Below are 56,276 nucleotides of genomic sequence, written 5' to 3'. Positions count from 1 at the left end.
CGGCCAGATCGGCGGCCCGGCTCTGATGACTCCACGGCTCCGCGACTCCGGACGCCTGAACTGCGGCGATGACATCCGGGGATGTCCATTCGGGCCATTTCGTGATCTGTGCGGCGCGGGGCGGTAGCTCGGTGACGTGGGTGAGGCGGGGGTCGCCGGACACCGGTCCATTTAGGACACGATTCAGCAACGATCTCCCGTAGCTGATGTCGCTGTTGTCTCCAGCGCATCGCAACTGATCTTCATCATTCATCGAGTCGTCACCGCGACACGCCCAACGGGTGCGAAAGGTGTGTGCGCCCGCTGGTCTACCTGCCATTTCACTACAGAGTAGCGGCCTGCCTCACACCCGGTTTGCCGGATGCTCGCTCTGTTATCCGGAAGCAAACCAACTTCAAGTTCGGATTTGGGCATTATGCCCCTCACCTGCGCATTCGCAAGATCAACTTTTTTGCAAATTGTGGGTAACTCGGCTGTTGAATTCCCCAAAGACATGGTTCACTGGTTCCTGGTCGCAAGCTTCTGTGTTCGAGGGAACGGATCGAAAGTCCAAACCATCAGCAGGATCGATGTTGCGAACGGTGTACTAGGTGCTTTCCTGCAGGGGGAACAGAGTACAACGGTCGGAACGGACCCGGTGGACGAACCTCGTTGTCCGCCGTTCCGGTATGGAAAGAGAAGGAACAGAATGGCACAGGGAACTGTGAAGTGGTTCAACGCGGAGAAGGGGTTCGGCTTCATCGCGCCCGAGGACGGCTCCGCGGACGTCTTCGTCCACTACTCCGAGATCCAGGGATCGGGCTTCCGTACCCTCGAGGAGAACCAGAAGGTCGAGTTCGAGGTTGGCCAGGGCACCAAGGGCCCGCAGGCCACCGGTGTTCGCGCGCTCTAAGAGCGAGCCAACCCACAGGTTCCGTCCCCCATCGCCTCCGGGCGGTGGGGGACGACCCATATCTGGACCCATTACACTCGATCACGATCAGGGGCTACATCGTCGCCGCGCACCAGCCGCGGCCTTTGAACACGGTATAAACGTTGCTGGCAGCGATATCGGACATCGCAGCCGCTTTGCCCCAGCCGCGTAGGGTGCGTACACCAGAGCCGACGCGGATCGAGACGAAAGGTGTGTTCGCCGGTGGCAACACGAGACCGCGGTGCAGCGCCGAACCCTGAGGCAGCGCCCGACCAGGGCCGTTCCCTGCGTCGTCTCGTGATTGTGGAGTCGCCGACGAAGGCCAAGAAGATCGCTCCCTACCTCGGCCGCGGCTACGTGGTGGAGGCTTCGGTCGGTCATATTCGGGACCTGCCGCGTGGCGCCGCGGATGTGCCCGCCAAATACAAAGGACAGCAGTGGGCTCGGCTCGGCGTGGACGTCGATCACGATTTCGAGGCCATCTATGTGGTCAGCCCCGATAAGAAGGGGAAGGTCAGTGAGCTGAAGAGCCTGCTGGCCGACGCCGACGAGCTCTACCTCGCCACCGACCCCGACCGCGAGGGCGAGGCGATCGCCTGGCATCTGCTCGAGACGCTCAAGCCCAAGGTGCCGGTGCGGCGCATGGTGTTCCACGAGATCACCGAGTCGGCCATTCAGGCCGCCGCCCGCGACACCCGTGAGCTGGACAAGGACCTGGTCGACGCGCAGGAGACGCGACGCATCCTGGACCGGCTCTACGGCTACGAAGTGTCGCCGGTGCTGTGGAAGAAGGTCATGCCGCGCTTGTCGGCGGGCCGGGTGCAGTCGGTGGCGACCCGAGTCATCGTGCAGCGCGAGCGGGAGCGCATGGCGTTCCGGTCCGCGGAGTACTGGGATATCGCGGCCAAGCTGGATGCGGGCGGGGATGAGAGCGGCGGGAACCCGCGGGTCTTCGGTGCGCGGCTGGTCACCGTTCAGGGCTCGCGCGTGGCGACCGGTCGTGATTTCGGATCCGACGGGCAGCTGAAGTCGCAGGGCGTCGTCGTGCTCGATGCCGGATACGCGCAGCGGCTGGCCGAAGGGCTGCACGGGGCCGAGTTCACCGTCAGCTCGGTGGAATCCAAGCCGTACACGCGAAAGCCGTACGCGCCGTTCATGACTTCGACGCTGCAGCAGGAGGCCGCGCGCAAGTTGCGTTTCACCGCTGAGCGCACCATGCGGGTGGCACAGCGGTTGTACGAAAACGGCTACATCACTTATATGCGTACCGACTCGACGACCCTGTCGGAGTCGGCGATTCAGGCCGCGCGTTCGCAGGCCACGCAGTTGTACGGCGCGGAGTATGTGAGTCCCACACCGCGGCAGTACACCCGCAAGGTCAAGAATGCGCAGGAGGCACACGAGGCGATTCGTCCCGCGGGTGACACCTTCGCCACGCCGGGACAGCTGCACAACAAGGTCGACACCGACGAATTCCGTTTGTACGAGCTGATCTGGCAGCGCACGGTGGCCTCGCAGATGCAGGACGCGCGCGGCACCACGATGACCGTTCGTATTACCGGTAACGCGAATTCCGGTGAGGAGTGCGTGTTTTCGGCTTCGGGCCGGACGATCACGTTCGCGGGCTTCCTCAAGGCGTATGTGGAGAGTGTCGACGAGGAGGCGGGCGGGCAGTCCGACGACGCCGAATCGCGGTTGCCGGCGCTGACCGAGGGCCAGGGCGTGACCGCCATCGAGCTCGCGCCCGACGGGCACACCACCAATCCGCCCGCACGTTTCACCGAAGCCTCACTGATCAAGGCGCTGGAAGATCTCGGCATCGGCCGTCCTTCCACCTACTCCTCGATCATCAAGACGATTCTCGACCGCGGGTATGTGTACAAGCGCGGCAGCGCGCTGGTGCCGTCGTGGGTGGCATTCGCCGTGATCGGGCTGCTGGAGGTGCACTTCGGGCGGCTGGTGGACTTCGACTTCACCGCGGCCATGGAAGATGACCTCGACGCCATTGCCGGTGGACGCGAGCAGCGTGGAAACTGGTTGTCCTCCTTCTATTTCGGTGGCGATCACGGTGCCGAGGGTTCGGTGGCGCGGTCCGGCGGCCTGAAAAAGATGGTGGGCGAACGGCTCGACGGCATCGACGCGCGAGAAGTCAACTCCATCAAGCTTTTCGCCGATGAAGAGGGCCGCGATGTCGTGGTCCGGGTCGGCAAGTTCGGGCCGTACCTCGAGCGCATCATCGTGAATCCCGATGACCCGGACGGGGATCCGGTCTCGCAGCGGGCCAATCTGCCCGATGATCTGCCGCCGGACGAACTGACGCCCGAGGTTGCGGAGAAGCTGTTCGCGACGCCTCAAGAGGGGCGCTCGCTGGGCGTCGATCCGGTGTCCGGGCACGAAATCGTCGCCAAGGAAGGGCGTTTCGGGCCGTACGTCACCGAGGTGCTGCCGGAACCGGCCGAGGATATCGATACCGGCGCGAAGAAGCCCGCGAAGAAGGCGGCCGACAAGCCGAAGCCGCGCACTGGGTCGCTGTTCAAGTCCATGAGCGTGGAGACGGTGACGCTGGAGGAAGCGCTGCAGCTGCTCTCGCTGCCGCGCGTGGTGGGTGCCGACCCGACCTCCGGGGACGAGATCACCGCGCAGAACGGGCGCTACGGGCCGTACCTCAAGAAGGGCACCGACTCGCGGTCGCTCACCGGTGAGGACCAGATCTTCTCGGTCACGCTGGAGGAGGCGCTCAAGATCTACGCCGAGCCCAAGCGGCGCGGCGGCCAGTCGGCGAGCGCGCCGCCGTTGCGCGAACTGGGTGTTGACCCGGTGTCGGAGAAGCCGATGGTGATCAAGGACGGGCGGTTCGGCCCGTATGTCACCGACGGCGAGACCAACGCCAGCCTGCGCAAGGGTGACGAGGTCGAATCGATCACCGACGCCCGGGCTTCGGAACTGCTGGCGGATCGACGCGCGCGCGGGCCGGTGAAGAAGGCTGCGAAGAAGACGGCCAAGAAGGCTCCCGCGAAGAAGACCGCTGCCAAGAAGACCGCGGTGGCCAAGACTGTCGTCAAGAAGGCGGCCGCGAAGAAGGCGGCGGCCAAGACGGCCGACGGGGTGACCACCAAGAAGGCCGCGGCGGCCAAGAAGGCTCCGGCGAAGAAGACCGCCGCCGCGCAGTCCTGATCGGACACGCGCGGTCCTGATCGGATATCAGTGCGAACGCTCCCGCTCCGGCGGGAGCGTTTTCGCTTTTCATCGGCTTTTCTGTCGGTGCCCTGCCGTAGCGTGTCATTCGTAACACGCACCAGCGGAAGGACATTCGATGACCGTCGACCATGAGCGTGAAGAACTGATCAAGATCCTCGACAGCCAGCGGGAGCTGTTCCGGATCACCGTCCGCAACATCGACGACGGGCAGGCGCGCGAGCGCACCACGGTCAGTGAACTCACCCTCGGCGGTCTGCTCAGCCACGTGGTGAATGTCGAGAAGCATTGGGCCTCGATCCTTGTCGAACGTGATCCGAACGCCGAATTCGATGTTTCCCGAATGGATTCCGAGTATCGGCTCGATCCGGAGCAGACCGTGGCCGGGCTGCTGGCCGAGTGGGACGTGGTCGCCGAGCAGACGGCGAAGCTGATCCGGGAGCTACCCAATCTCGAGGACTCGGTGCCGACGCCGACCGCGCCCTGGGCACCCGAGCGCATCCATCTGAGCGTGCGCTACATCCTGCTGCACATCCTGCGGGAGATCGCGCACCATTCCGGGCACGCCGACATCATTCGGGAAGCCTTGGACGGGGCCAACTCCACCTATCAGCGGGCCAACTGAGACCAGCGCGGCAACTGACCGTCGGCCGAGGCTGTCGGGGGTGGCGGCTAAGGTGGTCGACGTGGCGGGTGTCTTCGATCGACTGGTCGGCCAGGATGCGGTCGAGTCCGCGTTGACGGCTGCGGCGGTGGCGGCGCGGGATGGGGCCGGATCGTCGTCGGCCATGACGCATTCATGGTTGTTCACCGGGCCGCCCGGATCGGGCCGGTCGGTGGCGGCGCTGTGTTTCGCGGCCGCGTTGCAGTGCACGGACCCGGGTACGCCCGGCTGTGGGCGGTGCCATGCGTGCACGACCACCATGGCCGGGACGCACGGCGACGTGCGCCGGGTGGTGCCGGAAGGATTGAGCATCGGCACCAAGGAGATGCGCGAGATCGTGCAGGTGGCGTCGCGTCGTCCGAGCACCGGGCGCTGGCAGGTAGTCGTCGTCGAGGATGCCGACCGGTTGACCGAGGCCGCCGGAAACGTACTGCTCAAGGTGGTGGAGGAGCCGCCGGCACGGACCGTCTTCCTGCTCTGTGCGCCTTCGGTGGATCCGGAGGATATTTCGGTGACGCTGCGATCCCGTTGTCGCCACGTGCATTTGGCGTCGCCGTCGGTGGCCTCGATCGCGCGGGTACTGCGCGAGCGGGACGGCCTCGACGAACGGACGGCCGGGTGGGCGGCGTCGGTGAGCGGCGGGCATGTGGGCCGGGCGCGGCGACTGGCCACCGATGAGCAGGCCCGGTCCCGGCGCAAACGAGCGCTACAGCTGGTCGTGGCCACCTCGCGACCCGCCGCGGCGTACCAGGCCGCCGATGAACTCGTGAAGTCCGCCGATGACGAGGCCAAGCAGGTCAGTGCCGAGCGGGACGAGAAGGAACGCGACGAACTGGCCACCGCGCTGGGCGCGGGCGGCACCGGCAAGGGTGCGGCCTCGGCCACCCGCGGTTCCGCCGGTGTGCTGAAAGACCTGGAGAAACGCCAGAAGTCGCGAGCCACCCGGACCGGGCGCGATGCCCTGGACCGGGCCCTGATCGATGTCGCCGGCATGTACCGGGACGCGCTCGCGGTCCGCTTCGGCGCCGCGGCCGCGGATTCCTCCTCCGGGGTGGTGCTCACCCATCCCGATATGGCCGAGCAGATCCGCGAACTGGCCACCGACGTCCGCCCCGAGGGCCTGCTGCTCTCGATCCAAGCCGTCCTCGACTGCCGCGACGCCCTGGAAACCAACGTCAAGCCCCGCTTCGCCCTCGCCGCCATGGCCGCCGCCCTGATCGCGGCGCGTTCCGCCTGACCCCGGCGTGTCGCACATCACCCCCGGCACCCGTTTTCGCGATTCGGGCACGAGACGATAGACTCGCAGCGCCGGAAGGCACGCCGCCCTAGCTCAGTCGGTAGAGCGCTTCACTCGTAATGAAAAGGTCAGGGGTTCGATTCCCCTGGGCGGCTCGGATGAGAGGCGAGGACCATTGGTCCTCGCCTCTTTTTCGTTGGGGGACTTGTGTTCGTGGTGAGGGGAAATCTGTTCGCGGGTGGGTCGCTTTGCGAATCTGACGTCGAGGCGTTCGGCACCGAATAGACGGTGTGGGGCGCGGTGCGACGATGGAGGGTTGCGACGATGGCGGGCGAGCACGAGCAGGGCGACGCGGGGCGCGAGACGGACGAGTCGGAGGACTTGGGTGCGCCTGCGGAACTGGAGGTTCCGGCGCTGTCGCGGCGAAAGCTGTTCGCGGGGGCGGGGATCGCGGCGGCCGTGGTGGCCGGTGGCGGGGTGGGGGCCTGGCTGACCACGCGGCGGACGCCGGGGGCGGGGCCGGTGAATCGGGCGTTGAAGATCGGGTTCGGGGGCGGGATCTGTGAGGCGCCGCTGTTCGCGGCGCTGCACCAGGGGATTTTCGAGAAGCACGGGCTGCAGGTCGAGGTGGTCAAGACCGGGGCCGATGAGATCAAGGACGCGGTGGGGGCGGGGAAACTGGATGCCGCGCCGGGGATCTTCTTCTCGTGGTTGAAGCCGATCGAGCAGGGGATCGATGCCAAGCTGGCGGCGGGGCTGCACGAAGGGTGCCTGCGCATCATCGTGCCGCCGGACAGTCCGATCACCTCGGTGGCGCAACTGCGGAACAAGACCATCGGGGTGGCGGCGATCGGCGATTCGTCGATGTCGTTCTTCTCGCTGGATCTGCTGGACGCGGGAATCAATCCGAGTCAGGACGTGGAGTGGCGGGTCTTCCCCGGCGATCAGCTGGGCGACGCGTTGGCGCGCGGCGAGATCCAGGCGGTCGCGGGCAGTGACCCGAATGCGTTGCTGCCGCTGTTGAAGGGCAAGGCGCGCGAGCTCACCAACAATCAGCAGGGCGCGAACCGGGAGCTGTTCTGCTGCGCGACCGCCATCAACGGTCGGCTGCTGCGGGAGGATCCGGATACCGCGCGGGCGCTGGTCACGGCCTGGGCGGAGGGCAGCCGCTGGGTGGGGGCGAATCTCGGGCAGACCGCGGCGCTCGAGGTGGACAACAAGTACGTGGCGGCGGATCTCACGGTGGTCGAGTCGACGCTGAAGACCTATGGCTACAACCCGTCAGCGGTGAAGTTCAAGCCGGAGATCACGCCGGGCATCGAGAAGTTCGCCAAGACCGGATATCTGGATCGCAAGACCGACTCGCGGGTGCTGGCCGACAAGGTGTTCGCGGATCTGGGTTTGACGTGGTGACGACCGCTCCGGCGGAAACCGTTGCCGCCGACGCGGAGCGGGAGGCGGCGACTCGACCTGCCGTGGTCCGGTATTCGCCGACGCTCGGGTTCGTGACGGCCTGGTCGCTGTGGGTGCTGACGGCGGCGGTGACGCTGGTCGTCCCCGACCGATTGACCGCGGCCGCGCCGACCGCGGCGGGAATCCTGTTCGCCACCATCGCCTTCGGGCTGACCGCCTGGGCGGCCGTCGCCTATCGCAGTCGCGCGGTGACCGTGCGGCTGCGGCACTGGACCCCGTGGCTCGGGGTGCTGGCGGCGTGGATCCTGGTGTGGGAGTACAGCACCGCCAAGAGCGGCTGGCTGGTGCCGCCGCACTTCGCGTCGCCGCAGCAGATGCTGCTGGTGTTCTGGGAGGACGGCGGGCTGCTGCTGTCGTGCACCTGGCATTCGCTGTTGTTGCTCGCCACCGGGTTCACGCTCGGCGCGGTGGGCGGGCTGCTCACCGGGATCGCCACCGGATGGTCGAAAAGCGTGGCGTACTGGTCGCATCCGATTCTGCTGACGCTCGGGCCGGTGCCGCCCGCGACGATCCTGCCGGTGGTGTTCATCCTGTTTCCCAGCACGTATCTGGGCAGTGTGTTCATGGTGGCGCTGGGGGTGTGGTTCCCGGTGTCGTTCCTGACCCGGGTGGGTGTGTCGGGGGTCGCGCGCGGGTATTTCGATGTGGCGCAGACGCTCGGGGCTTCGAATCGTTTTCTGATCTGGCGGGTGGCGGTGCCGGGTGCGCTGCCGAGCATTTTCACCGGGCTGTTCATGGGACTGTGCGCCTCGTTGACGGCGTTGGCGGTGGCGGAATTGCTCGGGGTGAAGAACGGGCTCGGCTGGTACATCCAGTGGACGAAGGGGTGGGCGGCGTATCCGCGGATGTACGCGGCGATCGTGATCATGATCGCGGTGTGCGCCACCGCGATCGTCGGATTGCTCCGGCTGCGCAATCGCGCGCTGGCCTGGCAGAAGGATCTGGTGCGGTGGTGAGGGACGGGATCGCGATCGATATCGAGGGTGTGTCCCACCAGTTCTCGGTGGATGGGGCGCGCAAGCGCAGCGTGCTGGATCGGGTGTTGGGGCGGCCCGCGCCGGAGCCGACCCGGGCACAGGAATTGGGTCGGCTGCGGGTGCTGACAGATATCTCGCTGCGCATCGAGCCGGGGCAGTTCGTGGCCCTGCTGGGGCCGTCGGGGTGCGGGAAGTCGACGCTGTTGCGGCTGCTGGCCGGGCTCGAGCGGCCGTCGCGGGGGACGTTGCGCGCGGACGGCGAGCTCATTGCCGCGCCGGATCCACACCGCGCGTTGATGTTCCAGGATCCCACCCTGTATCCGTGGCGGACGGTCGAACAGAACGTCGCGCTCGGCCCGCAGGCGCGCGGCACGCTGGGAGCCGAACGGGAACGGGTCACCGAGGCGCTGGAACTCGTCGGCCTGCACGGCTTCCGGGACTCGTATCCGGCGCAGCTGTCCGGTGGGATGGCGCAGCGGGTGGCGCTGGCGCGGGCCCTGGTCAATCGGCCGCGGCTGTTCCTGCTGGACGAACCGCTGGGCAAGCTCGACGCGCTCACCCGCGCCACCCTGCAGGGGGAGATCGCGCGGCTGTGGGAACGGGACCGATTCACCGCGGTGCTGGTCACCCACGATGTGGACGAGGCGCTGCGGCTGGCCGACCGGGTCGTGGTGTTCACGCCCCGGCCGGGAAAAGTGGTGCGGGACTTGGCGATCGAGCTACCGCGCCCGCGTGATCACGACGACCCCGAATATCTTCGACTGCGCCGGGAGCTGTTCACAGCGCTCGGCGAGACAGGCAGGGCAGCCGCATGACCGGTGTTTCCACCCGCGGCACAGGTGTGCTCGACTCCGTCGCCGAGGCCATCGGCCACACGCCGCTGGTGCGGCTCAATCGGGTGATCGACGATATTCGCGCCACCGTGTACGTGAAGCTCGAATACCTCAATCCCGGTGGGAGTGTGAAGGATCGGGCCGCGCTCGGCATGCTGCTCGCCGCCGAGCAGGCCGGGGAGCTGCGGCCGGGCGGGACGGTGGTCGAGGCGAGTTCCGGCAATACCGGGCTCGGGCTGGCGGCGCTGGCGGCGGCACGCGGGTACCGGACCGTGGTTGTGGTGCCGGATCGGGTGAGCGCGGAGAAGAAGGCGCTGCTGCGGGCGCACGGGGCGGAAGTGCACGAGACGCCCGGGCTGCGGCCGGTCGATCATCCCGAGCATCTGCGGTCGGTGGCCTTGCGGCTGACCGCGGAGATTCCGGGGGCCTGGTTCGCGGGACAGTACGACAATCCCGCCAACCCGGCCGCGCACAAGGCCACCACCGGGCCCGAGATCTGGGATCAGACCGGCGGGCGCGTCACGCATTTCGTGGCGGGGGTCGGGACCGGCGGGACCATCACCGGGACCGGCGAGTACCTGAAAGAGGCATCCGACGGTGCCGTCCGGGTGATCGGGGCGGACCCGGTGACCTCCGTGTACGGCGGCGGGGACGGGCGGATCTGGTACGTCGAGGCGGTCGGGCATTTTTTGCATCCGGAGACGGCGGCCGACGAATGGCCCGAGTCGTATCACCCGGAGGTGGTGGACGGGATCGAGCGGATCGCCGACGCCGAAGCCATTCGGGTACTGCATCGGATCGCGCGGGAAGAAGGGCTGCTGCTGGGTGGCTCGTCGGGGACGGCCATCGCGGCGGCACTGCGGACCGCGCGGACGCTGGGGCCCGAGGATGTGGTGGTGGTCGTCGCGCCGGACTCGGGGCGGGCTTATCTGTCGAAGTATTACAACGACGAATGGCTGGGGAGCCTGGGGTTCCCGCTCACCACGAAGGTGAACGGGCCCACGGTGGGCGATGTGGTGGGCGGGCTCGATCGTGATGCGGACCTGGCGGCGGTGCCGTCCGGTGCGACGGTCGCCGAGGCGCGGGTGCTGCTGGGAAGCGGTCCGGCATTGCCGGTCGTACTGCAGCGCACGGCATCCGGGCCGACCGTGGTGGCCGAGATTCTCGGCTCGGTCAGTGCCGAAACCCTCGCCGGCGCACCCGCTGCCGATCCGGTCGGCGCGCATCTGGGAGCGCCGCTGCCGTTCACCGGCACCAGCGAACCGCTGCAGCAGGCGCTCATCCGTCTCGCCGGGCATACCGGACCGGTCGTCATCGCACACGAGGGACGGGCCGTCGCGGTGATCGCGGGGCTCGCCGAATCAACGGAACAGGAAGAAACACAGTGATATTCGCACGTTGGATCGCCGGCACGCTGCTGGTGGCGGGACTCGGGCTCACCGGAGCCGGGACCGCTGCCGCGCATGTCGGGGTCAGCGCACCCGACGCCGAGCCGGGCGGGTTCGCGGTGGTGACGGTGCGGGTGCCGACCGAGTCGGCGACGGCGGGCACGGTGAAGCTGGAAATCACGCTGCCGCAGGATCATCCGCTGGCAGTGGTGCGCAACGAGGCCGTCGCCGGATGGGATGTGACGCAGAAGCGCGCCACCCTGGGGACGCCTGTGGATAACGGGCACGGTGGCAAAGTCACCGACTACGTTTCCAGCGTCACCTTCACCGCGAAGGACGGGGTCTCGATCCGGCCCGGGGAATTCGGAGAGTTCAAACTGCAGGTCGGTCCGCTGCCGCACGTGAGTGAACTGGCGTTCCCGGCCATCCAGACCTACAGCGACGGGTCGGTGGTGTCGTGGATCGAGCAATCCTCCGACGGCACGACACCGGACAAACCCGCACCCGTGTTGAAACTGTCGGGCGGGCACGACGATGCACACGAGCATCCGGCCGCCGCGCCGGATACCCGGGCGGCGCACCGGGATTCGCGGCTGGCGGTGGCGGCGCTGGTGGTCGCGCTCGGTGCGCTCGCCCTGTCTGCCGCGCCGAAGCTCAGGCGTCTCCGCGTCAAACGTTGACGATGCTTCGAGAATCGACGCCGCTGCTATCGCATGGCGTGCGGCGCGCGGTGGTCACCGCGTTGTGCGCGGCCGGATTGGTGCTGGCCACGGTATTTCTCGGTGCCGCAGCGGCTTCCGCGCACGCCGTCCTGGTGAGCAGTGACCCGGGCTACGGTGCGATGGTCGACCACGCGCCCGCGCGGGTATCGATCACCTTCGACGAACCGGTGACGGCCGCACAGAACGCGGTCACCGTCGCCGACCGGGACGGCGCTCGCGCCGATGACGGTTCGCCGGCGACCGCGGATGGTGGCCGGACGGTGGTGGTGCCCTTGCGCCCCGGCCTGTCCGACGGCACCTACCTACTCGGCTGGTCCCTACTGTCGGCCGACGGGCATGTGGTCGCGGGCTCGATTGTCTTCGGCATCGGCGTCCCACCCGACCTGACGGTGACCGCGGCCCCACCCGACCCGCTGATCGCCACACTGGACACGGTGGTGCGCCTGCTCACCGCTCTCGGCTATCTGGGAATCGCACTGGCGGTGGGTATCCCACTGGCGGTCCGGTTGATCTGGACGGAAGCTGCACACTCCCGGGCGATTACCCAACTGACCCGGGTCGGCGCGGCCGCCGTATCCGGCACCGCGCTGGCGGCTTTCGCTCTCATCCCGGGACGGCTCGGTGGCGCGGCAGGCTGGGGCGAGCCACGCACGTGGATACAGTCGGCGATCTCCTTGGCCGGCGCGGTGCTGCTGGCCAAGGCGATGGGGGCGATAGCGCTCGCTTACGCCGCGACCGCGTCGAGCCGGCGTGCTGGATCGATCATGGCGGTGTCGGGAACCGTTGTGGTGCTGGCCCAGGCCGCGTCCGGGCATGCCGCAGCGGGGGAGTATCGCTGGGCGGCAGTGGTTTCGACGGTGCTGCATGTGGTCGCCATGGCCGTGTGGGTTGGCGGGGTCATGGTGGTGGTGCTGGCCTGGCGGACGTCGCGGCGAGTTCGGGTGGTGGCGCGGTTCGGATCCGTGGCAGCCGGGGCGGTAGCGGCGTTGGCGGTCAGCGGCGTGTTTCAGGCCTGGCGGGCGGTGAGTCCGGTTGCAGCGCTGTGGAGTACGTCGTGGGGGCTGCTGCTGATCGCCAAGTTGTCTCTGGTCGCGGTCGCGCTCGGGGTTGCAGTGGCGGTACGGCGATGGGCGGCAGGTAACCGGCGGCGCGAGAGCGTGGGTATGTCCTGGGTGGTGCGCGCGGAGTTGGGTGCGCAGGTTGCCGTGCTGGTCGTGACCGCATTGTTGACCGGGGTTGCGCCTGCTCGGGATACGTATGATCCGGCGGTTGCGTTGGATGTTCCGGTCGGGGCGCTCACTGCCCACGTGAATATTGATGGGGCGCATGCCGGGCCGCAGAAAATCACTGTGCGGCTGAAGGATTCGGCAGGGTTACCGAGGGGAGCCTTGGAGGTGACCGGGCGGCTGGAGCGGGACGGAGGTGGGATCGGGCCGGTGGAGGTGGTGTTTCGGCGGGTGGAACCCGTCGAGATCGGGCCGGATTACTTTGTGTCGCGGCCGGTTCGGGTGCCGGTGGCGGGGGAGTGGCGGTTGCGGTTGACCGTGGTGGCGGATCGGGTGAGTGGATACGCCGCCACGGTGCCGTATCGGGTGTGGTGAGGGTTAGGAGACGAGGCCGCGGCCGGTGGTGAGGGGGAGGTCGGTGGCCGTCAGGAGGCCGGGGCGGGCTGCGATTACGGCGGGGACGGCGCTGACCAGGCGGGCGGCGGTGCCGACGATGCCTGCTTCGGCGTGGTCGCCGTTGCTGTAGAGCTGGAGGTCGAGGAGGTAGTCGGGTTCGCCCTTGACTTCCACTCGGTAACAGCCCTTTCCGGCCGGTTGGGGCCAGTCGGGAGCGAGGTCGGGGTGCAGGCGGGTGGTGTGTTCGAGGGTGAGGATCTCGCGGCCGTCGCGGACTCCGTGCACCTGGAAGTGGAGGGCGGCGGCCGTGCCGGCGGCGATGGTGCGGCCACCGACCTTCAGGTCCTCGGTTGCCGGGAGGCGCTCGAAATGCTGTGTGACGGCGTCCAGTTCGATGTCGAGGGCGGCGGCGAGCTGGCGGATGACGCTGCCCCACGCGAGGGTGAGGATGGTCGGCTGCAGCAGTAGCGGCAGGTCGTCGAGGGCGCTGCCGAAGCCCATGATGTCGAAGAGCACCTTGGGGTTGTCGTAGGTGGAGTAGTCCATCACCTCCGAACAGATGATCTTGTCGATGCGCTCGGAACCACTGGTCAGCAGCAGCGGCAGCCAGTCGTTGGCCCAGCCGGGGTCGATGCCGTTGACCCACAGCGACGCGCCGCCCTCGTCGGCCGCCTCGATGATCGGGGCGATGGCCTCGTCGGGGAGGGTGCCGTAGGGGAACTGCAGGAAGACGGGGCTGCTGGAGACGACATTGATGCCGGCGCGCAGGAAGGTCTTCAGATCCTCCACGGCCTCCATCAGCCGGTCGTCGGCCATCGCGGTGTGGACGATGCAGTCGGGTTTCAAGGCCAGCAGCGCTGCGGCGTCCTGGGTTGCGGTGACACCGATCTCGCGGTCGAGACCGGCCAGTTCACCCGCATCCTTACCGGCCTTGCCGGGGCCGGAGACCCACACGCCGACCAGTTCGAGTTCGGGGCGGGCAATGATGGAACGCAGGGTGCGCCGGCCGACATTGCCGGTGCTCCACTGGACTACGCGATATGTCATGGGAGAACTCCTGGGGCGCAGCGGATCACAGGTCGGGAATGGGGAGGTCCAGGTTGGGCGCGGCGATACCGCCGTCGACCTCGATCACCTTGCCGGTGACGTAGCCGCCCGCACGGGAGCTCAGGTAGACGATGGCGGCGGCGATCTCCCACGGCTCACCGAGACGGTGCAGCGGGGTGGCGTCCTCCATCTGCTTCTTGATCTCCGGCTGCTGCGCAACGACTTCCAGTGCCGAGGTGAGCACCGAGCCGACCGCGATGGCATTGACGCGGATGCGCGGGGACAGGTCGGCGGCGGCCAGCCGGGTCCAGTGTGCGAGCGCGGCCTTGGCGGTGCCGTAGGCCAGGAAGCCGCGGCCCGGAGAGCGGCCCATCATCGAGGAGATATTGACGACCGAGCCGCCGTCGTTCTTCAGCATGTACGGCACCGCCGCCTGGGTGAGGGCGTGTGCGGTGGAGACATTGAACCGGAATGCCTCTTCGAGGAATTCGGGGGTGGTGGTGAGGAAGGTATTGGGCATGGTGCCGCCGACATTGTTGACCACGATGTCGAGGCGGCCGAGTTCGGCGGCGGCGGTCTCGGCCAGTGCGGTGACGGCCGACAGGTCCGACAGGTCGGCGGGAACGGTGACGACCTTGCGGCCCAGGGCGCGGATCTGGTCCGCCACCTCGTCGAGTTGGGAGGCGGTGCGGGCCGAGATGGCCACGTCCGCACCGGCTTCGGCGAGGGCGAGGGCGGTGGCGGCACCGATGCCGCGGCCCGCGCCGGTCACGACGGCAACGCGGCCGTCCAGTCGGAAGGTGTCCAGGATCATCGCGAAATCAGTCCTTCTGCGTGACGACAGTCACAAGCAGCTTTAAGCATTTACTCTTAACCGTCAAGGACAAGTTCTTTATTCGCTGGTGAACGGCTATCGTGCAGGCTGTGGCAAAGGAGTTACCGGTGACCGGGGCGCGCGAGCGCATCATTCTCGCGGCGGAGCAACTGATCGCCGAGCGTGGGCAGGCGGTGCCGCTGCGTGATATCGCGGCGGCCGCGGAACAGCGCAATAATTCGGCGATCCAGTACCACTTCGGATCCCGCGACGGGCTGATTCTGGCCGTGGTCGAATACCGGCTCGCCACCCTGGAGGTGCGGCGGCTGGAACTGCTCGCCGAACAGGCCGGAGCCGGCGCGACCGGGGTGCACGACCTGCTCGAGGCGCTGGTCATTCCCATGCTGGAACTGAGCGATCGGCACGGGATCCACCACTACGCGCGGTTTCTCGAACAGATCCACACCCACCCGGCGGTCACCGATGCCGCCAACCTGGACTCCGCGCGGCGCACCTCGGTGCGGGTGATCATGCGGCAACTGGAAGGCCGGCTCACCGAGCTGCCGAAACCGCTGCGGCTGAGGCGATTACGGGCGCTGCCCACGGTGCTGTTCGCGCTGCTCGCCGATCACGAACGGGCAGTCGAGGCCGGACGGGTGGCGGCGGGGGACGTGGCGTCCTGGGGTGAAATCGTCGACATGCTCGCGGGCGTGCTCACCGCACCGGTCGTCGAACGCGCACCCATTCGCTGACGCCCGGATTTCACCCTTGCAGAGAACGACAGCGGTCCGCGTCGAGACCAACACGACGCGGACCGCGAAAACAATGCAGTCGGAACGACTTACCGCTGCTGCGGTGGGTAGTTCGGCGGCGTCTGCGAGTAACCCGGCTGGTAGCCCTGCTGCTGATATCCGCTCGGCTGCGTCGGATAGCCGTGCGGGCCGGCCTGATTCGGCTGCGGCGCGGGCCCGTTCGCCCGGGTGGGATAACCCTGCGGTGCGGGGGCGTAGCCCTGAGCCGGACCCTGGGGAGCGAACTGTCCGCCCGGTGCGGGATAGCCCGGCTGCGGGGCCGGGTAGCCCGGACCACTCGGAGGCGGCGGATATCCCTGGTTCGGTGCGCCCGCGGGTGGCGGGAGGTACCCGGACGGTGCCGGATAACCCTGGGCGGGAGTGTTCTGGTGGTCGTAGGGGCTCGGGGCCTGGGTATAGGCGGGAGCGAAACTCGACGCGGTGGTCGTGGATTGCCCCCTCTTCTTGAGCGCGAAATAGGCGCCCACGCAGATGAGGATGAAGACCAGCAGGCCGATGATGCCGAAGACACCGTCGATCAGCCGGACCCCGACCCGGATGAGAATAAGAACTGCGACGGCTCCGACCGCGGCCAGAATGCCGCGAATCTTGTTGCCGCCTTGGTTTTGTGGCATGAGTGGAATTCCCCCGACTCGAAAACGATGGCCGGGGCAGCATACCCAAGCGCGCTTGGCCGGGTGGGGTGCGAAGTTCAGTGCGACCTGGCAGGTGGGGGCCGGTGCGGCTACCGTTGGTGGTCGTGGATACCACGGCAGCAGTGACCCAATCGCCCGCGCGTTCGCGGTGGCTCGGCCTCGGGGCGCCGCTGTTGGCGGGCGGGGCGGTGGCCGGCGGGCTGGCGTTGCTGCATTTCCGGGATCCGCACGTGAGTGGGGCGTACGGGTACTGCCCCTTCTATGAGCTCACCGGGTGGTGGTGTCCCGGGTGCGGCGGGCTGCGCGGGCTGCACAATCTCACCGAGGGGCATGTGCTCGATGCCATCCACAGCAATCTGCTGCTGCTGCCGCTGACACTGGGATTCACGGCTTGGTGGGTGACCTGGCTGGTGGCGGGGTGGCGGGGTAAGCCGATGCCGCCGCGGCTACCGCAGGTACTGCCCAAACCGGCATTGTGGGTGGCACTGGCATTTCTGATCGTGTTCACCGTTGTGCGGAACACACCGTGGGGAAGCTGGATCGCACCCGTTTAGTCGGGGCATGCTCTGCGTATGAGCGATTCGCTGCGGGAGCGTGTGCGGGAGAAGCTGGTCCGGCAACTCGCCGAGGACGGGCCGATAGATGCGGATCTGGACGATGCCCGGCAGCTCTCGGTCCGCGAGGACCTCGAACTGCTGGACGCCGTGGCCGATGACGATCCGGTCATCGAAGACCTCGCGGCCCGCTATCTCGTGCCGTAGTTCAGAAGCCGCAGGGGGCCGCGCCGTCGGCCGAGTTGCCGAACGGGCGGGTTTCGGGGACCGGGTTCCAATGTCCTTCGGTGCGGCCGTAATTCCAGGCGGGGCCGTTTTCGACCAGGGTGGAGATGGCGTCGATGAGGCGGTCCACGTCGGCGGCGGTGGTGCCGAGGCCGATGCTGGCGCGCAGGGCCGCGTCCACGCCGAGGCGGGCCAGCAGCGGGTGCGCGCAGAAGCGGCCGTCGCGGACGCCGATGCCGTGCTCGGCCGAGAGGTAGGCGGCCACCTGGCCGGGCTCGAAGCCGTCGACGGTGAAGGCGACGATGCCGACGGCGTCGGTGCTGTCACGCCAGATACGCAGGAAGTTCACGCCCGGAACGGTTTTCAGGCCGTAGCGCAGGCGGTGGGTGAGGTACTGCTCGTGCTCGATGACGGTGGTCTCGTCCAGATCGGCGAGGGCGTCGCAGGCGGCGGCCAGGGCGGCCACGCCCAGCACGTTCGGGGAACCGGCCTCGTGACGCTGCGGGGCCGGGGCCCACTCGACGCCGTCGGTGGTCACCGAGCGCACCGCGCCGCCACCGGCCAGGTACGGCTCGGCCTTGTCGAGCCAGTCGCGGCGGCCGACCAGCACGCCCGCGCCGAACGGTGCGTACGCCTTGTGGCCGGAGAAGGCCAGGTAGTCGATGCCGGCGGTCTGCAGATCGATGCGGCGGTGCGGGGCCAGCTGGGCCGCGTCGACCAGGATGCGGGTGCCGCACTGGTGGGCGATCCAGGCCAGCCGCTCCAGCGGCAGCAGTTCGCCGGTCACATTGGAGGCACCGGTAACCGCCAGCAGCGCAGCGGGTTTCGAGCACAGCTCGGCGACGACGCGCTGAATGGTCTCCTCGATGGTGTCGGCGACGGCCACCACCCGGCGGCCGTGCCGGGTCCAGGGCAGGAAGTTGGCGTGATGCTCGACATCCAGTACCACGGTGTCGCCGGGCACACAGGAGGCCAGCAGGTTCAGCGAGTCGGTGGTGTTGCGGGTGAAGACGACGACCTGGTCGTCGGCCGCGTTCAGGAAGCGGGCGACCGAGCCGCGGGCCGACTCGTAGCAGTCGGTGGAGACCCGGGAGGCGTAGCCCGCGCCCCGGTGCACGCTGGCATAGAACGGCAGTAGCTCGGCGACGCGATCGGTGACCTGCTTCAGCGCGGGAGCGCTGGCGGCGTAGTCGAAGTTGGCGTAGCCGATGGTGCCGCCCTGTACGAGCGGCACCTGGAGATCACAGCCGGACACGGTGGCGAGGGGGGCACAGGTCTGGTCGGCGAATGCGGTCATCACGAAATCCCATCGGATTCATGGACACACGATCGAGCTGTATCCCCTTCAAGAGGGCAAGTGATCGAGAGTCCGCGCTTGCCGCGCCCGGTCGGGCGGCGGCCCGGTCGTCACCTGGAGCACCCCACCGCGGAGGAGGGTTGCCGACCAGCTAGCCAGGGCTTAGTGCTGGTACTCATGACCTGATTGGAGACACTGGCAGATGCCGCGCGGACTTGTCAACCCCTCCCGGTCCGGGCGTCCGCCGTCACGATTTGCGCGCCGATACGCACCGCTCGAGGTCGGGCACTCGGATCTCGCGCCCGATCGGAGTCAGATAGCTCGCGGTGTGCTCCGGTCCGCCCGCCTGCTCGATCTCGTGCCAACCGTAATCCGCCAGTAGTGCCGAGACCTGATCCGGTTGCAGGCCGAAATGCCAGAGCGGCTGTCGCGCAACGAATCTGCGGTAGGTGGGAGCGCAGCCCTGAAGGTTGGTGCCGTCCAGAAAGTCTTGCCGGACATAGCTGAAGATGAGCTCGCTACCGGTCGCTGCCTTGCCGAGAACTGAAAGAGTCGCTCGGACAGCGGGTTCGGTCAGGTATTGCGTAACCCCTTCCCAGAGGAAGAGAGTCCGCGCGTCGAATCGGTATCCGTGCTCGATCAATACGGTGGCGAGATCGTCGGTCTCGAAGTCGATCGGCACCTGGGTCACGCTGTCGGGCAGCGGAATCCGCTTGCGCTTCTGGGCAATATTGATCGGCAGATCCACTTCGAAGGCGGGAATTCCGGCGGGTGCGGCCAAGCGCAGCGCCTTGGTGTCGAGTCCCGCACCGAGCACCACGACCGCCTCGATGCCCTCGGCGATCGCGGCCACGGTCCGGTCGTCGAAATATCGTTTGCGGCAGGCGAGACTCTCCCACGCGCCGACTCCCTCGCGGTTCATGACCGCGCGCAACAGCCGCCGCCCGGCCGGGAGCCGCACCAGCGGCCGCAGGCCCGCGGGCAGCATGCGCATCGCGAGTTCGTCTGTCAGAAAGCGCTTTTCGGCGGGCTCGAGGTCCTCGGCCGCGGCGATGAGAATCGGGATCAGGGATGTGTCAGCGGCGGTATTCGGCATGGTCGCGCTATCCTTTCCTGCACCGGCAAAGTATCTGAGTGGAGGAAGTAGTTGCATGAACGCAGATAAATCTAAGTCCTCCCACCCACAACCGTCAATGGATCGGCTCGAAGGGCCGTACCGCGAATACGTCACTGCGCAGGCCGTCATCGCCCAGGCCGCCGCGTCCGCGCTCGGCTTGGGGGCCACCGACTTCTTCGCGCTGAACCTCATCGCCCTGGCCGGATCGCTGACCGCGGGCGAACTCGCGTCGCGGACCGGACTGTCGACCGGTGCGGTCACCCGGCTCATCGACCGGCTGGAACAGGGCGGATTCGTCCGGCGGGTGCCGGATGCCACGGACCGTCGCAAGGTGCTGGTCGAGTCGATTCCGGATTCGGACGGCCGGATCGAAGCGGTGGTGGCCCCGCCGCGGGACCGGTTGGCGGAGATGTTCGCCGACTACGAGCCCGAGCAGCTCGAGGTGCTCTTCGACTACTTCACGCGGGCCACCATCGCGCTGCGGGAGGCCGCCCACGACATGCTCGACCGGCCCAAAAAGGTGTGATCGACGGCACGACCGTATCGGAAAAATCGTCCGAAAGTTGGAGTGGGTGGGCCGCAAAGTTCGAATCGCGAGATCGTTGCTGAAGCGTATGGTCGAAGGGAAGTTAGGGTAGCCAAAGTGGGGTGCCCCCGGAGTTGATCACGAGGAGCCTCGACCATGTTGGAGACCAGCACCCCGTTCTCGACGCTCATTCGCACCGCGACCGAGCAGCAGCACAACGAGGCGGAACACTCCACGTTCATGAGCGACCTGTTCGCCGGGCGGCTCGGGGTGGAGGCGTTCTACCGGTACACCTCGCAGCTCTGGTTCGTTTACGAAGCCCTCGAAAAGCATTCCGAGGCACTGGCTTCCGATGCCGTCGCGGGTCCGTTCGTCAAGCCCGAACTGGCGCGGCTGGCCTCCATCGAGGCCGATCTGGCCCACCTCGGTGGCGAGAACTGGCGCGATGAGCTGACCCCGCTGCCCTCCACCGCCGCCTACGCCGCCCGCATCGACGAGTGCGCGAGCGAGTGGCCTGCCGGGTACGTCGTGCACCACTACACCCGCTACCTGGGTGATCTCTCCGGTGGCCAGGTCATTCGTGATACCGCCGAGAAGCTGTGGAACCTGCCCAAGAAGGGCGACGGCGTGCGGTTCTACGTGTTCGACGGCATCGGCAATCCGGCCGCGTTCAAGCGTGATTACCGCCAGGCGCTGGATCAGCTGCCCCTCGAGGGCGCCGAGGTCGAGCGCACCCTTGACGAGGCTCGGCTCGCTTTCACCATGAACACCAACCTTTTCAGTGAACTCGGAGCGGAATTCAGCGCGCGGAACTGAGGACTCGCAACGAGCGAGGCCGTTGATCCTGTAATCCAGCAGGGTCGGCGGCCTCGTCTGCGGTCGGCCGCGTTCGTCGGGGGCGAGGTCGGCGGCTCTTGTGCTCGGGCGGGTGGTGAGTTGCCATGGTGGGTATGAGTTTTCCGCTGCTGCTGAGTTTCGTCGGGTTGTGCGTGCTGCTGGCGCTCACGCCGGGGCCGGATACCTTTCTGGTGCTGCGATTTTCGATGGCGGGATCGCGACCGGGGATCGCGGCGGCGGTGGGGTCGGCGTTCGGCGGGATCGTGTGGGCGACCGTCGTGGCCGCGGGGGTGGCGGCGTTGCTGGAGCAGTCCGCGACCGCGTATCGGACGCTGAAGGTGATCGGCGGGATCTACCTGCTGTACTTGGGGATTCGGGCGCTGCTCGCGCATCGGCGTGGGCAGGCGACCGAGGCGGCGGATGAGCCGGTGCCGCAAGGGAAACCGGTGAGCATGCACTCGGCATTCGCTGCGGGATTGCTGTCGTGCATCTTCAATCCGAAGGTGGGGTTGTTCTATCTCGCGGTGCTGCCGCAGTTCCTGACCCACGTGACATTTCTGAACACGCTCACCCTCGGCGCGATCGAATCCAGTGTCGCCGCAATCGAGATGGTGCTGCTGGCGGTGGCGGCCGCGCGGGCGGTGGCGCTGTTGAAGCGGCCGAAGGTCCGGGCCGGGCTGGAGCAGGCCAGTGCGGCGATCCTGGCGGCGCTGGGCCTGGGGACGGCGGCCTCGGCCGCGACCTAGCTCGGAGCCGGCAGCGGGTCAGTCGGCGATCTCGGCGCGGTGGTAGACGCCGTTGTAGTACACCAGCGGGCCGACCGCGGGGGAGTCCTCGGTGTTGTCGTGCACCTGGGTGACCAGGCCGATGACCAGCGTGTGGTCGCCGATGGGGAGCAGTTGATGCACGGTCGCGCGGACCCAGATCGGGGTGCCGTGCAGGACCGGTTCGCCGGTGCCGAGCGTGGCCCATAGCGACCGGTCGGTGAAGCGTTCCTCGGCGGAGCGGCTGAAGCGCTGGGCCAGATGCTTCTGATGCTCGCCCAGGAAGTGCACGACCACGGATTCCGCCCGCAGCATGGCCTCGATGCTCGAGGAGGTCTCGGCGATATTGAACGAGATGAGCGGTGGCTGCGCCGACAGCGAGGCGAACGAGGTGGCGGTGAAACCGACCGGACCGTTCTCGGAGTTCAGGGTGACGATGGTGACGCCCGCCGGATAGTGCCGCATCGCGGCGCGATACTGCTGCGCGGTAATGCCGCTCAGATCGTCGGGCACGTGTAGCTCGGTGCCGGGCGTCTTGGAATCGCTCACGTCACGAAACTACGTGGTCGACCGCCCGGTTATTCCACGCTGTAAGAAATCGCTCACGCTCGGGCTCAATCCACGTCGATGGCCAGCCCCGCGGTGATTCGCACCAGCTCCCCGAAGGTCGTGCGGAACACCGTGTTCGGATGCCCGCCCGCCGCCCACAGCTCCCGATGCGCCGCCAGCGCATTGTCGATGAAGGTGGGCAGATTGGTGGGATGCCCGAGTGGGGCGACCCCGCCGATGGGTTGCCCGGTCACCTCGCGGACCATAGCCGCGGGTGCGCGGCTGAGCGTGCCCTCGAGTCGCTCCCCGGTGCGGTCGAGGTGCACCTGGTGCGAGCCGGAGACCAGCAGCAGGACGGGATCGTCGTCGAGCAGGAAGACCAGCGATTTGGTGATCGCCCCGACGGTCACGCCGAGGGCCTCGGCGGCTTCCTGCGCGGTATGGGTGGGACTGGGCTGAGTGATGATCACCCCGTGATGGCCGCGTGCGATCAAGGTGTCGGAAACCTTCGACGCGACGGGTGGCAGCGACCTGCGCATGGCAACCAGGGTAGAGCGATTGCGGTGGATGTGCCGGGGATCAGTAGTCGGGGTAGCCCTCCTCCGGTCCCAGCAACGCGCGGATGCGCTCGCGGACCACCGGTTTCAGCTCGTCGAGCGTGTGCTCCGAAACCTGCTCGTGCACACAGGAATCGAACACCCGGTCCAGGTCCACCGCGGAGAGCGCGTGCAGTTCCGCCTCGCCGGCGGTCTGCAATGCGGCATGACCCGGGTAGGGGCGGCCGTCGGCGATCTTCTGTGCCCAGGTGACATTGCAGCAGCATTCGTACAGGGCGTGGATGGCGCGGGCGCGCGAGAGGGAATTGAACCGGTCGAGGCCGATTCCGTGATGTATCGACATCATGCCTCACAAACGGGAAGCGCTGATTGTGCGGACTCGATAATCGTGCGTCCGCAAGGGGGCGTAAGGCACTGGGACGCAGCAGATTTAGCACAGGATTTACACCGGCCCGCCGGAGCTCCCGGACCCCCGATACGCTGGACCGATGACCGAATGGAAGGCTTTCGAAGTCGAAAGCAAGGACCACATCGCGCAGGTGACACTCACCGGTCCCGGCAAGGGCAATGCCATGGGCCCCGACTTCTGGCGTGAGCTGCCGATCATCTTCGGCGAACTCGACGCCGACCCGGACGTCCGGGCCATCGTGCTCACCGGCTCCGGCAAGCACTTCTCCTACGGCCTGGACCTGCCGGCCATGAGCCCGCTGTTCGGTCCGCTGCTGGCCGACAAGGCCCTGGCGGCACCGCGCACCGACTTCCTCAAGCACGTGCGCAGCATGCAGGACTCGGTCACCGCGGTCGCCGACTGCGGCAAACCGGTCATCGCCGCCATCTCGGGCTGGTGCATCGGCGGTGGGCTCGACCTGATCGCGGCCGCGGATATCCGTTTGGCCAGTGCTGACGCCAAGTTCAGCCTGCGCGAAGCCAAGGTGGCCATCGTCGCGGATATCGGCTCGCTGCACCGGCTGCCGGGCATCATCGGTGAGGGGCATCTGCGCGAACTCGCCTACACGGGCAAGGACATCGACGCGGCGCGGGCCGAGAAGATCGGTCTGATCAGCGACATCTACGCGGATCAGGAGGCCGTGCTGGACGCCGCGCACGCCCTGGCCCGCGAGATCGCGGTCAACCCGCCGCTGGTCGTACAGGGCATCAAGGATGTGCTCGATCAGCCCAAGCGCGGCAAGGTCGCCGACGGGCTGCGCTACGTCTCGGTGTGGAACTCCGCGTTCCTGCCGTCGGAGGATCTGACCGAGGCCATCCAGGCGGTCTTCGAGAAGCGAGACCCGAACTTCAAGGGCAAGTAGCCCTTCGGGTTCAGGCTGAAAAAGGACGTCACACCTCCGGTTATGCGCCTATCGTTGGGCGGGTACCGGAGGTTTGACCATGGCTACATCCGAGGTGAGCGAGTCGACCGGCGAGGGCGACTTCACCCATCGGCAGATACTGGTGATTCTCAGCGGATTGCTGTTGGGGATACTGCTCGCGGCGCTCGACCAGACCATTGTTTCGACCGCGATCCGCACCATTGCCGATAGCCTCCAAGGGTATTCGCTACAGGCGTGGGCGACCACCGCGTATCTGATCACCGCCACGCTGGCCACGCCGCTCTACGGCAAACTCTCGGATATGTACGGGCGCAAGCCCTTCTATCTGGCGTCCATCACCATCTTCGTGACCGGGTCGCTGCTGTGCACGTTCGCGCAGTCCATGTACGAACTCGCGGCCTTCCGGGCATTGCAGGGTTTGGGCGCGGGCGGGCTGATGTCGCTGGCGCTCACCATCATCGGCGATATCGTGAGCCCGCGCGAAAGATCCCGGTATCAAGGCTATTTCCTGGCCGTGTTCGGCACCTCCAGCGTGATCGGGCCGGTACTGGGCGGGCTGTTCTCCGGGCAGCACAGCATCCTCGGGATCGCGGGGTGGCGGTGGGTGTTCCTGGTGAACGTGCCCATCGGACTGTTCACGCTGGTCGTGGTGACCCGGGTGCTGCAGCTGCCGCCCCGCGAGAAATCCCGTGACCGCGTGGACTATTGGGGTGCGCTGGCGTTGGTCGTCGCTATGAGTCCGCTGCTGGTCGTCGCCCAGCAGGGCCGCGAATGGGGGTGGACCAGCACGAAAGCGCTGCTCTGCTACGGCGTCGGCGTGCTCGGGGTGATCGCATTCGGACTGGTGGAGGCCGCACTGGGCGATGCGGCGCTGGTGCCGCTGCGCATCTTCCGGAGCCGGACCTTCGCGCTCGGCGTGATCATCTCCTTCGTGGTCGGCGCGGGCATGTTCGGCGGAATCCTGCTGCTGCCACAGTATTTGCAGGCCGATCGCGGCGCGACGCCGATGATCGGCGGCCTGCAGATGATTCCCATGGTGCTGGGGATGATGATCGGCTCGATAGTGTCCGGCCAATTGATCTCGCGCACCGGGCATTACCGGATCTATACGCTGCTCGGCTCGGCCATGATCACCATCGGCTTGTATCTGCTGCACTTCTTGAAGGCCGACACCGCCTATTGGATCGTGGCGCTGTTCATGCTGTGCGTGGGATTCGGGCTCGGCAATCTCATGCAGCCGCTCATCGTGGCGCTGCAGAATGCCTTGCCGCCCAAGGATATGGGCGTCTCGACCGCGGCCGCCACCTTCTTCCGGCAGATCGGCGGCACGCTCGGCGCGGCGGTGTTCCTGTCGATTCTGTTCGACCGGCTCGGGCCCAATATTCGCAACCAACTGACGGTGGCCGTGCAGCAGCCCGATTTCCAGGAAGCCGTCCGCAATGGCGCGCACGACGGAAACAAGGCGGATATGGCACTGTCGCAAGGCATCCTGAACCACGACACTTCGGCGGCACAGGGCGTGCTCAGCGACAGCTCGGTGATCCAGAAGCTCAATCCTGTACTCGCGCACCCGTTCAAGGTCGGCTTCGCGGAATCCCTCTCCACGGTCTTCCTGACGACGTCCGCGGTCACGCTGGTGGCTTTCCTGCTGGTGCTGCTGTGGCGAGAGGTTCCATTGCGCACCACGGCGGGGTTGAGCAGCGCCGAATGACGGTCGTTTCGTGTTGTGCCCGTTGCGGATTCAACACCGAGTCCTGACCGTGCCGAGTCTTATTTCCCGAGTTCGCCGGACATAGGATCGATTTCATCGAAGTGACGGGGCGGTGGGGAGAACCGCCCCTGACTGGGGGATGAAATCATGATCAAGCGAATTCTTGCTGCGACCGTACTGACCGGGGGACTTGCGGCCGGTGCGGTCGGAATCGGGGCGGGTACGGCGTCCGCGGACTACTGGGGGTCCTACCCCTCGTACTACTGGTGCTCCTATTGGGGCACAAACCTGAACAAGAACTGGCATACGCATTACTACTACTTCAACTGCACAGAGAATCGCTGGGGAGGCTGGGAACTCAACGCCTACTGATCCTCGAGCACGAATCACCGAGGGGCGGTACGGAATCCGTACCGCCCCTCGGGTGTCGATCGGCTAGTGGCCGCCCTGCTCCTTCAGACGGGCGTACGCCTCGTCGACCAGCTTCTCGGCCTTCGCGCGGTTCTCCCAGCCCTCGACCTTGACCCACTTGCCGGGCTCCAGGTCCTTGTAGCGCTCGAAGAAGTGCGCGATCTCCTTGCGCTGGAACTCCGGGATGTCCTCGACGTCCTGGATGTGATCCCAGCGCTTGTCCTTGTTCGGGACCGCGACGAGCTTCTCGTCGGTGCCGGCCTCGTCGCTCATGATGAGGACGCCGACCGGTCGGGCCTCGACCAGCACGCCCGGGTACACCGGCTCGGGCAGCAGCACCATGCAGTCCAGCGGGTCGCCGTCGCCACCCAGGGTGTTCTCGATGTAGCCGTAGTCGGCCGGGTACATCATCGGGGTGTACAGGTAGCGGTCCAGACGCACACGCCCGGTCTCGTGATCGACCTCGTACTTGTTGCGCTGACCCCGGGGGATCTCGATGGTGACGTCGAACTCCACGTCATCTCCTTCTGTGGGCGGTAGGGCTGCCGACTCGCCAGCTCGTTCGGGGGAACGACTGCGCAACGAGGATAGTGTGGACCGCGAGTGTGTGGGTTCGGAGGGACGTCCCGGGGCCGGCGAGCAGTAGCCATGGCCCCACCACAGGTATCAGGGAGACAGCGGCAGGTGTTTGGTCGGAACAAGCAGAACGTCGGTGGTCTGGAGGCCAAACGGCGGCGCAGAACCTGGATCCTGGTGTCGTTGGTGCTGGTCCTGGTGTTGGTGGCGGCCGGATCGGTGGCCCTGATCCTGAAGCCGTGGACCGAGGAATTCCGGCACGGGGGATTGACGGTCGCAGCCCCGCCCGCACCCGTGAAGCCCATCCCGCAGGTCGCGCCCGCACCGGCGACCGCGCCCGCGGCCACCGCGAACGGGCTGGCGGCCGCGCTCGGGCCGGTGGTCGGCAATCCGGACCTGGGGATCTTCGCGGCCTCGGTATCCGACGGCGACACCGGCAAGGTGCTGTGGACCATGGACCCGGACAAGGGGATGATCCCGTCCTCCACCGCCAAGATCCTCACCACCGCGGCCGGACTGCTGGCCCTGCCCGCCGATCACCGGGTCGTCACCAAGGTGGTCGCCGGCGCGACCCCGGGCCAGATCGTGCTGGTCGGTGGCGGCGATCCGACCATCACCGCGCAGCCGGACGGCAAGGGCTACTACCCGGACGCGCCGAAGCTGCAGGACCTGGTCGCGCAGATCAAGAGCTCCGGGCAGCGGGTCGACTCGATCCTGGTGGACACCTCCGCCTACGTCGGACCGAACTTCGCACCCGGTTGGGAGGCCTCCGATATCGCGGGCGGCTCCATCGCGCCCCTGGATCCGGTGATGATCGACGGTGGTCGACTCGACCCGCTGGTCGAATATTCGCCGCGCACACCGACTCCCGCCTTGGACGCGGGTAAGAAGCTGGCCACCGAACTCGGGATCGACCCGGCGAAGGTGACGATGGGCAACGCCCCGGCCGGTGCCAACCAGATTGCCGCCGTGCAGTCCGCGCCGCTGCGCGAACGCATGCTGCAGGCCATGGTGCACTCCGACAATGTGCTGGCCGAGGCCATCGGCCGGGAGATCGCCGTCGCGGGCGGGCAGGAAGCCTCCTTCACCGGCGCGGACACCGCCATGTCGACCGTGCTGCAGGCCGCGGGCTTCGACCTGACCGGCCTGAAAATGTCGGACAACAGCGGGCTTTCGACCGAGGACCACATTCCGCCGCGCCTGCTCAACCGGGTGCTGACGGTCGCCGCGCTGCCCGACAGCGCCGGTGCGCAAGGCAATTCGACCGCCGACCCGGCCGCCGACAAGCCGAGCGGCTCCCCGTTGGCCCCGCTGCTGGACTATCTGCCGGTCGCGGGCGGAACCGGTTCGCTCGCGAGCCGATATGTGGACCGGGATCGGGACGGGGCGGGTTGGATTCGCGCCAAAACAGGAACTCTGTCCGTATCGAGTGCGTTGGTGGGTTATGTGCTGGACCGCGACGGACGTGTCCTGACGTTCGCCCTGATGTCGAACGATCGGCCGCCCGAGGTGAGCCGACCCGCGCTGGACGCCGTCGCCAACGCACTGCGCAACTGTGGCTGCTCCTGACGGGTGGATGACTATGACCGGACCCGAAATTCCCTCGGCCCCCATCGATTCCGAAGGTCGTGAGCTGACCGCGCGGCGGCACGCACCGCTCAGCGGTGTCGTCGACTGGAATGTGGCCGCCCGCACCGGGGCCGCGCTGGTGCCCGCCGGGCCGCGCACCACCCGGTACTCCGCCGAGCAGGCGGTGGCCGAACTCGCCTCCGCCTCCGTGCGCGCCGAGGGACCGGTGCGCGAGGTCAGCGGGCTGGACGACGGCTCCGTGGTGCCGGAGGCGCTGATCGTGGACCGGCCCGGCTGGATTCGGGCCGCCGCCGACTCCATGGCCCACCTGACCGGCAGCGGCGTCGAACCCGGGTCCGCCAAGTTCGTCGGCAAACCGGCCGGGCTGCAGGCCGGGGCCATGCTGGCGTTCCTGTCCACGGCCATCCTCGGCCAGTACGACCCGTTCACCGGGCCCGACGGCACCCTGCTGCTGGTCGCGCCCAACATCATGGCGGTGGAACGCGCGCTCGGCGTGCAGCCCAGCGACTTCCGGCTCTGGGTGTGCCTGCACGAGGTCACCCACCGGGTCCAATTCTCTTCCGCGCCTTGGATCGCCGACTACATGCGCAGCAATGTCGAGGTGCTCGGCGAGACCGGGGACGAACCACTCGCCGATATGGCGGCCCGGCTGCTGGAGGCCGTGCAGGCGCGGCGCAAGGGCATCGAGGATCCGGCGGGCGGGGTCATCGGCCTGCTGCGCGCCACCCAGGCCGAACCGCAGCGCGACGCCCTCGACCGGCTGATCATGCTCGGCACCCTCCTGGAAGGCCACGCCGATCACGTCATGGACGCCGTCGGCCCGGCCGTGGTGCCCTCGGTCGCCCGCATCCGCGCGGCCTTCGACCAGCGCCGCAAGCGCCCCGCCAACCCCATCCAGCGACTACTGCGCGCCCTGCTCGGCATGGACGCCAAGATCGCCCAGTACGTGCGCGGCAAGGCCTTCGTCGACGAGGTCGTCGACACCGTCGGCATGGAACGTTTCAACACCATCTGGACCAACCCCGAAACCCTGCCCCGCACAGACGAAATCAGCGAACCGCAACGCTGGGTGAGCCGCGTCCTCGGCTGAGCCGGGACCGCGTGCGACGATCGGGGCGTGACTGATCGGCCTCGCCTGCCCGAGACGCGTGCCGCCCTGGAGATGCGGCGTGCCGTGCGGGAATGGCTGGCACGCTACGCACCCGAGGGCGTGGTCGCGGTGGCGTTGTCGGGCGGCGCGGACTCACTGGCGCTGACCGCCGCCGCCTGTGCCGAAGCCGACGTGGTCGACGCCCTGACGGTCGATCACGGACTGCAGTCGGGCTCAGCGGAGGTGGCGGCCGAGGCAGCCGCGGTCGCGTCGCGGTTGGGCTGCCGGTCGGCACGGGTGCTGACGGTGACGGTCGAGCGGTCGGAACCCGGCGGTTTGGAGGCGGCGGCCCGGCGCGCCCGGTACGCGGCGCTGGATGAAGCGCGGCAGCGGCTTCCGGTGCTGCTCGGGCACACGCTCGATGATCAGGCCGAGACCGTGCTGCTCGGCTTGGCTCGCGGGTCGGGGGCGCGGTCGATTCGGGGGATGGCGGAATTCGATGAGCCGTGGGGGCGGCCGCTGCTCGGGGTGCGGCGGGAGGTGACACGGCAGCTGTGCGCGGATCTGGGGATCACGCCCTGGGAGGACCCGCACAACAGTGCGCCGGAGTTCACGCGGGTGCGGCTGCGGGGCGAAGTTCTGCCGCTGTTGGAGGAGGTGCTCGGGGGTGGGGTGGCTGCCGCGCTGGCGCGGACGGCGGCGCAGTTGCGGGAGGACGGGGAGGTCCTGGATGGGCTCGCCAGGGGGTTGCTGGACGACGCGCGGGAGCGCGACGCGCTGTATATCGAGACGCTCGCCACTGTCGCGCCCGCGCTGCGCCGCCGCGTCATTCGCGCATGGCTGCTGGAACGTGGCGCAAAATCATTGACGGACAGCAATTTACGGGCGGTCGAGGCGCTGGTCACACAATGGCGTGGGCAGGGTGGTGTCGCGGTCGGTGGTTCACCCAGCGGGACCAGGTTGGTTGCCGCGCGTGAACATGGCAGGCTCATACTCAGGTCGGAGTGAACCCGCGTGTGGCAGATGCGCAGCCGGTTCGACACATCACTGAAGGGATACCAGCGGACGTGTACGGGGACGACATCGCGTCGGTGCTGATCAGCGAGGAAGAGATCGCCAGCAAGGTCGAGGAACTCGCCGAACTGGTTGCCAAGCGCTATCCCGCGGATGCCCCGGAGGGCGACCTGCTGCTGGTGGGCGTGCTCAAGGGCGCGATCTTCTTCATGACCGATCTGGCCAAGAAGCTCACCGTGCCGACCCAGATGGAGTTCATGGCGGTGTCGTCCTACGGGTCGTCGACGTCCTCCTCGGGCGTCGTGCGCATCATGAAGGACCTGGACAAGGACATCGCGGGCCGCAATGTGCTGATCGTCGAGGACATCATCGACTCCGGTCTGACGCTGTCGTGGCTGCTGCGCAACCTGTCCAGCCGCAACCCGGCCTCGCTGGAGGTCGTCACCCTGCTGCGTAAGCCGGATGCGCTGCGCACCCAGGTGGACGTGATGGCGGTCGGCTTCGACATCCCCAACGAGTTCGTCGTCGGCTACGGCCTGGACTACGCCGAGCGCTACCGGGATCTGCCCTATATCGGCACGCTGGACCCGAAGGTCTACGGCGGATAATTCCAACTTTCGAGATCTTGACACGAAGGCCGTCCCGTGAGTTGGGGCGGCTTTCGGCGTTGATGTGACGAATATCACTGAGCGGGTCGGTTTGGGGTTCCGGCGCGATTCGGGTCTCGTTGCTGGAAGTCCGCGACCGGTCAACGCATGGATTGCCGGTTCGGGTTGCGATTTCCTTAACTGCTGGTCAAGCGTTCGCTTGGGATCGGGGCGGGGATTCGGGCTGATTGGCCAGGAATTCGCGGATCCGGTTAACAGAATGCCTCGCCCGCGCCTTATGCTGTCCGTAACAAACCTGACGGCTGTTTTCTGATCCTGTTGCAAACTTTCGGGTCGGATACGGCTGGAAAATCAAGACCGATTCTGATAGCAAGGGGCTATGGACCCGCATTTGCGCGACCTGCGGTATTTCGTCGCTGTCGCTGAGGAACTGCATTTCACGAACGCCGCCCAGCGGCTCCACATCGCACAGCCCACCCTGTCTCGGCAGATTCGTCAGCTGGAGCGTCAGCTCGACGTCGTGCTGTTCGACCGCAACCAGCGCAGCGTGGCCCTGACCGTCGCCGGCAAGGAATTGCTCGAAGGCGCACGGAAGATCTTGGAGCTGTGGGAGGTCACCAACGTCGCCCTGCAGGAGGCCGGTGAGGTGCTGCGCGTCGGCATCCAGTCCTCCATCGGGCGCGGCCTGATCACCGACCTGGAGAGCGCCAGCGGCCACCGGCTCGCCCTGCACTCCGCGTCCTGGACCGACCCGTCCAGTGGCCTGGCCGGGCGACAGGCGGACCTGGCGCTCATGTGGCTGCCCGTACCCGACACCAGCCGCTACCGGTGGCAGGTGCTGCGCACGGAGCCACGCTGGGTGCTGCTGTCGGAGAACCACGCGCTGGCCGGGCACGAGACGATCGACTTCGCCGATCTGATCGACGAGCCGTTCATCGCGATGCCCGCCGAAGCCGGTGCGGCCCGCGACTTCTGGCTCGGCGCGGACGCCCGCGGCGGCCGGCAGGCCAAGATCGGCGCCGAGGCGGCCACCGCCGAAGAGCGCCTGGAAGCCGTCAGCCTCGGCCTGGGCGTGTGCCTGCTGGCCGAGAACAATGTGCCCATGTATCGCTGGCCCGGCCTGACCGCCCGCCCGCTGACCGGTCTCGCACCGTGTGAGCTCGCGGTCGCGTGGCGTGCCGACGACGACCGGCCGACCATCCTCGAGTTCGCGGCCCGCGTCCTCGAAGGCGGCTTCGCCGACAACAAGGAACCGGTCGCCGCGCAGTAGCGAGACGAAAAATGAACGCCCGCAATGGGTGGCGGCAGAGAGTCGGAGGTTGCCGCCATCCACGCGGGCGTTTTTCGCTGTTACGGGGCGAGGCGCTCCCAGGGGTGCGCGGCCTCGATCTGGGCGGCCAGGCGCAGGATGGTGGATTCACTGCCGGGCGGGCCCGCGATCTGCGCGGCGACCGGCGTGCCGGTGCGCGGATGCAGACCCATCGGAATAGACAGCGCGGGCCAGCCGACCAGATTCCACACCGGCGTGAACGGTGAGAACCGAACGTTCGCAAGGACATTCGCCAGCCACGGCCGCGAATGCCAGCGCCGGGCGCGCGGCGCCGGGGTGGCCAGCGTCGGTGTGATCACCACGTCGTAGCGCTCGAAATAGTCCAGCAGCCGGGCCTCCACCCGGTCCACCTGCGACGGCCGCAGCAGCCCCGACTTCAGGACCGCCTTGCCCAGCGCCACATGGGTGCGGGTGCGGCGCTGCAGCCGATCCGGATGCGGGACCGTGGCGGCCTCGCGCGCGGCATTGCCCAGCCAGCGCAGCATCAACGCGAAAGTCGCGCCCTGATAGGGCAGTTCGGCGACGCCGATGATGTGGCCCGCCTGCGAGGCGGCCGCGGCGGCCTTGTCGGCGGCTGCGGTCCACGCCAGATCGATATGGGTCAGCGGCAGCGGCGCACCCGTCGCCAAGCCGATGCGCAGCGTCGAAGGCGTCTCCAGATCGGCCAGATCGGGGCGGTCGGCGAGCACCGAGAGCATGAGCGCGGTATCCGCGACAGTCGTTGCGAGCACACCGTTCTCGGTCATCCCGCCCCACGAGTCCACGCCCACATCCGTGGGTACCAGGCCCCGGCCGGGCTTGAGGCCCACCACCCCGTTGCAGGCGGCCGGAATGCGGACCGAGCCGAGACCGTCGTTGCCGTGCGCGATGGCGACCATGCCGGAGCCGACAGCCGAGCCGGATCCACCCGACGAACCGCCCGCGGAGTAGCGGGTGTTCCACGGGCTGCGGGTAATGCTGCCGGGACCGTCGGTCGCACCCCAGAGCCCGAACTCGGGGACCGTGGTCAGGCCGACGACGACCGCACCGGCCGCGCGTAGTCGCCGGACGACCTCGTGATCGGCGGTGGCGGGGGTGTCGGAGCCCGACAGCGAGCCACCGCGGGTCACCTCGCCCGCCACGTCGATATTGTTCTTCACCGCGATGGGCACCCCGGCCAGCGGCAGGATGTCGAGATCCTGGCGTTCGGCCACCGCGCGGGCCTCGCTGCGGGCGGCCTCCTCGCGAACCAGGCTGAAGGCGTTCAGTTTTCGATCGCGGGCGCGGATCCGGGCCAGCGCGGCCTCGACGGCTTCCTCGGGGGTGATCGATCCGTGTTGCACGGCCGCGGCGGTGCCGACCGCCGTGGTCAGATCCACGGGGGGACGGGATTCGGATGGAGTGTCGGAATCGGTCGTGGTGCTCGCCACCGCTACCTCCTCGGTGGTGACACCGACGTGATCCGCCGTCAGCGCCGTGCCCTCGTCGTACATGCTCGTGTTCCCCCGTCGCTTCGTGTCGAAATCGGGTGATCCGCTCGTGAGCCGCAAGTTATCATTCCCGCTATTGGTCGGGGATGATGGTGTCGGGTGTGGCGGCTTCTTTGTCTTAATCTGAGAATCCACGACATCCCAGGATCGAGCGTACGGATCTACGACATCCGTGCCGAGCCGGATGGGTGCGGACATGACTTCTGGTTCCGACCATCGTTCCGGGGGTTATGCGGCCGGAACGGAATTCGCTGCGGTCGTCGCGTTCGCGGCGGCCTGGGACTCGGCTGCCGCGCCGCCCCGCATCTCCGATTACCTGCCGGATGCGGCTGCCCTGCGCCGCGGCGCGTTGATCGAGCTCATTCGGGTGGACCTGCGCCACCGTTGGCTGCGGCGGCCGGGCGGGAAGCCGCCGCCGCCCAAGCGCTTGCGCGAATACTGTTCCGAATTCCCTGAACTCGCCATCCGCGATCTGCCCGCCGGGCTGGTCTACGAGGAGTTCGTGATCCGCCGGCACAGCGGCGAGCGCGTGGATCCCCGCGACTGCCTGCGCGAATACCCGCATCAGTCGGATGCGCTGCGGGAACTGCTGAATGCCGACGACGAGGATCAGAGCACCCACCGGGCCATGCTGGACGAGTCGACGCGTGGCGACTTCGGGCTCGACGGGTCCGGCCCGGCCACGGACCAGACCACCATCCTGCCGCCCTTCGGTGAAACCACACGGGTGCCGGAACCGGGTGAGGTGACCCTGTTCGAGGAGCCCTCGCCGTCGATCGCCGCCTCGCTCGAACACGCCCGGGTCACCGACGGCATCAGTGCGCCCGATACCGGCGATCTGCTCGACCACATCGAAATCGGCCAGCGCATCGATGATTTCGATCTGCTGACCAGTCTTGGTTCGGGGGCCTTCGCACGCGTCTTCCTGGCCCGGCAGCGCTCCCTGCAACGCCTGGTGGCGGTGAAGATCTCCGCCGACCACGGCACCGAACCGCAGACGCTGGCCCAGCTCGACCACGACTACATCGTGCGGGTCTTCGATCAGCGGCTGATGGCGGACCTGCGGACCGCGTCCGGGCGGCGGCTGCGGCTGCTGTACATGCAGTTCCTGCCCGGCGGCACCCTGCTGGGCGTGCTGCGCTGGGTGCGGGCCACGCCGCCCGCCGAGCGCAGCGGGCAGTTGCTGCTGGACGCGGTGGACGCGGCCATGGAGGAGAAGGGCGAGATCCGGCCCACCGATTCCAGTGTGCGTGCCGAACTGGCGGGACTGAGCTGGCCGGAAACCGTTGCGTGGCTGGGGCGTCGGCTGGCCGAGGCGCTGGACTACGCGGACGGGCACGGGGTGCTGCACCGGGATGTGAAGCCGGCGAACGTCCTGCTCACCGCCGAGGCCGTACCGAAACTGGCAGATTTCAATATCAGTTTCAGCCGGGATCTGGACAGCAGCAGCCCGGTCTCCTATTTCGGTGGTTCGCTGTCCTACATGTCCCCGGAACAGCTGGAGGCGTGCCACCCGGGCACCACCCGCAGCGCCGCCGATCTCGACACCCGCGCCGACATCTTCTCCCTCGGCGTCGTGCTCTGGGAGCTGCTCACCGGCGCCAAACCCTTCGACGACACCACCGCCGGACCCGGCGACCACGGCGACCGCACCACCCTCGAGGCCATGCTCGATCGCCGTCGCGGCGGGGTGGAGGCGGCCGCGCTCGACCGGGTGCCGGCCGACTGCCCGGCCGCCCTGCGCCGGGTGCTGCTCACCTGCCTGGCACCCGATCGCGACCAACGCTGGAGCGATGGCGCGGTGCTGGCCAAACAACTCGACATGTGCCTGGACGAACGCGGCCGCGACCTGGTCGACCCGCCACCGCACAGCTGGCGGAAGCGGCTGCGACCCTGGCTGATTCCGCTGGTCTCGCTCGCGGTGGCGGTGCCGAACCTGCTGGCGTCGCTCTACAACATCGCGCACAACCGGTCCTTCATCATCAGTCACCTGTCCGGCCCCGCCATGAACACCTTCGTGCTCACCACCGCCACGGTGAACCTGGTGTTCTTCCCGCTCGGCGCGGCCGTCATCGCCTACCTGTGCCGATATGTGATCGTGGTGCCGCGCGGGCTGCGCAAGGGCACCGAATACGACGTGGAGACGTTGCGGCGGGCGCGTGCCGACGTCCTGCTGGCGGGGGAACGCATTTCGTCGGTGGTGTTCTCGCTGTGGGTGATCGCGGGCGTCACCTTCCCGCTCACGCTGCGGCTCACCGCGAGCGATCTGCCGGTGAGCGGCGTCGTGCACTTCCTGGTGTCGCTGGTGGTGTGCGGGGCGATCGCGGTGGCGTACCCGTTCTTCCTGGTCACCTTCTATCTGGTGCGGTGCATCTATCCGATGTTCCTGCGGCACGGGGACATCAGCGCCGAGGACGCGGTCTGGCTGCACCGGCTGGGCCGCCGCTGCACCACGTATCTGGCCGTGGCGGCGTCGATTCCGCTGCTGGCGGTGGCGGGCGTGACGTTCCTGCCACCGGATGACATTCCGCAGGTGATCGTCGCGGTACGGGTGCTCAGCGTGGGCGGCATCGCCGCATTCGTGGCCGTCTACATCATGTTCCGGGCCTTGGAGGCCGACCTGGCGGCCTTGGAGCGAGTGGTGGCGCCGGCACGGCCCTCGACCGGGAACACGGCAGGTTCGCAACCGTGAGCGAACTGCCGGCGCAGGCCCTCGCCCGCTTCGCCACCGACTGGGAATCCACCCTGCGAGGTGAGCGCGGCGAACCACCGCGACTGGCCGGGTATCTGCCCGACGGTGACGCCGTCCGGCTGGCCGTGCTCACCGATCTGGTGCGAGTGGACATGCGGCAGCGCTGGCGTCGCGCCGGGCTGGAGAAGCGGATCACCGAGTACCGCAAGGAATTCCCGGAGGTGCGAGCCAGCCCCGACTACGCGGACCTGGTGTGCGAGGAATACGTGGCGCGCAGCCGCTTCCGGCCGCTGGACGTCGACACCTTCAGTGCCGAATACCCCGAGGCAGCCGGGGAGATCCGGCGGCGCTTCAGCGGCGAGACCCCGTCGCCGCGGCCGTCGGCGCTGCCCGACGGCATCGAAATCGGGCGTCGCCTCGACGATTTCGACCTGCTCACCGACCTCGGCGGCAATGACGGACACCGCATGTTCCTGGCCCGGCAGCGGTCCATGCAGCGACTGGTCGCGGTGCGGGTGGAAGCGGGCGCGGACAGCGATACCGACACCGTCGCCCAGCTCGACCACCAGCACATCGTGCGCGTCTTCGACCAGCGGCTGATCGCCGACGGCAGCACCGGAAAACCCTTGCGGCTGCTGTACATGCAGTACCTGCCCGGCGGCACCGCCGAGGGGGTGCTGGCCAGGTTGCGCATGGAGTCCGCGCGCCCGGCCACCCCCACGGCGGACGCCACCCCCGGACTCGTGCGCGGGCGGACATCCCGGCGCGGGAACGGCGGCCGCCACGTCGCGGTGGCAGGCGGTACCGGCATCGACGGCGGCCTGCTGTTGCGTGCGATCGACGCGGCGATGGAGGCGAAGGGGGAGAGCCGCCCGGCGGGCTCCCGAGTGCGCACCGAGATCGCCGGATTCAGCTGGCCGGAAACCGTTGCGTGGGTGGGACGTCGGCTGGCGGAGGCGCTGGATTACGGGCAGCGGCGCGGGGCGTTGCATCACGACATCCGTCCCGCGAAGGTGCTTTTCACCGCGGAGGGCGTCCCGAAACTCGCGGATTTCGCACTGGGCGCGGCGTATTCGAATCCGGGATTCACGGGTGCGCGCGGCGGTGGCCGGAACGAGGCCGAGGCGTTGCGCTATCGGTCGCCGGAAGCGCTGGCGGCCTTGCTGGATCCGGCTGCGCCGCTGCCGGATACGCGCAGCGATATCTACTCACTGGGCTTGGTGCTGTGGGAAATGCTCACCGGCGCACTGCCGTTCGACGATACCGAGGCCGCCGATGGCGCCGGGGTGGTGCGGCGCCTACTGGCCCGCCGGATCGCCGGCGTGCCGCCCGAGGCGCTCGCGGCGCTGCCCGCCGATACCCCGGCCGCGTTGCGCCGCGTCCTGCTGGAATGTCTACGCCCCGAACCGTCGCGGCGCTGGCAGAGCGGGGGACAGCTGGCCGGGCAACTGGATCTGTGCCTGGATGCGCGGGCGCGGGATCTGGTGGATCCGCCGCGGCACAGCCTGTGGGCGCGGTTGCGAGGCTGGCCGGTGCCGATCGCGGCGCTGTGCGTGGGCCTGCCCAACGCGCTGGCCAGCTGGTACAACGTGCGAATCAACAAGAGCCTCATCGTGGATGAGCTGTCGACGGTGGATCAGCATCGCTTCGAGCAGGTGGCGCTGGTGAACAATGCCATCGCCTTCCCGCTGGCCGCGCTGCTGCTGCTGTGGCTGGCGAGGCGGCCGCTGACCGTTTCCTACCGGCTCGGGCGCGGCCACGACTACACCCCGGCCCAGCTCGCCCGCGCCCGCGCGGACACGCTGTTGATGGGGGAGCGGGCGGTGTGGATTCCGTTCGCGCTGTGGGTGCTCGCCGGGATCGTCTGGCCGTTGGCGCTCGAGGGTGCGGGGGCGAATCTGCCGCACCATGCCTTCTGGCATTTCTTCGCCGCGCAGGTGGTGTGCGCGCTGATCGCGCTGGCCTATCCGTTCTTCCTGATCATGGTGTATTCGGTGCGGTCGCTGTATCCGCAGTTGCTGGCGCGAGGCTCGGTGGGGCCCGCGGATCGGCGGCAGCTCTCGGCGCTGGCGCGGCGCAGCAATGTGTATCTGGCGGCCGCGGCCTCGGTGCCGCTGCTCGGGGTGGCCACCATGACCTTCGTGTCCACCGCGGATCTGTGGCTGGTGATCGTCCCGCTGCGCTGGCTCAGTGTGGGCGGGGTGCTGGCGTTCGTGCTCACCTATCGGCTGTCGCGGTTGCTGGAGGGCGACCTGCGGGCGCTGGTGCGCGCCATTCCCGAAGGCGGGCGCTGAATCCCCGTAGGGTTGGGGGGTGGCGATACGCGGCAGTGTCGAAACCTCCTTGGCGGAGTTGGCGGCTCGCGTCCGCCGCCGCGCGGAGGGGCATCCCGGTCGGTTTCTACTCGGGATCGCGGGCCCGCCCGGTGCGGGCAAATCGACCCTCGCCCGGGGTATTCGCGACGAACTGAATCTGGCCGCGGGCAGCAGTATCGCCGATGTCGCACCGATGGACGGCTTCCACCTCACCAACACTCAGCTGCGCAGCGCCGGAATCCTCGACCGCAAGGGCGAACCCGACACCTTCGACGCGACCGGTTACGTCACCCTGCTGCGCACGGTCCGTGACACCGCGCCCGGCACCCCCGTGCCCTGGCCCACCTACGACCGCGAGATCCACGAACCCGTCCCGGGCGGGGTCATCGTCGACCGCCAGACCATCGTGGTCACCGAGGGCAACTACCTGCTGCTCGACGACCGCGCCCATCCGGACTGGTCGGGCGTGCGGCCCCTGCTGGACGAGACCTGGTATCTGGACGTGCCCCGGCTGATCATCGAACAACGCCTGCTGCGCAGGCATATTCGCGGCGGACGCACCCCGGAGGCGGCGAAAACCAAAGTGGCCCACAGTGACCTGCGCAATGCCGCCTTGGTGGAAACCACCCGCTCCCGGGCCGATCTGGTGCTGCGCAAGGCCGGTCGCGGCTACCGCATCGACTGAAAGTCGCCTACCGCATCGACTGAAAGCCGGCTACCGCATCGACTGAAAGTCGTAGTGCCGCATCCATTCCCGGGTGCCGGGGAAGCGGCAGGACAGGGTGGCCACCTCGGCGGCGTGCTCGAGTGCCAGCGGGAAGTCCTGGCCACGCGCGGAGAAGTAGCAGAAAGCGCCGTGCAGAATGTCGCCCGCACCGAGCGTGTCGACGATGCCGTCGGCGGCCACCTCGATCACGCCCCGGCCTTCGGGTGTCGAATAGCGGATCGGCCCGCCGCCGTTCGTGATCGCGACCAGCCGCGGGCCGGTGGCGTGCAGGAAGTCGATCACCGCGTCGGTATCGCCGTCCAGTTCCGGCGGGGTGAAGGCGTCCGAGCAGATCGCGATATCGATGTCCGGCAGGAGCTTCCGGTGGATTTCTTCCCGCCAGCGGCCACCGTCGAGCACCACCGGTACGTCTCCGGCGGTGTCGGCGGCCTCGAAGGCGAGTCGCGGGTAGTGCGCGTCCACCAGCACGATGTCCGCGTCGTCCAGGTAGTGCGATTCCAGGCTGGGGTACGGGTCCATGCCCGAGCCGTCGGTCGAAACGATGGTGCGGGTGCCGGTTTCGGCCGCCACGACGATCGACGAGACGGGCGGCCGGCCGGTCTCGGCGGCCGCCTCGTCCCAGATCTCGACAGACTGTGCGCGGAGATCGGCGCGGATCGACTGTGCCAGTGCGTGGGTGCCGAGGGCCGTCACCAGCATGGTGTGGCGCGTGGACGCCGAGCGGTGCGCCAGGAACGCGTGCGTGATCGCCGCATTGGCGGCCGGGCCGCCCGCCCCGAGGAACAGCCCGTCCGCGCGAGTCTTGGTGTCCTCGAGCGGATACCGGTCGACGGCATAGGACAGATCGAGTGTCGACAATCCGACGAATACCGCACTCCGGTCACCCATGCCGCCGACCCTACGGTGTTGCCGACGCGAATATCGCTGTGCTAGTCGCGCACCCGGTGCTCGTAGGCCTTGCGAGCGTCGGAGTCCACATCGTCGAGGAACGCGGACTGCGCGCCCAGCGCCCGCCCGATGGCATCGCCCACCGACTGCGGCAGGAACCCCACCACCTGCGAGATGATGCCCGCCACCGCGGTCACCCGGACCTTGGAGCGCGGCGCCACGATCAGCTTGGTGATGGCGTCCGCGATCTCCTCCGGCTCGGCCGGGCGCAACAGCTTGGGGGCCGTGATCCCGGTTCCCAGTTCGGTTTTGGTGAGCGTCGGCAGCACCGAGGAGAACTGCAGCCCGGTGCCCCGGTACTCCTCGCGCAGGGTGTCGGTGAAGCCCAGCACCGCATGCTTGCTGGCGTTGTAGGTAGCGAGGCCCGGAATGTGGGTCTCGCCCGCCAGCGACGCGATATTGATGACCTGCCCGCGCCCACGCGGCAGCATGCGCGCGATGGCCAGCTTGGAACCCAGGATCACGCCGTACACATTGATGTCGAGAATGCGGCGGGTGATCTCGTCCGGCTCGTCCACCACGCGCCCGGTCGGCATGATCCCGGCATTGTTGATCAGCACGTCGATCGGGCCGAGCTGCTTCTCCACCGCGTCGAGGAACTCCTCGAACGACTGGTGGTCGGTGACGTCCAGCTTGCCGTACACGTCGAAACCCCGTGCGGCACCCGACTCTTTCACCGTGGTCTCGTCGATATCGCCGATGGCGATCTTCGCGCCGAGAGCCTGCAGCGCGGTGGCGGTGGCCAGGCCGATACCGCGCGCGCCGCCGGTGATGACGACGACTTTCCCTGCGACGGTTCCGAAGTCGGTCATCACAGCCCCCGAACGGTCTTGATGATGGCGGGCACGTTCACGCGCCGCAGACCGCGGGTGCCCGCGGCCCGCAGGGCAGCCATGGCGAAGGTCAGCTTGGGCGGCGAATACGGGAACCACAGCGGCTCTTTGGTCTGCGTCGGCAGCAGCGGCTTGGTGATGGCCTGCTGACGGCAGTACTTGCGGACACCGTTGGCGCCGCCCCAGCGCGCGCCGGTGCCGGACAGGCCCCAGCCGCCCATGGGCAGCGCGAAGCTGAACATATTGGCGAATACGTCGTTGATGTTCACCGCGCCCGCGTTCAATTGGCGCGCAATGCGTTCGGCGCGATCCTTGTCGCGCGACCATACCGAGGCCGACAGGCCGTAGATCGAATCATTGGCCATGCGAATGGCTTCCGCCTCGTTCGCCACCTTCATGACCGGCAGGGTGGGGCCGAAGGTTTCCTCGGTCATGCAGGTCATGGTGTGGTCGGCGTCGGCGATCACGGTCGGCTCGAAAAGCGTTCCGACACCGGTGCGCTGACCACCGGTCGTGATCCGCGCCCCCGCCTTGACGGCGTCCTCGACATGGTTCTGCACGATCTGGGCCTGGCTCTCGTTGGCCAGCGCGCCCATGTCGTACTGCGGTTTGCGGCCGTCCACGCCCTGACGGATCTCCTTGACCGCGGCGGTCAGCTTGGTGACGAACTCGTCGTACACCGGCGCTTCCACATACACGCGCTCGACCGAGATGCACACCTGTCCCGCATTGAACATGCCGCCGTAGGCGATGCCGTACGCGGCGCGGTCGAGGTCGGCATCGGCCAGCACGATGGCCGGATCCTTGCCGCCCAGTTCGAGACTGAACGGGATCATGCGCTCGGTGGCCGCGGCGGCGATCTTGCGGCCGGTGGCGGTGGAGCCGGTGAACTGGATGTAGTCGACGGTCTCGACCACGGCCGCGCCGGTCGCGCCCGCGCCGGTGACCACCTCGAACACCGGGGGAGCGCCGATCTCACGCCAGCCGCGCGCCAGCTCGACGGCCGAAAGCGGGGTCACCTCCGACGGTTTCAGGATGACGGCCGCGCCCGCGGCGAGCGCGGGGATCACGTCGATCACCGGCATGGCCAGCGGGAAGTTCCACGGGGTGATCACACCGACCACCTGATACGGCCGGAACACGGTGGTCAGCTGCTTGACCCGGGCCAGCGGGCTGTGCGGCGAAGGGTGTTCGTCGGCAAGGAATTTCGCGGCCCGCCGGGCGTAGTAGCCGGTGAGGTCGACCGAGAACGCCGGGTCGATGAGCGAGTCGACGCGCGCCTTGCCGGTCTCGGACTGCAGCACATCGGCCAGGTGATCGGTGTTGTCCACCAACCAGTCCTGCAGCTTGAGCAGCCACTCCTTACGGCCCTCGGGACCGATGGCCTCCCAGGCGGGCTGGTGCGCGCGCAGTTCGCGGACCTTGGCGGCGACCGTCTCGGCCGAATCGATCGGCACCGTGCCGGCCAGTGCGCCGGTCGCCGGATTCCGGATCTCGAGCTCGGTGGCCGGGGCCTCCGGCTGCTTGTCGGCCTTCACCGCGGTTCCGGCGGCCTTACGGGTCCCGGTCTTGCGAGCGGTGCCCGCGGCAGGTTCGGTATTGGTCACGATATGCCTTCCCCACGTGCGCTACGTTGCGACGGCGAGCTGTGTGGCAGCTCACTGGACTATGATCGTGACACAATTTCGGGGGGCGATGCTTGGCCAATCGGGTCAATTGTTCCGGTCGGTTTTGTGCTCTGAGTACAAGTTGAAGGGTTCGGCATGGCGACGACGGTGAACAGCGCGGAGATCCGGCAGTGGATCGCCGACTTCGTCGCCGAAACCCTCCCGGCCGCCACCCTGGAAGAGGTCGTCACCCGCCTCGACAACGCGATCATCGCCCGCATCCCCGAACTGCGGGACCGCGACATGCGCCGCGACCTCGCCGCCAGCAGCCGCGCCCACGCCGTGGCGGTGCTCAGCGGCCTCACCCAGGACCGCATCGAGTACCCCGTTCCCGAGGAGGCGCACGCCTTCGCCCGCACGGTGGCCCGCCGCGGCTACGACGTGCGCCTGCTGCTGCGCGTCTATCACCTCGGCCAGGAAGCCGTCATCGACTACATGACCGAGGTGCTCGAACAACGGCAACTGCCGCCCGATATCGAAAGATCCGTGCTGCTGCGGCTTTTCGACCGCACCACCCGCTGGGTCAGCACCTCGGTCGAAACCCTCACCGACACCTATATGGCCGAGCGTGAACGCGGCCTGCGCGCCGCCTTCACCCAGCGTGCCGAGATCGTGCGTGCGCTGCTCGACGACGCCGACGTGGACACCGAAAGCGCTTCGGCCAGGCTCGGATACCGGCTCGCTCAGCGTCAGGTGGCGTTGGTGCTGTGGACGGATGCGGACGCCGCGCCCTTGCCGCAGGGTGGCCCGCACTCGGAGAGCAATGGCGAGACGGTCGGTCTGCTGGACCGGATCGTCGCCCGCTACGCCGCGGCCCTCGGCAACGGCAGCCTGCTCACCGTGCCGTCCGGGGCGTCGGCGCTGTGGGCCTGGATCGGAGTGGACGGCGATCTGCCCGAGGCCGCCGACTCGGCCTGGTCGGTGGACGCGCCGGTCCGGGTGGCCGTCGGCGTGCCCGCCACCCATGCCGCCGGATTCCGCGGCAGCCATCGCGAGGCCGTTGCCGCCCGGCACGTCGCCGAGCGGGCCCGCCCGGAATCGCCGCGCGTGCTGCATTACTCGGACGTGGAGGTCGCCTACCTGGCCGGCGCCGACGAGGCCGCCATGCGCGCCCTCGTCGACCGGGAACTGGGCGCGCTCGCCGCACCCGACGCGCAGTCGGCGCGACTGCGCGAAACCTTGCATGCCTATCTGCGTGCCCGCCGCAGCCCGGACGCGGCCGCGAAACTGCTCGGCGTGCACAAGAACACGGTGCGATACCGGATTCAGCGCATAGAGGAACTACTCGGTCACTCTCTCGACCAACGCGGCGCGCGGCTGGAGATCGCGCTCGACTGCGTGGCGGTCTACGGCGTCTGAGCCCCGGCGCTAGCTGGCTTCCTCTTCGACGGAGTCCCGGACGCGACGCCGCACCGGCGCTTCGCCTTCCGAGGCCCGCCGATCAGGCAATTCCGTCAGCAATTGCGTGGTGGCCGCCGCAATGGCCGCCACCGCCTTGTCCACGGCCAGCTTGGTGGCCGTCGTCAAACCCGATACCCCGCCGACCTTGCGCACGTATTCCTGTGCGGCGGCGTAGATTTCCTGCTCCGTGGCAGCCGGTGTCAGCCCGCGCAACAGGGTGATGTTCCCACTCATGCCCCCAGAGGTTAGCGCCCGATTACCCGCTGTGACAGGGCAAGATTCAGACAATTACCTGAGTGTGCCGTCGCGCGCGCCTGTGAAATCCGTACCGAACGGTTTGCCGAGTATTCGCGACGACGCGGCCGGTGTGGCACACGCGATCGGCGAATAGCGGGCCACTCCAAGATCGATGGGGAACAATCGGGGGTATGCCCGCCCGCGACGTTCCCACGCTGACCACATTTCCCTACCCGGAGCTGGACCAGCGCGAGGAAGACCACTGGTCAGGTGCGCAGGTCTCCGACGACGAACTGCGCGCGCTGTCGCTCGGCGGCTTCTACTCCGCGCGCTGGGACGCCTTCCACGACGCGCTGCTGTTGGGTCCCGAACGGGAGCACCCGCTGGGTGATCGCCGCGAACTTGCCATCGACACGCTGACCGGTGCGTGGGGCATCACCGACGGCACCGAGGCGATGGCCTCGATGGAGCAATTGCTCGACGGTATGCACGGTCCGCTCTACGCGCTGGTGCATCCGCTCGTCACCGCGGCCATCAACTCCCCTGAACGCGATCGCTTCGGTGAGCGCGCCGATCGGCATCGCGCATTCCTGCGGCAGGTCGGATCCTTCCGCGGGATGGAGAATCCGGAGGCGCTGGTCCGCGATTACGACATCTGGTCGCAGGCCATCAAACTCGGCCTCACCGATCACCTGGTCCGGCCGCTGCCCACCGATATCCAGGCCTGGGATCTGGCCCGGGTGGTCGCCGTGGCCCGGATGGCCTACACCGCGGGCTATCTCGATGCCGATGTGGCCTGGGACTATCTCATGCGCGCCCTGCCGCAGGCGCAGCGCAAATACCGCAACTGGCGGCAATTCGGTGACGCGTACCTGGCCGGATGGACCTACTGGCAGGCGTGCGAGGACCTCGCGGAACTGAAATCCGGTGGCGTGGACCGGCGCATGGAATTGCTGCGCCTGTGGCAGCGGCCCACCAGTCCGTGGCGTCGCATCAATCTGCAGCCGGACGAATAAACGGTGGTGGGTTGGGGGCTTGGCCCCCAACCATTTTCACCTGTCAGCGAAACTAGTCGGGCAGGGAACGCAGAATCCCGCGCCCGTAGCGCTGGAACTGCGAATCGTCGACCATGCCGAGCGAATGCCGCTCGACCAGTAATTCCCATTCCGAGTACAGCTTGGACACGCCCGGATCGGCGGGCCCGGCGGCGCCGTCGGCCACCTCGCGCTGGATGGCGAAATTCAAAGCGCCCGTGACCCGATCGGTGTCGGCCCGGTCGGTGCCGGAGAAGTGCCAGGTCAGATTGCCGTCGCTGACCTCGACCCCGTACTCGCCGGGCACCGCGGCCTCGGCATCGTCGGTGGTGCGCGCCCATAGCAATGTCGCGATCGGCAACTCGTGCGCGAAACGCTTGCCCGAGCCGAGCGAGACGAAGATCAGCCGCGTGGTGGTGACCGCGAGCAGACCGGTGGCGCGGGGCGCGGGCGGCCGCGTGCTGACCAGTGCGGTCTCCAGCACGTATTCCTCGGGCGTGACATACCGCTGCAGTGCTGCCACAGCCGGTTTCGCGTCCCGCTTGGGCGCCATCCGCCGGACCGCGCGGTCCACGTCGGCGCGGGCGGGCCCGGTGCGACCCCAGGAGGGCGCGGGGGGCGTCAGGTCGGGGGCGGCCACGTCCAGGCGCTGAGTGGCCAGAATCTGATTGTTGATCCGCTCGACGATGACGGTGGCGGCGGGCACATCGTGTTCGGCGATGAGCACCGGCAGCGGGGTCCGGTCGGCGGGAACTCCGGTCAGTACCGGGGTGGGATAGCGCAGATAGATTTCGATGACGACGGCGTCATCGGCGCGCCGGTTCAAACGCACCTTGAGAAGGTCGCTCACCGGCACGTCGAGCACGCGCTCGCCGTCGGTTCCTGGTCGCAGCACCGTCAGTCGCCCGTTGCCGTGACGCACAATCGCCGTGGGTGTCCGTAGCTCGACTATGTCCATACCCCCTGCGCTCTGTTGTGTCGTCGCTCACGATAGGACGACCATGCCATGATTGTGACCACTCGGTCCGACACCAGGGGGTGATCGACCCGATGTGTTGCCGCTGATGGTCGGGGAACCACCCGCGTTCTCCAGCCGTTTACTTGCTGAACTGCACTACCTGCCGAACTGCGCGATGTATCGACTAGACCGTACGCGGTAACGTGGCATGTCCGCATCCGTTCGCGGGAACGGGCGCGCCACGCAAGCATCGCAGGCAAACCGGATACACCCCCCGGAAAGGACTGGCCGCCGGCCGACGCTCTATGAACCGCAAGACTGTGTTCCGCAACCTGGCCATAGTCGCGGGCTTTCTGCTCGTGATCTGGTTGGTCAGCTATTTCAGCAACGACACGCGCGGCTGGCATAGCGTCGATACCTCGGTGGCGCTCTCCCAGCTCCAGGACAAGTCCAATGTCGATTCGGTACAGATCGACGACAAAGAACAGCAACTGCGCATCACGCTGAAGAACGGCAATGATGCGACCAAGGGCGAGACCAAGCTGATCGCCAAATACCCCGGCGGCGGCGAGGTTTCCGCGCAGGTCTTCAAGGCCGCGACGGATTCCGGCGCGAAGGTCAACACCTCCGTCAAGCAGGACTCCTGGCTGAGTCAGATTCTGCTGTTCATGCTGCCCATGGTGGTCCTGCTGGGCCTGTTCATCTTCGTGATGGCGCGCATGCAGGGCGGTGGCCGCGGCGGCATGATGGGCTTCGGCAAGTCGAAGGCCAAGCTGCTGTCGAAGGACATGCCCAAGACCACATTCCAGGATGTGGCGGGCGCCGACGAGGCCATCGAAGAGCTCTACGAGATCAAGGACTTCCTGCAGAACCCGGCGCGCTATCAGGCGCTGGGCGCGAAGATCCCGAAGGGTGTGCTGCTCTACGGCCCGCCCGGTACCGGTAAGACGTTGCTGGCCAAGGCCGTTGCCGGTGAGGCCGGGGTGCCGTTCTTCACCATCTCCGGTTCCGACTTCGTCGAGATGTTCGTCGGTGTCGGCGCGTCGCGTGTGCGTGACCTGTTCGATCAGGCCAAGCAGAACAGCCCCTGCATCATCTTCGTCGACGAGATCGACGCGGTCGGCCGCCAGCGCGGCGCGGGCCTCGGCGGTGGTCACGACGAGCGGGAGCAGACGCTGAACCAGCTGCTGGTCGAGATGGACGGCTTCGGTGAGCGCACCGGCGTCATCATCATGGCCGCCACCAACCGCCCCGACATCCTGGATCCGGCGCTGCTGCGCCCGGGCCGTTTCGACCGGCAGATCCCGGTCGGCAACCCGGACCTCAACGGCCGTCGCGCGATCCTGTCGGTGCACTCCAAGGGCAAGCCGATCTCGCCCGACGCCGACCTCGAGGGTCTGGCCAAGCGGACCGTCGGCATGTCCGGCGCGGATCTCGCGAACGTCATCAACGAGGCCGCGCTGCTCACCGCGCGTGAGCACGGCAACGTGATCACCGGTGCGGCACTGGAGGAGTCGGTCGATCGTGTCATCGGCGGCCCCCGGCGCAAGTCGCGGGTGATCTCCGAGCACGAGAAGAAGATCACCGCCTACCACGAGGCCGGGCACACCCTGGCCGCCTGGGCGATGCCGGATATCGAGCCCGTCTACAAGGTCACCATCCTGGCCCGCGGTCGCACCGGCGGCCACGCCATGACGGTGCCCGAGGACGACAAGGGCCTGATGACCCGCTCGGAGATGATCGCCCGCCTGGTCATGGCCATGGGTGGTCGCGCCGCCGAGGAGCTGGTGTTCCACGAGCCGACCACCGGTGCCTCGTCCGATATCGACCAGGCCACCAAGATCGCGCGCGCCATGGTCACCGAGTACGGCATGAGTGCCCGTCTGGGCGCGGTCCGCTACGGCCAGGAGCAGGGCGACCCGTTCCTGGGCCGGTCCATGGGACAGAACTCGGACTACTCGCACGAGGTGGCTCGCGAGATCGACGAGGAGGTGCGCAACCTCATCGAGGCCGCGCACACCGAGGCGTGGGCCGTGCTCAACGAGTACCGCGATGAGCTGGACTCGCTGGCCACCGCGCTGCTCGAGCGCGAGACCCTGCACCGCAAGGATCTCGAGACCGTGCTCACGACCGTCGAAAAGCGGCCGCGCATCACGGCTTTCAACGATTTCGGTGATCGCGTCCCGTCCGACCGCCCGCCGGTGAAGACGCCGCGCGAGCTGGCCGCCGAGCGCGGTGAGCCGTGGCCGGAAGAGGAGCCGAAGCCCGCGTACCCGGTGGCGCAGCCCGCCAACGGCTACCCGGAGCCGGCCTACGGCGGTGCCCCGCAGTACGGCGCCGGCTACCCGGCCCCCGCCCCGGCGGGCTACCCGCTGCCGCAGGCTCCCGGCTATTCGCGTCCGGGTGCGCCGACGCACGGTTCGCGTCCGGATTACGGCGCTCCGGCCGGTTGGTCGGCGCCGGGCTGGCCGCCGCAGGAGGACGAGTCGCAGACGCCGCAGCCGCGCGGCGCGTACGGCGGCTGGGCGCCCGCGGGCAATCAGCGCTACCAACCGGGCAGCGGTCAGTACCAGCAGCCGGGCTACGGACAGCCGGAGTATCCGGCCACGCCGCCGGCGGCCGGGAATGACGAGGACGACAAGAACGGTTGGGACGGACCGAACGGTCGTCGCTGACCGCGGTCCCGATACGATCGATGGGTTCGCGGCCCGGCTCGGGCCGGGCCCGGCAGCAGGGTGAACACCCTGCGCCGGGCCCGCTCCGAGTGGTCGGCGACCGCGTCCAGGCCGCGAAGAGCATGTGCGGCAAGTCAACACAGGAGGTGTCGATTGTCGGCCACCAACAACACCGTCGTGTCCGGCCCGATCGCGCTCCAAACCGGTCGGCCCTTCGATCAGGAGCGCGCGGAGAACGCCGTGCGCGAACTGCTGATCGCGGTCGGCGAGGATCCGGATCGTCCCGGGCTCGCCGACACCCCCGGCCGGGTGGCGCGCGCATATCGGGAGATGTTCGCCGGACTGTTCACCGATCCGGCCGAGGTGCTCAACACCACCTTCGACGAGGGGCATCAGGAACTGGTGCTGGTCCGCGACATTCCCATGTACTCGACCTGTGAACACCACCTGGTGGCGTTCCACGGTGTCGCGCACGTCGGCTACATCCCGGGCGCGCACGGCCGGGTGACCGGGTTGTCGAAGCTGGCCCGCGTGGTCGATCTGTACGCCAAGCGCCCGCAGGTGCAGGAACGCCTGACCTCGCAGATCGCCGATGCCGTGATGGCGAAGCTGGATCCGCGCGGCGCGATCGTCGTGATCGAGGCCGAGCACCTGTGCATGGCCATGCGCGGCATCCGCAAGCCCGGCGCCTCCACCACCACCTCGGCGGTGCGCGGCACCCTGCAGTCCAACTCCACCACCCGGGCCGAGGCCCTGGACCTGATTCTCCGAAAGTGAGCGCACCGACCATGGCCGAGAGCGGTACGCGGGGGGCCGAATTGGTTGTTCCTCGTGGTGGCCGCTCTTGCGTGGTGATGGGTGTCGTCAACGTCACCAGCGACTCCTTCTCCGATGGTGGTCGTTATCTGGACCCGGGCCTGGCCGTCGCGCACGGCCTGGAGCTCTACGAGATGGGCGCGGACATCATCGATGTCGGCGGTGAGTCGACGCGGCCGGGTGCGGTGCGCATCGATCCGGAAACCGAAGCGGCGCGGGTGGTTCCGGTGATCCGGGCGCTGGCCGCGGCGGGCGTGCCGACCAGTGTGGACACCATGCGGGCGAGTGTCGCCGAGGCGGCCATCGCGGCGGGCGTGTCCATGGTGAACGACGTTTCCGGTGGTCGCGCGGACGCGAACATGGTGAAAGTCGTTGCGGAGAGCCGGATTCCGTGGATTCTCATGCATTGGCGGGCCGAAGCCAACTACGAGCACACCGGCCCGGCCGACGAGTACGACGATGTCGTGACCAAGGTCTGGGAGGAGCTGAACGCGCAGGTCGAGTTCGCCCTTGCGGGCGGGGTTGACCTCGCGCAGCTGGTGCTGGATCCCGGTCTGGGGTTCGCCAAGAACGCCGACCACAACTGGGAGTTGCTGGGCGGCATGTTCTATCGCATGACCGAGATGATGGACGCGGGCCTGCCCGTCCTGATCGGGGCCTCCCGCAAGCGTTTTCTCGGCGGCCTGCTGGCCGACGAGTCGGGTCCGCGGCCGCCGGACGGCCGCGAGGTCGCGACGGCCACCATTTCGGCGCTGGCGGCCGAGCACGGGGCCTGGGGTGTACGGGTGCACGATGTGCGGTCCTCGCTGGACGCCGTCGCGGTCGTGGACGCCACCACGAATGCCGCGCGCAGACTGCGCGAACGGTACCGGCGTGTGGCGGGAGAGAGCTGAGTTGAGCACGGACCGTATCGAATTGCGCGGCCTGCGGGTCTTCGGCCATCACGGTGTCTTCGACTTCGAGAAGCGTGACGGCCAGGAGTTCGTCGTGGATCTGACGCTGTGGACCGACTTCTCGGCCGCGGCCAAGTCCGACGACATCGCCGACACCATCCACTACGGCGAGCTGGCCGATCAGGTGGTGGCGATCGTGGCGGGGGACCCGCGCGATCTCATCGAGACCGTGGTCTCGAACATTGCCGACGAGGTCATGGCCGATCCCCGCATCCAGGCCGTGGAAGTGGTGCTGCACAAGCCCTTCGCGCCGATTCCGCATACCTTCGAGGACGTCCGTGTAGTCACGTCCCGCCGACGCGAGCCTGAGGAGTAGAGCGGTGACCCGCGTAGTCCTGTCCATCGGTTCCAATCTGGGTGATCGGCTGGCGCACCTGCGCAGTGTGGTCTCCGCGCTGGGCCCGCGCCTGGTGGCGGTCTCCTCGGTGTACTCGACGCCGCCCTGGGGCGGGGTGCCGCAGCAGGACTATCTGAATGCCGTTCTGGTGGCCGAGGATCCGGCCCTGGAACCCTCCGACTGGCTCCGGCTGGGGCAGGTGCTGGAGCAGGCCGCCGGCCGCGTGCGCGAGGTCCGCTGGGGCGCGCGCACGCTCGATGTGGACGTGGTGTGGGCCGAGCAGCGTCGCCGCGATGTCCGGGTGGTGGTGCACAGCCTGGATCCGGTACTGACGCTGCCGCATCCGCAGGCGCACAATCGCGCGTTCGTGCTGCTGCCGTGGCTGGAGGTGGAGCCGGACGCGGAGCTGGCGGTGACCGGCACGGCGCGTTCACTGCGAGAGTGGTTGTCGGTCTTGGATTCGGCCGAGGTGGCGGGTGTGCGCCGGACCGAGTTGTCGCTGGGCTGGACCTCATGAAGTCGGAGCTGATGCGGTGAAGCCGACCCGCATTCTGGATCTGAGCGCGAATGTACTGCTGGCGGCGGTCGTGGCCTGGATCGCCACCAATATCGCGTATTCGTCGTTCCCGCCGATCTCGGTGTTCTCCGGCGCCTCGCTGATTCCGGTGGCGCTGCTGGAGGTCGTGCTGGCGTTCGTGATTCGGCAACGTAAGGACAATCACGGGATCGGTCCCGGCGGTTCGGGGCAGTTGCATCCGATCACGGTGGCGCGGGCGGTGGCGCTGGCGAAGGCGTCGGTGCAGGTGGGGTCGCTGGTCGGCGGTATCTGGCTGGGGTTCCTGGTGTGGCTGCTCATGCAGCGCTCGGATCTGCGTGCGGCATCGTCGGATACGCCGGGTGCGGTGGTGGGTTTGGTCGGCGGTGTGGCGCTGGTGGCGGCGGCTTTGTGGCTGGAGTATTGCTGCCGAGCGCCGATCGATCCACCCGATGAAGCAGCTACTTCCTAGCTAACAGATTGGCCATGATGATCGTCAAGGTGGGGGTCCTGGTCGGAAGATCAAGCTACGCTGGCGGACATGGTTTCACCCTCCCGTAGCAGTGCTTCCCGTCGGCGACGGGTGGATGCGGGAAAGTTCTTCACCGGCTTTCTGCTTCTTCTCGGACTGGTTGCCAGCATTTTCCTGATCTTCAGCGACAACGTTCACCTGATTCGGGTGGGCCTGCTGGCGGCGCTGTGGGCGGCCGCCATCGGAGCCCTCGCTGCCACGCGTTTCCGCAGGGAAGCGGCCATCGACAAGGCCAAAGTGGGTGACCTCCAAAAGGTCTACCAACTGCAGCTGGAGCGCGAGGTTGCTGCCCGCCGCGAATACGAGCTCGGCGTCGAGCATCGGGTCCGCCACGAGGTGGGCGCCGACGCCACGGAGATGGCCGCGCTGCGTGCCGAACTCACCGTCCTGCGCGAGAGCCTGCAGCGACTGTTCGACGGCGACCTGCCCTTCGACCGGCCCGCCCTGCGCGCGGATGCCGTTCGCGTCCAAGAACTTCCGAGCCGCGACGCCGACTCGGCCACCGAGACGGCGAACGATAACTGGTCGGAAGCCGATCCCTGGGACCCCTGGTCGTCGCCCGCCGACCAGTCCGAGGACAACGAGGAACCCCGCGCCCGCGCCCCCATCTCGGAGACCGACCTGGCCCCCAAATTCGACCCCGCCCACCCCGAACCCCCGGCCTTCGCCACCCCCTTCGACGACCCGGTCACCGCCGAGACCTCGATCATCACCGACGCCATGCGCGCCGACTACGAGGCCGAACGCACCGCCGCCGAACCGGATCCGGCCACCCCGGCACCCGCACCCGCACCCGCCGCCGCGGCAGTCAACGGCACCGCAAACGGCAACGGCCAGGCCACCATCCCGCGCCTGACCCCCGAGCAGGAGCATTCGACGCCCGTCGGCCGCGCCACTGCCCGTCGCCGTCGCCGCGGCGACACTCCGGACCCGGAGGGCACCCAACGCCTCTCGGTCGCGGAGATCATGGCGAACCTGAAGTCCGAGAACGCCAACTGACACCGAGCCGCCGGAGTTGCCTATCCCACACTGGGTGGCTCCGGCGAATCGGCGGCGATATCCTCGCTCGGTAACGTCCGGTACCCGCAAGGCGGGACTGGAACGAACTTCGAGAGGACAAAGTGACCTCGGACAAGGATGTCTGGAGTGATCCTGCGCCCGCACGCCTGACGGTGGGAATCGTCTCGGCGGGACGCGTCGGATCCGCACTGGGCGCGGCGCTGGAGCGTGCCGGTCATGTCGTATTCGGGGTATCCGCGATTTCGGATGCCTCGCTGCGTCGTGCCGCCACCCGGCTGCCGGATTCCCAGGTCCTGCCCGCCGAGGATGTGGCATCCCGCAGCGAATTGCTGATCCTGGCTGTGCCGGACAGCGAATTGCCCGGCCTGGTGGCCGGTTTGGCGGCGGCGAACGCGGTCCGTCCGGGCACCATCGTGGTGCACACCTCGGGTGCGAACGGGGTCGGAATCCTCGCGCCGCTGACCGCGCTGGGCGCCTTGCCCTTGGCCATTCATCCGGCCATGACGTTCACCGGGCATGACGAAGATATGGCCCGCCTGGGCAATGCCTGCTTCGGAATCACCGCCGCCGACGACATCGGTTACGCCATCGCGCAGTCGCTGGTCATCGAGATGGGCGGCGAGCCGGTGCGGGTCTCGGAGGAGCATCGCACGCTCTATCACGCGGCTCTGGCGCACGGCAGCAATCATCTGGTGACTTTGATCGTGGATGCGGTGGAAGCCCTGCGCGCCGCCCTGTCCGGTCCGGGTCTGCTGGGGCAGCAGGTCATCGACGATCAGCCCAACGGCCTGGCCGAGCGCATGCTGGCCCCGCTCGCGTCGGCTGCCCTCGACAACGCCTTGCGTCGGGGCCCGGCGGCGTTGACCGGTCCGGTCGCCCGTGGCGACGTGGCCGCGGTGGCCGCCCACCTGGCTGCGCTCGAGGCGCTGAATCCCCGCCTGGCAGCGGGTTATCGCGCGCAGTCGCTGCGTTCGGCCGAGCGCGCCCAGACCAATCCCGACCTGATCGATCTCCTGGAAGGACGCTGATGGATCCGAAGCTGATCGGTTCGTACAAGCGCGGCGAGCTGACCGTGCACCACGATCCGGCCGTCATGACCAAGGTCGTCAAGGCCCTGCGTTCGGTGGGCCGCCGGGTCGCGCTGGTGCCGACCATGGGCGCGCTGCACGAGGGCCATCTGGAATTGGTGCGGCTGGCCAAGCTGACCAACAGCACCGTCATCGTGTCGATCTTCGTGAATCCCTTGCAGTTCGGCGCGAACGAGGATCTCGACAAGTACCCGCGCACCCTGGACGCGGATGTGGAACTGCTGCGCGGCGAGGGCGTCGAGCTGGTGTTCGCGCCGAGCGCCAAGGATATGTACCCCTTCGGCCCGCGCAGCACCGTGCAGGCCGGTCCCTTCGGCGACATTCTCGAGGGCGCGACCCGTCCGGGTCATTTCTCCGGCGTGCTGACCGTGGTGTCGAAGCTGTTCAACATCTGCCAGCCGCACGAGGCGTTCTTCGGTGAAAAGGATTACCAGCAGCTGGCTTTGATCCGGCAGATGGTCGTCGACCTGAACATGGATCTGAAGATCGTGCCCGCCGCCACCGTGCGCGACGAGGACGGCCTGGCCAAGTCTTCGCGCAACCGCTTCCTCAGCCCCGAGGAGCGTGAGCTGGCGCTGACGCTGTCGGCGGCGCTGCTGGCGGGCCGGCATGCGGCGGGGCGTGGCCCCGAGGCCGTGCTGGAGACCGCGCAGTCGGTGCTGGATCTGGCCCCGGATATCAAGATCGACTATCTGGCGCTGCGTGGCTCGGACTTCTCCGAGGAGTGGCCCACCGGCAATGCCCGACTGCTGGTCGCGGCCCGTGTCGGCGCCACCCGCCTGATCGACAATATGCCCGTTTCCATCGGCAAGCCGCTCGACGGCCTGCCCACCGTTCCCGACCAGCCTGCCCAGGCATCTCTCTAGGAGGCGACGACGATGTTGCGCACCATGATGACGTCGAAGATCCACCGGGCCACGGTGACTCACGCCGATCTGCACTATGTGGGTTCGGTGACGGTGGATCAGGATCTGCTCGATGCCGCCGACCTGCTCGAGGGCGAGAAGGTCTCGATCGTCGACATCACCAACGGGGCCCGCCTCGAGACCTACGTGATCGCCGGTCAGCGCGGTTCGGGTGTGATCGGAATCAACGGTGCCGCAGCGCATCTCGTGCACCCGGGCGATCTGGTCATCCTCATCGCCTACGGCATGATGGACGCGGCCGAGCTGGAGAACTACGCCCCGCACGTGGTTTTCGTGGACGAGCGCAATCGCCCGATCGAGCTGGGTACCGACCCGGCGCACGCCCCCGAGGGATCGGACCTGATCTCGCCGCGCTCGCTGTCGCTGGCCTGAGCCGCCGAACATGCTGCTGACCATCGATGTCCGCAATACCAGCATCGAGCTGGGCCTGTTCTCCGGCAGCGGGGAACACGCGAAGCTGGTGCGGCAGTGGCGGATGCACACCAATCCGCTGCTCACCGCGGACGAATTCGCGCTGCAGGTGCGCGGCCTGATCGGCGCGGACGCCGATCAGGTGGTGGGGGTTTCGGCCCTGTCCACCGTGCCGCCGGTACTGCGCGAGCTACGCGAGATGCTCTCGCGTTATTGGGGCCATGTGCCGCACGTGCTCGTGGAACCCGGTGTGCGCACCGGTATTCCGTTGCTGGTGGACAAT

General features: G+C 67.9%; 56 protein-coding genes, 1 tRNA gene and 1 riboswitch (2 of these 58 running past the window's edge). Of the genes, 41 read left to right on the top strand and 16 right to left on the bottom strand.

What is annotated here, in order from left to right:
* A protein-coding gene (locus ACFXHA_RS09585) for a DEAD/DEAH box helicase (protein ID WP_379354737.1) crosses the window boundary here: on the bottom strand, positions 1-253 show its beginning. 2,144 nt of this gene lie to the left of the window's left edge; the window shows 253 of its 2,397 coding nt (coding positions 1-253); the start codon lies at positions 251-253; its stop codon lies beyond the left edge, outside the window.
* A gap of 435 nt (positions 254-688) precedes the next feature.
* Here ACFXHA_RS09585 and ACFXHA_RS09580 point away from each other — a divergent pair, with 435 nt between their 5' ends.
* The 11 genes from ACFXHA_RS09580 to ACFXHA_RS09530 all read left to right on the top strand — a co-directional run bounded on the left by ACFXHA_RS09580 (position 689) and on the right by ACFXHA_RS09530 (position 13,003).
* Positions 689-892 carry a cold-shock protein gene (locus ACFXHA_RS09580; protein WP_029925108.1) on the top strand — a complete coding sequence of 68 codons (204 nt, stop codon included), beginning with the start codon at positions 689-691 and terminating at the stop codon, positions 890-892.
* 318 nt (positions 893-1,210) lie between these two features.
* Positions 1,211-4,087 carry a type I DNA topoisomerase gene (topA, locus tag ACFXHA_RS09575; protein WP_379355047.1) on the top strand — a complete coding sequence of 959 codons (2,877 nt, stop codon included), beginning with the start codon at positions 1,211-1,213 and terminating at the stop codon, positions 4,085-4,087.
* A gap of 139 nt (positions 4,088-4,226) precedes the next feature.
* Positions 4,227-4,733: a DinB family protein gene (locus ACFXHA_RS09570; protein ID WP_379354735.1), complete on the top strand. Its 507-nt coding sequence runs from the start codon at positions 4,227-4,229 to the stop codon at positions 4,731-4,733.
* Between the two features lie 61 nt (positions 4,734-4,794).
* Positions 4,795-6,009 carry a DNA polymerase III subunit delta' gene (locus ACFXHA_RS09565; protein ID WP_379355045.1) on the top strand — a complete coding sequence of 405 codons (1,215 nt, stop codon included), beginning with the start codon at positions 4,795-4,797 and terminating at the stop codon, positions 6,007-6,009.
* A gap of 82 nt (positions 6,010-6,091) precedes the next feature.
* Positions 6,092-6,164, top strand: a tRNA-Thr gene (locus ACFXHA_RS09560).
* Between the two features lie 169 nt (positions 6,165-6,333).
* Positions 6,334-7,422, top strand: a complete 1,089-nt coding sequence (locus tag ACFXHA_RS09555; protein ID WP_379354733.1) for an ABC transporter substrate-binding protein — start codon at positions 6,334-6,336, stop codon at positions 7,420-7,422.
* Positions 7,419-8,438, top strand: coding sequence for an ABC transporter permease (locus ACFXHA_RS09550; RefSeq protein ID WP_379354731.1), 1,020 nt, complete (start codon positions 7,419-7,421; stop codon positions 8,436-8,438). The genes ACFXHA_RS09555 and ACFXHA_RS09550 overlap by 4 nt, the downstream gene beginning before the upstream one ends.
* A complete protein-coding gene (locus tag ACFXHA_RS09545; RefSeq protein ID WP_379354729.1) occupies positions 8,432-9,274 on the top strand; it encodes an ABC transporter ATP-binding protein in 843 nt (280 codons plus the stop codon). Before ACFXHA_RS09550 ends, ACFXHA_RS09545 begins: the two co-directional genes overlap by 7 nt.
* Positions 9,271-10,680, top strand: a complete 1,410-nt coding sequence (locus ACFXHA_RS09540; RefSeq protein WP_379354727.1) for a PLP-dependent cysteine synthase family protein — start codon at positions 9,271-9,273, stop codon at positions 10,678-10,680. Before ACFXHA_RS09545 ends, ACFXHA_RS09540 begins: the two co-directional genes overlap by 4 nt.
* Positions 10,677-11,360 (top strand): YcnI family protein, encoded by a 684-nt coding sequence (locus ACFXHA_RS09535; protein ID WP_379354725.1) that lies wholly within the window; start codon positions 10,677-10,679, stop codon positions 11,358-11,360. Before ACFXHA_RS09540 ends, ACFXHA_RS09535 begins: the two co-directional genes overlap by 4 nt.
* A gap of 2 nt (positions 11,361-11,362) precedes the next feature.
* Complete coding sequence (locus ACFXHA_RS09530) at positions 11,363-13,003, top strand: copper resistance protein CopC (RefSeq protein WP_379355043.1); 1,641 nt, start codon at positions 11,363-11,365, stop codon at positions 13,001-13,003.
* A 3-nt stretch (positions 13,004-13,006) separates the two neighbouring features.
* Here ACFXHA_RS09530 and ACFXHA_RS09525 read toward each other — a convergent pair whose 3' ends face one another.
* Both ACFXHA_RS09525 and ACFXHA_RS09520 read right to left on the bottom strand, forming a co-directional pair.
* On the bottom strand, positions 13,007-14,071 hold the full coding sequence (locus ACFXHA_RS09525) for a diacylglycerol kinase (protein WP_379354723.1): 1,065 nt from the start codon (positions 14,069-14,071) through the stop codon (positions 13,007-13,009).
* Between the two features lie 25 nt (positions 14,072-14,096).
* Entirely contained in the window at positions 14,097-14,885 is a 789-nt protein-coding gene (locus ACFXHA_RS09520; RefSeq protein WP_379354721.1) for an SDR family oxidoreductase, read from the bottom strand.
* Between the two features lie 128 nt (positions 14,886-15,013).
* Here ACFXHA_RS09520 and ACFXHA_RS09515 point away from each other — a divergent pair, with 128 nt between their 5' ends.
* Positions 15,014-15,637 (top strand): TetR family transcriptional regulator, encoded by a 624-nt coding sequence (locus ACFXHA_RS09515; protein WP_379354719.1) that lies wholly within the window; start codon positions 15,014-15,016, stop codon positions 15,635-15,637.
* Between the two features lie 89 nt (positions 15,638-15,726).
* Here ACFXHA_RS09515 and ACFXHA_RS09510 read toward each other — a convergent pair whose 3' ends face one another.
* Complete coding sequence (locus ACFXHA_RS09510) at positions 15,727-16,311, bottom strand: hypothetical protein (RefSeq protein WP_379354717.1); 585 nt, start codon at positions 16,309-16,311, stop codon at positions 15,727-15,729.
* Between the two features lie 125 nt (positions 16,312-16,436).
* Here ACFXHA_RS09510 and ACFXHA_RS09505 point away from each other — a divergent pair, with 125 nt between their 5' ends.
* Positions 16,437-16,886: a DUF2752 domain-containing protein gene (locus ACFXHA_RS09505; protein ID WP_379354715.1), complete on the top strand. Its 450-nt coding sequence runs from the start codon at positions 16,437-16,439 to the stop codon at positions 16,884-16,886.
* Positions 16,887-16,904: 18 nt separating this feature from the next.
* Positions 16,905-17,093, top strand: coding sequence for a hypothetical protein (locus ACFXHA_RS09500; RefSeq protein ID WP_379354714.1), 189 nt, complete (start codon positions 16,905-16,907; stop codon positions 17,091-17,093).
* A gap of 1 nt (position 17,094) precedes the next feature.
* Here ACFXHA_RS09500 and ACFXHA_RS09495 read toward each other — a convergent pair whose 3' ends face one another.
* Both ACFXHA_RS09495 and ACFXHA_RS09490 read right to left on the bottom strand, forming a co-directional pair.
* Positions 17,095-18,408 carry an aminotransferase class V-fold PLP-dependent enzyme gene (locus ACFXHA_RS09495; protein ID WP_379354712.1) on the bottom strand — a complete coding sequence of 438 codons (1,314 nt, stop codon included), beginning with the start codon at positions 18,406-18,408 and terminating at the stop codon, positions 17,095-17,097.
* A 69-nt stretch (positions 18,409-18,477) separates the two neighbouring features.
* A riboswitch (SAM riboswitch) is annotated at positions 18,478-18,591 on the bottom strand.
* A 64-nt stretch (positions 18,592-18,655) separates the two neighbouring features.
* Entirely contained in the window at positions 18,656-19,504 is an 849-nt protein-coding gene (locus ACFXHA_RS09490) for a class I SAM-dependent methyltransferase (protein WP_379354710.1), read from the bottom strand.
* Positions 19,505-19,601: 97 nt separating this feature from the next.
* Between ACFXHA_RS09490 and ACFXHA_RS09485 the strand changes: the two genes are divergently transcribed.
* The 3 genes from ACFXHA_RS09485 (at position 19,602) to ACFXHA_RS09475 (ending at position 21,634) form a co-directional block, all read left to right on the top strand.
* Positions 19,602-20,051 carry a MarR family winged helix-turn-helix transcriptional regulator gene (locus ACFXHA_RS09485; RefSeq protein WP_379354708.1) on the top strand — a complete coding sequence of 150 codons (450 nt, stop codon included), beginning with the start codon at positions 19,602-19,604 and terminating at the stop codon, positions 20,049-20,051.
* 156 nt (positions 20,052-20,207) lie between these two features.
* Positions 20,208-20,867 carry a heme oxygenase (biliverdin-producing) gene (locus tag ACFXHA_RS09480; protein WP_379354706.1) on the top strand — a complete coding sequence of 220 codons (660 nt, stop codon included), beginning with the start codon at positions 20,208-20,210 and terminating at the stop codon, positions 20,865-20,867.
* Positions 20,868-21,001: 134 nt separating this feature from the next.
* Entirely contained in the window at positions 21,002-21,634 is a 633-nt protein-coding gene (locus ACFXHA_RS09475) for a LysE family translocator (protein WP_379354704.1), read from the top strand.
* A gap of 18 nt (positions 21,635-21,652) precedes the next feature.
* Here the strand turns inward: ACFXHA_RS09475 and ACFXHA_RS09470 are convergent, their stop codons facing one another.
* The 3 genes from ACFXHA_RS09470 to ACFXHA_RS09460 form a co-directional block, all read right to left on the bottom strand.
* The gene (locus ACFXHA_RS09470) at positions 21,653-22,117 is read right to left on the bottom strand and encodes a flavin reductase family protein (RefSeq protein ID WP_379355041.1); all 465 of its coding nucleotides are present in this window, start codon (positions 22,115-22,117) and stop codon (positions 21,653-21,655) included.
* 149 nt (positions 22,118-22,266) lie between these two features.
* Positions 22,267-22,740 (bottom strand): YbaK/EbsC family protein, encoded by a 474-nt coding sequence (locus ACFXHA_RS09465; protein WP_379354702.1) that lies wholly within the window; start codon positions 22,738-22,740, stop codon positions 22,267-22,269.
* Positions 22,741-22,780: 40 nt separating this feature from the next.
* A complete protein-coding gene (locus ACFXHA_RS09460; RefSeq protein ID WP_379354700.1) occupies positions 22,781-23,101 on the bottom strand; it encodes a 2-oxo-4-hydroxy-4-carboxy-5-ureidoimidazoline decarboxylase in 321 nt (106 codons plus the stop codon).
* Between the two features lie 145 nt (positions 23,102-23,246).
* Here ACFXHA_RS09460 and ACFXHA_RS09455 point away from each other — a divergent pair, with 145 nt between their 5' ends.
* The 3 genes from ACFXHA_RS09455 (at position 23,247) to ACFXHA_RS09445 (ending at position 26,172) form a co-directional block, all read left to right on the top strand.
* Positions 23,247-24,068: a crotonase/enoyl-CoA hydratase family protein gene (locus ACFXHA_RS09455; RefSeq protein WP_379354698.1), complete on the top strand. Its 822-nt coding sequence runs from the start codon at positions 23,247-23,249 to the stop codon at positions 24,066-24,068.
* Positions 24,069-24,147: 79 nt separating this feature from the next.
* A complete protein-coding gene (locus ACFXHA_RS09450; protein WP_379354696.1) occupies positions 24,148-25,800 on the top strand; it encodes an MDR family MFS transporter in 1,653 nt (550 codons plus the stop codon).
* A gap of 147 nt (positions 25,801-25,947) precedes the next feature.
* Entirely contained in the window at positions 25,948-26,172 is a 225-nt protein-coding gene (locus tag ACFXHA_RS09445) for a hypothetical protein (protein WP_379354694.1), read from the top strand.
* Between the two features lie 63 nt (positions 26,173-26,235).
* On the opposite strand, the gene ppa is transcribed toward ACFXHA_RS09445, so the two are convergent.
* Positions 26,236-26,727 carry an inorganic diphosphatase gene (ppa, locus tag ACFXHA_RS09440; RefSeq protein ID WP_379354692.1) on the bottom strand — a complete coding sequence of 164 codons (492 nt, stop codon included), beginning with the start codon at positions 26,725-26,727 and terminating at the stop codon, positions 26,236-26,238.
* Positions 26,728-26,895: 168 nt separating this feature from the next.
* Here ppa and dacB point away from each other — a divergent pair, with 168 nt between their 5' ends.
* From dacB to ACFXHA_RS09415, 5 genes are all read left to right on the top strand, one after another.
* Positions 26,896-28,356, top strand: coding sequence for a D-alanyl-D-alanine carboxypeptidase/D-alanyl-D-alanine-endopeptidase (gene dacB, locus ACFXHA_RS09435; protein WP_379354690.1), 1,461 nt, complete (start codon positions 26,896-26,898; stop codon positions 28,354-28,356).
* A 7-nt stretch (positions 28,357-28,363) separates the two neighbouring features.
* Positions 28,364-29,467: a zinc-dependent metalloprotease gene (locus tag ACFXHA_RS09430; RefSeq protein WP_379354688.1), complete on the top strand. Its 1,104-nt coding sequence runs from the start codon at positions 28,364-28,366 to the stop codon at positions 29,465-29,467.
* A 72-nt stretch (positions 29,468-29,539) separates the two neighbouring features.
* A complete protein-coding gene (gene tilS / locus ACFXHA_RS09425) occupies positions 29,540-30,475 on the top strand; it encodes a tRNA lysidine(34) synthetase TilS (protein WP_379355039.1) in 936 nt (311 codons plus the stop codon).
* A gap of 59 nt (positions 30,476-30,534) precedes the next feature.
* Positions 30,535-31,089 (top strand): hypoxanthine phosphoribosyltransferase, encoded by a 555-nt coding sequence (gene hpt / locus ACFXHA_RS09420; RefSeq protein ID WP_379354686.1) that lies wholly within the window; start codon positions 30,535-30,537, stop codon positions 31,087-31,089.
* Positions 31,090-31,468: 379 nt separating this feature from the next.
* Positions 31,469-32,359, top strand: coding sequence for a LysR family transcriptional regulator (locus ACFXHA_RS09415; RefSeq protein WP_379354684.1), 891 nt, complete (start codon positions 31,469-31,471; stop codon positions 32,357-32,359).
* Between the two features lie 80 nt (positions 32,360-32,439).
* On the opposite strand, the gene ACFXHA_RS09410 is transcribed toward ACFXHA_RS09415, so the two are convergent.
* Complete coding sequence (locus ACFXHA_RS09410; protein ID WP_379354682.1) at positions 32,440-33,891, bottom strand: amidase; 1,452 nt, start codon at positions 33,889-33,891, stop codon at positions 32,440-32,442.
* 193 nt (positions 33,892-34,084) lie between these two features.
* Between ACFXHA_RS09410 and ACFXHA_RS09405 the strand changes: the two genes are divergently transcribed.
* The 3 genes from ACFXHA_RS09405 to ACFXHA_RS09395 are packed head-to-tail and all read left to right on the top strand — an operon-like array spanning position 34,085 to position 39,580.
* Positions 34,085-36,580 (top strand): protein kinase, encoded by a 2,496-nt coding sequence (locus ACFXHA_RS09405; RefSeq protein ID WP_379354680.1) that lies wholly within the window; start codon positions 34,085-34,087, stop codon positions 36,578-36,580.
* On the top strand, positions 36,577-38,874 hold the full coding sequence (locus ACFXHA_RS09400) for a serine/threonine-protein kinase (protein ID WP_379354678.1): 2,298 nt from the start codon (positions 36,577-36,579) through the stop codon (positions 38,872-38,874). Before ACFXHA_RS09405 ends, ACFXHA_RS09400 begins: the two co-directional genes overlap by 4 nt.
* A 19-nt stretch (positions 38,875-38,893) precedes the next feature.
* Positions 38,894-39,580 carry a nucleoside/nucleotide kinase family protein gene (locus tag ACFXHA_RS09395; RefSeq protein ID WP_379354676.1) on the top strand — a complete coding sequence of 229 codons (687 nt, stop codon included), beginning with the start codon at positions 38,894-38,896 and terminating at the stop codon, positions 39,578-39,580.
* A 30-nt stretch (positions 39,581-39,610) separates the two neighbouring features.
* Here the strand turns inward: ACFXHA_RS09395 and ACFXHA_RS09390 are convergent, their stop codons facing one another.
* The 3 genes from ACFXHA_RS09390 to ACFXHA_RS09380 are packed head-to-tail and all read right to left on the bottom strand — an operon-like array spanning position 39,611 to position 43,010.
* Positions 39,611-40,510: a PfkB family carbohydrate kinase gene (locus ACFXHA_RS09390; protein ID WP_379354674.1), complete on the bottom strand. Its 900-nt coding sequence runs from the start codon at positions 40,508-40,510 to the stop codon at positions 39,611-39,613.
* A gap of 41 nt (positions 40,511-40,551) precedes the next feature.
* Entirely contained in the window at positions 40,552-41,382 is an 831-nt protein-coding gene (locus tag ACFXHA_RS09385; protein WP_379354672.1) for an SDR family oxidoreductase, read from the bottom strand.
* Positions 41,382-43,010, bottom strand: a complete 1,629-nt coding sequence (locus ACFXHA_RS09380; protein ID WP_379354670.1) for an aldehyde dehydrogenase family protein — start codon at positions 43,008-43,010, stop codon at positions 41,382-41,384. The genes ACFXHA_RS09385 and ACFXHA_RS09380 overlap by 1 nt, the downstream gene beginning before the upstream one ends.
* Positions 43,011-43,166: 156 nt before the next feature.
* Here ACFXHA_RS09380 and ACFXHA_RS09375 point away from each other — a divergent pair, with 156 nt between their 5' ends.
* Positions 43,167-44,429, top strand: coding sequence for a PucR family transcriptional regulator (locus ACFXHA_RS09375; protein WP_379354668.1), 1,263 nt, complete (start codon positions 43,167-43,169; stop codon positions 44,427-44,429).
* Between the two features lie 9 nt (positions 44,430-44,438).
* Here ACFXHA_RS09375 and ACFXHA_RS09370 read toward each other — a convergent pair whose 3' ends face one another.
* The gene (locus ACFXHA_RS09370; RefSeq protein ID WP_379354666.1) at positions 44,439-44,705 is read right to left on the bottom strand and encodes a DUF2277 family protein; all 267 of its coding nucleotides are present in this window, start codon (positions 44,703-44,705) and stop codon (positions 44,439-44,441) included.
* A 194-nt stretch (positions 44,706-44,899) separates the two neighbouring features.
* Between ACFXHA_RS09370 and ACFXHA_RS09365 the strand changes: the two genes are divergently transcribed.
* Positions 44,900-45,724, top strand: a complete 825-nt coding sequence (locus ACFXHA_RS09365; protein ID WP_379354664.1) for a DUF1266 domain-containing protein — start codon at positions 44,900-44,902, stop codon at positions 45,722-45,724.
* Positions 45,725-45,776: 52 nt separating this feature from the next.
* Here ACFXHA_RS09365 and ACFXHA_RS09360 read toward each other — a convergent pair whose 3' ends face one another.
* A complete protein-coding gene (locus tag ACFXHA_RS09360; RefSeq protein WP_379354662.1) occupies positions 45,777-46,700 on the bottom strand; it encodes a hypothetical protein in 924 nt (307 codons plus the stop codon).
* Positions 46,701-47,005: 305 nt separating this feature from the next.
* On the opposite strand from ACFXHA_RS09360, the gene ftsH reads away from it, so the two are divergent.
* The 11 genes from ftsH to ACFXHA_RS09305 form a co-directional block, all read left to right on the top strand.
* Positions 47,006-49,375 (top strand): ATP-dependent zinc metalloprotease FtsH, encoded by a 2,370-nt coding sequence (gene ftsH, locus ACFXHA_RS09355; RefSeq protein WP_379354660.1) that lies wholly within the window; start codon positions 47,006-47,008, stop codon positions 49,373-49,375.
* A gap of 153 nt (positions 49,376-49,528) precedes the next feature.
* Positions 49,529-50,152 (top strand): GTP cyclohydrolase I FolE, encoded by a 624-nt coding sequence (gene folE / locus ACFXHA_RS09350; RefSeq protein WP_379354658.1) that lies wholly within the window; start codon positions 49,529-49,531, stop codon positions 50,150-50,152.
* 77 nt (positions 50,153-50,229) lie between these two features.
* Entirely contained in the window at positions 50,230-51,084 is an 855-nt protein-coding gene (folP, locus tag ACFXHA_RS09345) for a dihydropteroate synthase (protein WP_379355037.1), read from the top strand.
* Positions 51,032-51,460 carry a dihydroneopterin aldolase gene (folB, locus tag ACFXHA_RS09340; RefSeq protein ID WP_379354656.1) on the top strand — a complete coding sequence of 143 codons (429 nt, stop codon included), beginning with the start codon at positions 51,032-51,034 and terminating at the stop codon, positions 51,458-51,460. The genes folP and folB overlap by 53 nt, the downstream gene beginning before the upstream one ends.
* A gap of 4 nt (positions 51,461-51,464) precedes the next feature.
* Positions 51,465-51,998: a 2-amino-4-hydroxy-6-hydroxymethyldihydropteridine diphosphokinase gene (folK, locus tag ACFXHA_RS09335; RefSeq protein WP_379354655.1), complete on the top strand. Its 534-nt coding sequence runs from the start codon at positions 51,465-51,467 to the stop codon at positions 51,996-51,998.
* A gap of 16 nt (positions 51,999-52,014) precedes the next feature.
* Positions 52,015-52,488 (top strand): DUF3180 domain-containing protein, encoded by a 474-nt coding sequence (locus tag ACFXHA_RS09330; RefSeq protein WP_379354653.1) that lies wholly within the window; start codon positions 52,015-52,017, stop codon positions 52,486-52,488.
* Between the two features lie 69 nt (positions 52,489-52,557).
* Positions 52,558-53,547, top strand: coding sequence for a DUF6779 domain-containing protein (locus ACFXHA_RS09325; protein WP_379354651.1), 990 nt, complete (start codon positions 52,558-52,560; stop codon positions 53,545-53,547).
* A 122-nt stretch (positions 53,548-53,669) separates the two neighbouring features.
* Positions 53,670-54,596 carry a Rossmann-like and DUF2520 domain-containing protein gene (locus tag ACFXHA_RS09320; RefSeq protein ID WP_379354649.1) on the top strand — a complete coding sequence of 309 codons (927 nt, stop codon included), beginning with the start codon at positions 53,670-53,672 and terminating at the stop codon, positions 54,594-54,596.
* Complete coding sequence (gene panC, locus ACFXHA_RS09315) at positions 54,596-55,522, top strand: pantoate--beta-alanine ligase (RefSeq protein WP_379354647.1); 927 nt, start codon at positions 54,596-54,598, stop codon at positions 55,520-55,522. Before ACFXHA_RS09320 ends, panC begins: the two co-directional genes overlap by 1 nt.
* A gap of 12 nt (positions 55,523-55,534) precedes the next feature.
* Entirely contained in the window at positions 55,535-55,954 is a 420-nt protein-coding gene (gene panD, locus ACFXHA_RS09310) for an aspartate 1-decarboxylase (RefSeq protein WP_379354646.1), read from the top strand.
* A gap of 10 nt (positions 55,955-55,964) precedes the next feature.
* Positions 55,965-56,276: the 5' portion of a type III pantothenate kinase gene (locus ACFXHA_RS09305; protein ID WP_379354644.1), read on the top strand. 522 nt of this gene lie beyond the right edge of the window; 312 of the gene's 834 nt are visible here — the first part of the coding sequence; its start codon is at positions 55,965-55,967; the stop codon falls past the right edge of the window.

This window comes from Nocardia sp. NPDC059240 (genome assembly GCF_042753865.1).
Classification (GTDB): Bacteria; Actinomycetota; Actinomycetes; order Mycobacteriales; family Mycobacteriaceae; genus Nocardia.
The sequence above is the reverse complement of the archived record's forward strand: the minus strand, read 5'-3'. Positions and strand labels throughout refer to the sequence as shown.

Coding starts and splice junctions, on each gene's coding strand:
- ACFXHA_RS09580 (WP_029925108.1), top strand. CDS start 689: ATGGCACAGGGAACTGTGAAGTGGTTCAACGCGGAGAAGGGGTTCGGC.
- ACFXHA_RS09570 (WP_379354735.1), top strand. CDS start 4,227: ATGACCGTCGACCATGAGCGTGAAGAACTGATCAAGATCCTCGACAGC.
- ACFXHA_RS09555 (WP_379354733.1), top strand. CDS start 6,334: ATGGCGGGCGAGCACGAGCAGGGCGACGCGGGGCGCGAGACGGACGAG.
- ACFXHA_RS09540 (WP_379354727.1), top strand. CDS start 9,271: ATGACCGGTGTTTCCACCCGCGGCACAGGTGTGCTCGACTCCGTCGCC.
- ACFXHA_RS09530 (WP_379355043.1), top strand. CDS start 11,363: ATGCTTCGAGAATCGACGCCGCTGCTATCGCATGGCGTGCGGCGCGCG.
- ACFXHA_RS09525 (WP_379354723.1), bottom strand. CDS start 14,071: ATGACATATCGCGTAGTCCAGTGGAGCACCGGCAATGTCGGCCGGCGC.
- ACFXHA_RS09520 (WP_379354721.1), bottom strand. CDS start 14,885: ATGATCCTGGACACCTTCCGACTGGACGGCCGCGTTGCCGTCGTGACC.
- ACFXHA_RS09510 (WP_379354717.1), bottom strand. CDS start 16,311: ATGCCACAAAACCAAGGCGGCAACAAGATTCGCGGCATTCTGGCCGCG.
- ACFXHA_RS09500 (WP_379354714.1), top strand. CDS start 16,905: ATGAGCGATTCGCTGCGGGAGCGTGTGCGGGAGAAGCTGGTCCGGCAA.
- ACFXHA_RS09495 (WP_379354712.1), bottom strand. CDS start 18,408: ATGACCGCATTCGCCGACCAGACCTGTGCCCCCCTCGCCACCGTGTCC.
- ACFXHA_RS09490 (WP_379354710.1), bottom strand. CDS start 19,504: ATGCCGAATACCGCCGCTGACACATCCCTGATCCCGATTCTCATCGCC.
- ACFXHA_RS09485 (WP_379354708.1), top strand. CDS start 19,602: ATGGATCGGCTCGAAGGGCCGTACCGCGAATACGTCACTGCGCAGGCC.
- ACFXHA_RS09480 (WP_379354706.1), top strand. CDS start 20,208: ATGTTGGAGACCAGCACCCCGTTCTCGACGCTCATTCGCACCGCGACC.
- ACFXHA_RS09475 (WP_379354704.1), top strand. CDS start 21,002: ATGAGTTTTCCGCTGCTGCTGAGTTTCGTCGGGTTGTGCGTGCTGCTG.
- ACFXHA_RS09470 (WP_379355041.1), bottom strand. CDS start 22,117: ATGCGGCACTATCCGGCGGGCGTCACCATCGTCACCCTGAACTCCGAG.
- ACFXHA_RS09465 (WP_379354702.1), bottom strand. CDS start 22,740: ATGCGCAGGTCGCTGCCACCCGTCGCGTCGAAGGTTTCCGACACCTTG.
- ACFXHA_RS09460 (WP_379354700.1), bottom strand. CDS start 23,101: ATGTCGATACATCACGGAATCGGCCTCGACCGGTTCAATTCCCTCTCG.
- ACFXHA_RS09455 (WP_379354698.1), top strand. CDS start 23,247: ATGACCGAATGGAAGGCTTTCGAAGTCGAAAGCAAGGACCACATCGCG.
- ACFXHA_RS09450 (WP_379354696.1), top strand. CDS start 24,148: ATGGCTACATCCGAGGTGAGCGAGTCGACCGGCGAGGGCGACTTCACC.
- ACFXHA_RS09445 (WP_379354694.1), top strand. CDS start 25,948: ATGATCAAGCGAATTCTTGCTGCGACCGTACTGACCGGGGGACTTGCG.
- ACFXHA_RS09430 (WP_379354688.1), top strand. CDS start 28,364: ATGACTATGACCGGACCCGAAATTCCCTCGGCCCCCATCGATTCCGAA.
- tilS (WP_379355039.1), top strand. CDS start 29,540: ATGCGGCGTGCCGTGCGGGAATGGCTGGCACGCTACGCACCCGAGGGC.
- ACFXHA_RS09415 (WP_379354684.1), top strand. CDS start 31,469: ATGGACCCGCATTTGCGCGACCTGCGGTATTTCGTCGCTGTCGCTGAG.
- ACFXHA_RS09410 (WP_379354682.1), bottom strand. CDS start 33,891: ATGTACGACGAGGGCACGGCGCTGACGGCGGATCACGTCGGTGTCACC.
- ACFXHA_RS09405 (WP_379354680.1), top strand. CDS start 34,085: ATGACTTCTGGTTCCGACCATCGTTCCGGGGGTTATGCGGCCGGAACG.
- ACFXHA_RS09390 (WP_379354674.1), bottom strand. CDS start 40,510: ATGGGTGACCGGAGTGCGGTATTCGTCGGATTGTCGACACTCGATCTG.
- ACFXHA_RS09385 (WP_379354672.1), bottom strand. CDS start 41,382: ATGACCGACTTCGGAACCGTCGCAGGGAAAGTCGTCGTCATCACCGGC.
- ACFXHA_RS09375 (WP_379354668.1), top strand. CDS start 43,167: ATGGCGACGACGGTGAACAGCGCGGAGATCCGGCAGTGGATCGCCGAC.
- ACFXHA_RS09370 (WP_379354666.1), bottom strand. CDS start 44,705: ATGAGTGGGAACATCACCCTGTTGCGCGGGCTGACACCGGCTGCCACG.
- ACFXHA_RS09365 (WP_379354664.1), top strand. CDS start 44,900: ATGCCCGCCCGCGACGTTCCCACGCTGACCACATTTCCCTACCCGGAG.
- ACFXHA_RS09360 (WP_379354662.1), bottom strand. CDS start 46,700: ATGGACATAGTCGAGCTACGGACACCCACGGCGATTGTGCGTCACGGC.
- ftsH (WP_379354660.1), top strand. CDS start 47,006: ATGAACCGCAAGACTGTGTTCCGCAACCTGGCCATAGTCGCGGGCTTT.
- folP (WP_379355037.1), top strand. CDS start 50,230: ATGGGTGTCGTCAACGTCACCAGCGACTCCTTCTCCGATGGTGGTCGT.
- folB (WP_379354656.1), top strand. CDS start 51,032: ATGCCGCGCGCAGACTGCGCGAACGGTACCGGCGTGTGGCGGGAGAGA.
- ACFXHA_RS09325 (WP_379354651.1), top strand. CDS start 52,558: ATGGTTTCACCCTCCCGTAGCAGTGCTTCCCGTCGGCGACGGGTGGAT.
- panC (WP_379354647.1), top strand. CDS start 54,596: ATGGATCCGAAGCTGATCGGTTCGTACAAGCGCGGCGAGCTGACCGTG.
- panD (WP_379354646.1), top strand. CDS start 55,535: ATGTTGCGCACCATGATGACGTCGAAGATCCACCGGGCCACGGTGACT.